Consider the following 57,671-nt stretch of genomic DNA (forward strand, 5'->3'; position numbering starts at 1 on the left):
CCTCGGCAGCCATGACCGCGACCTGCTGGGTCTGGCCCATAGCCTGGCCGGTAAGGACGGTGCGGTATTGGCGATTGTGTTCGGCGAACACAAGGAAAGCAATTTCGCCACCGCCGGTGTCGACCGCCTGTTGGTGATCGAAGGCGAGGCATACGAAGGTTATGCACCGGAGCAGATGGTGCAGGGTTTGCGCGCTGTGGATAACCAGTTCGCGCCGCGCCACTGGCTGCTGCCCGACAGCCGCACCGGTGGCGGCGAACTGGGTCGTCGCCTGGGCGCCGCCCTGGGCGAGCGCCCGGCGACGCGTGTCTGGCAGGTCAAGGATGGCCAGTGCATCGGCCGTGCCGGTGCCGGTCAGCAGGACCTGCAGCGTACTCTGCCGCGCCTGATCCTGGCCGCGGCCGAGTGCTCGGACCCGGTCAGCGAAACCCGTCACGAAGCATTGCCGGTGGAGTTGTCCACAAGCGTGGCACGCAGCCTGTCGCGTATCGAAGACCTGGGCTCGGTGGCCGTGGACCCGGCCGCCATCGCCATGGCCGAGTCGGAGTTCATCGTTTCCGGCGGCAACGGCGTCAAGGACTGGGACCTGTTCCACAAGGCGACCGCGGCCCTCGGTGCGACCGAAGGCGCCTCGCGGGTGGCAGTGGACGATGGCTTCATGCCCCGTAACCGCCAGGTCGGTGCCACCGGTACCTGGGTCACGGCGCGCGTCTACGTGGCCGTGGGCATCTCCGGAGCGATCCAGCACCTGCAGGGCATCGGCGCCTGCGACAAGGTGGTGGCGGTGAACATGGACCCAGGCTGCGACATGATCAAACGGGCCGACCTGTCGGTGATTGGCGACAGTTCGGCGATTCTCCAGGCGTTGATCGAGGCTGTGGACAACTACCGCAGCGCCGGCCAGCGCGACGCGGCATAAGGGCACGAGCATGAGTACGAAAGTCATCAGCCTGGTCTCCATCGGCGCCCACCCAAGCTCTGGCCGCACCCGTCGGGCCGAGCAGGACGCCCGCGCCGTGGAGCTGGGTTTACAGCTGGCTGGGGATAACTTGCAGGTCGTGCACGCGGGCGATCCGCGTGAAGAGGCTTTGCGTGCCTACCTGGGCATGGGCCTGGATCACCTCGATATACTGGAGCAGCCGGCCGGCGCCGATGTCCTGGGTGTGCTGGGCGATTACCTGCGCGATGCTGGGGCGCAACTGGTGCTGACCGGCAGCCAGGCGGAAACCGGCGAGGGCTCTGGCATGTTGCCGTTCCTGCTGGCCGAGCGCCTGGGGTGGCCGCTGGTGGTCGGGTTGGCGGAGGTGGAGTCCATCGACAATGGTACTGCCCAGGTTCTGCAGGCATTGCCTCGGGGCCAGCGTCGTCGGTTGAAGGTTCGCCTGCCGTTGCTGGCCACTGTGGATAACGCTGCACCCAAGCCGCGCCAGAGCGCGTTCGGCCCGGCGCGCCGGGGTGTGCTGGCGGCGCGCAACGTGGCGATCGTCGAGGATGAACTGCTGGCTGAGTCCGAGCTGCAACCGGCTCGCCCACGGCCCAAGCGGTTGAAGGTGATCAAGGCCAAGAGCGGTGCCGACCGTATGAAGGCTGCCACGGCCAAAGCCAGTGGCGGTGGTGGCAAGGTGCTCAAGGACGTTTCGCCGCAAGAGGGCGCCGAGGCGATCCTCAAGCTGCTGGTGGAAGAAGGAGTGCTGCGCTAGGCATTCCTACGCCGGGGCCGCTGCGCGCCCCTTCGCGGCACAAGGCCGCTCCTACAGAGGTTATGCGATCCCTGTAGGAGCGGCCTCGATTTTTTACACACCGAATCTGTTCGCCACCCTGTTGATAAAATGTTCACGCTTCGCTGCAGGTCGCGCTGCTCCTAGCCTCCAGCGCTTTGATCAATAATTGAGCAGGCTCTACGCTTCACTTATCCCCTCACCCCTGAACGTTTCCCACAATCGCTGTTGGCGGATCTGTGGATAATCTGTTTGGCCAATGGTACAGCCCACGGATTCATTGGCTTCCAGCTGTTTGTTCATTTATTGATCAATTCGTCTGAAGCCAGCGTGTAACAGGCTGTCCAGGGTACTATCCACAGGCGCTGGCGTCAGATTGTCCATCTTGCCCACAAAGTCTGTTGGCGGCTCTGTGGACAAGATGTTCGGTAGTCGCTGCAGGCCGCGAAATCAAAGGGATACAGTGGATTGATCAAATAACGATCAGATCGTTAGGCTCGCCTACCCCGATAGCTTTCCACAAATAGTGTGTGCCAGGCTGTGGATAAAATGTTGGTGGGTGGCTGCAAGCCCTGTAGGGATAGGGCTGGGTAGGGTTGATCAAGAAATGATCAGCGCGCCAGAGCAGCAATGCCTGTGGGTTTGCCCGCAAATAGGCAGTGAGCTCGCATCCGTTTTCGCGAGTAACCCGCACAGCACAGAGACATCGCAAAAAAAAGAGCAGCCGTTGGGTTGGGCTGCTCTTTCCTGGGTAGGGAAAGCCTTACTGCGCTTTCACTTCCTTCAGGTACGGTGCCGGCTCTGCGCCCAGGTTGTTGAGCAGGCGCTGGCTGTACCAGTCGATGAAGTTGACCACGCCGAACTCGTAGGTCTTGGAGTATGGGCCGGGCTGGTAGGCGGTGGAGTTGATGCCGCGCTGGTTTTCTTCGGCCAGGCGACGGTCCTGGTCGTTGGTGGCATCCCAGACCTTGCGCATGTTCTCAGGGTCGTAGTCGACACCTTCGACTGCATCCTTGTGCACCAGCCACTTGGTGGTGACCATCGACTCCTGGGCGCTGATCGGCCACACGGTGAAGACGATCATGTGGTCGCCCATGCAGTGGTTCCAGGCGTGCGGCAGGTGCAGGATGCGCATCGAGCCCAGGTCCGGGTTCTTGATACGGCCCATCAGCTTCTTGCACGCCTGCTTGCCGTCCATAGTCATGGACACGGTGCCCTTGAGCAGCGGCATGCGCACGATACGGTTACGCAGGCCATGGCTCTTGTGCTCGTGCGGGATGCCTTCGGCTTCCCAGGCAGCGGCGGAGGCGGCTACGTGGTCCTTGAACGCCTGGTCGGCACGTGGGTCGTTGGTGTCGTCCCACTCCAGCAGGGTTTTCAGCAGTTCAGGGTGCGAACCGTTGCAGTGGTAGCACTCACGGTTGTTTTCCAGCACCAGCTTCCAGTTGGCCTTTTCCATCAAGGTGGTCTGCACCGCCACCTTGGCGTTTTCCATGTCGTACGGTTCCATGTAGTGGTCCAGGGTGGCCAGGAACTCGTCGATGGCAGGCGGGTTCTCCGCCAGGCTGATGAAGATGTAGCCGCCCGCGGTCTTCACGTTGACCGGCTTGAGGCCGTACTTCTTCATGTCGAAGTCATCGCCCATCTCGGTGCCGGCGAACAGCAGGCGGCCATCGATCTCGTAGGTCCACTGGTGGTACGGGCAGACCAGTTTGGCGACCTTGCCTTTTTCACTGGTGCACAGGCGCGAGCCGCGGTGACGGCAGACGTTGTGGAAGGCATGGACCTGGCCTTCGGCGCCGCGGATCACGATGATCGGGTTCTTGCCGATCTGCAGGGTCAGGAAGTTGCCCTTGGTCGGGATCTCGCAGGTCATGCCGGCGATCAGCCATTCCTTGTGGAAGATCTCCTGCATGTCGATCTGGAACAGACGCTCGTCGGTATAGAACGGCTGGGGCAGCGAGTAGGTGCGCTCGCGGGTCTGCAGCATCTCGGCGGTTGCCTTGCGTGCAGCTTCCAGTGGATCGCCCAGGCTCAGGGTTGCGGTGACGTCCATCGTTTGGTCCTCAGGGCCGAATGCGGCCGGCGAAAGTGGCTAATCGTTGTTGTGGTTTGCCGCAAGGCTGCTTGCAAAAAACAGCGGGTTCTTTTGCCGTGGAGTGTGCGTTCGAAGGCGTCGCGAACCATATCCATGGGCGACATGGCCGATTCGAATTCCGACGCGCCAGCCCTTGTAGTGCGGGGCTGGTCGCGATAAGCACGCCGATGTCGCTGATGGGAATGTACTTCGTCGCCGGCTTGCGCATTATCGGAGCCATCAAGGCCGGTAGTCGGCCGCTGGAGATGAACATGTCCGATACCTTCCTTAATCCGGTCACCACCCAGACCTGGGCCAATGGCCGCCACATCGTGCGCTGTGTCAAGGTCATCCAGGAGACCTGGGACGTGCGCACCTTCTGCTTCATGGCCGACCAGCCGATCATGTTCTTCTTCAAGCCTGGGCAATTCGTCACCCTGGAGCTTGAGATCGATGGCAAGCAGGTGATGCGCTCCTACACCATCTCCAGCTCGCCCTCGGTACCCTACAGCTTCTCCATCACCGTCAAGCGCGTGCCGGGCGGGCAGGTTTCCAACTGGCTGCACGACAACATGCACGAAGGCTTCGAGCTGGCCGTGCACGGGCCGGTGGGCCTGTTCAACGCCATCGACTTCCCGGCGCCGAAGGTGCTGTACCTCTCCGGTGGTGTCGGGATCACCCCGGTGATGTCCATGGCACGCTGGTTCTACGATACCAACGGCAACGTCGACATGGTCTTCGTCCACAGCGCCCGCTCGCCGAAGGACATCATCTACCACCGCGAACTGGACCAGATGGCCTCGCGGATTCCCAACTTCAGCCTGCACATCATTTGTGAGAAGCATGGCCTGGGCGAGCCTTGGTCGGGCTACCGTGGTTACCTGAACCAGCGCCTGATGGAACTGATCGCCCCTGACTATATGGAGCGGGTGGTGTTCTGCTGCGGCCCGACCCCTTACATGAACGCGGTCAAGCGCATGCTCGAGGCGGTCGGCTTCGACATGCGCAACTATCACGAGGAGTCGTTCGGCGCGACCCCGCCGGAAGCCAAGGCCGATGCCGTGGAGCATGCCGAGCAGGCTGCCGAGGCCGCCGAGGAAATGGACGCCGCCGACCTCAACCTGGTGGAGTTCGTCGGCAGCGAGAAGAGCATCCGCATCGCCCCGGGCGAGACCGTGCATGCCGCTGCTGCCAAGGTCGGCCTGATGATTCCGAAGGCGTGCGGCATGGGCATCTGCGGTACCTGCAAGGTGCTCAAGCTCGGCGGCGAAGTGGAAATGGACCACAACGGTGGCATCACCGAGGACGACGAGGCCGAAGGGTACATCCTGTCGTGCTGCAGTGTGCCGAAAGGGGATGTGCGGATCGATTACTGATCCCGGACACCTCAAGGGGCCGCTTAGCGGCCCCTTTGTTTTTGGGCGCGCTTTCAGACAGAAGGTTGACCCAGGTCGGAACAACCCTCCAGCACGCCTGTCAATCTAGGCCAAGTCATTGTTTTCCCATATTTAATGGCGAGGCCGCGCGCTTTTCTTTATCGTGTGCGCCCTTTGCAACAACCCGAGATAGACGCATGTTGGAAGCTTCCCTGAATCAACTCGAGCAGCTGGTCAACGACCTGATGCAGAAGAACGCTCAACTCACCGAGCAGAACACCGCCCTCGGCCAGGAACTGGCCCAGGCCAAGGAAGAGAACGAGACCCTGCAGTTGTCGCTGATGGAACAGGAAGAGAAGCACGGCGCCACCGCCGCGCGTATCCAGGCCCTGGTTGAGCGCGCAAGCGCCGGTGTCGTCAACGCATGAGACTGCAAGCGCAGCCGATCAATGTCGTGTCGATCCTTGGCAACGACTATTCGATCAAGGCGCCCCAAGGCCAGGAAGAGACCCTGGCGCAGGCCGTGCGGATGCTCAACGCCTCCCTGGCCGACACCAAGCGTCAATACCCGACCCTGATCGGTGACAAGCTGCTGGTGCTGGCAGCCCTGAACCTGTGTTCCAGGCAGATCGAACTGCAACGCGAGCACCAACAGACCCTCGAGCGCACCCAGGCGCAGATCGACGCCACGGTCGATGCGATCGTGCGGACCATCGCTGAACAGTAAAAGACGCGCCGCTTCCCCGCCCCCATAGAGGGGCGGGGCATTGTCCTGGATCACTGGAATAACTGGATACGTAAGTGTATACACTCTTCCCAAAACAATAATTAACGGGGAGCAGGGCATGCGTATCTGGCGGCGAAGTATCCAATGGCAATTGATTGCGAGCATGGGCGCAGCCCTGCTGGCGAGTATTCTCGTGGTGGTCGCGGTCTATACCGCGGCGGTCAACCGCCTGACCGAACGCTACCTGGTCGACACTGCATTGCCGGCCAGTATCGAGGCCATCCGCAACGACATCGAGCGCATGCTTGGCCAACCCCTGGTGGCGGCGGCGGATATCGCCGGCAACACGCTGCTGCGGGATTGGCTGGCAGGCGGCGAAGACCCCGCCCAGGCGCCGCGCTTCCTCGAGTACCTCGAGGCTGCCCGGCAGCGCAACCAGGCGTTCACCGCGTTGTTCGCGGCTACCGCGACCAACCACTACTACAACGAAAAAGGCCTGGACCGGACCCTCAGTCGCGATAACCCCAAGGACCAGTGGTTCTACGGCTATATCGACAGCGGTGCCGAGCGGCTGATCAACATCGATATCGACGGCTCCACCGGCGAGCTTGCCCTGTTCATCGACTATCGCGTGGAAAAGGACGGCCAACTGGTGGGCATCGCCGGCATGGGCCTGCGCATGACCGAACTCTCCGAGCTCATCCACAATTTCAGCTTCGGCGAACGCGGCCGGGTGTTGCTGGTGCGCAATGACGGCTTGATCCAGGTCCATCCACAAGCTGAATTCAGCGGCAAGCGACAGCTGGCCGAGCAATTCGGCGATGCAGCGAGCCAGGCCGTACTGGGTGGCGGTGAAGGGCTGCGCAGCGTGCGCTTCAACCGCGATGGCGAGGACTACCTGGCGTTGGGGCTGCCCCTGCGTGACCTGAACTGGACCTTGGTGGCCGAGGTGCCGGAAGCAGAAATCTACGCACAGATGCACGAGGCCGTGTGGTTGACCAGCCTGATCGGTGGTGCGGTGGCGCTGGTTTCGTTGTTGCTCGTGGTGCTGTTGGCGCGTGGGCTGGTGCGGCCGATCCGCCAGGTGACCTCGGCGCTGGTGCAGATCGGAAGCGGGGCGGGTGACTTGAGTCACCGCCTGGACGACACACGTGAAGACGAGCTCGGTGACCTGGCGCGTGGTTTCAACCGCTTCCTCGACAGCCAGCGTGCGTTGATAGGTGAGGTGCTGCGCACCACCGAACGTCTGCACCGTTCGGTGGAGCAGGTGACGCAGGTGGTGGACAACACCGCCGACCGCTCCGGCCGGCAGCAGGAAATGACCGAAATGGTCGCCACTGCCGTGCATGAAATGGGGCTGACCGTACAGGACATCGCCCACAATGCCGGCAACGCCGCCCAGGCATCGCAGTCGGCACGCGACGAGGCGCTGCAGGCGCGCGAGGTGGTGCATCGCTCCATCCACAACATCGAGGGCATGTCTGGCGAGATCGGGCGTGCGGCCCAGGCGGTGGGCCAGTTGGCCGACGAGGTCGCCTCCATCGATGAGGTATTGGCGGTGATCCGCAGTATTTCCGAGCAGACTAACCTGCTGGCGCTCAACGCGGCCATCGAGGCAGCCCGGGCCGGTGAGATGGGGCGTGGTTTCGCCGTGGTGGCCGATGAGGTGCGTACCCTGGCGCGGCGTACCCAGGTGTCCACCGACGAGGTGCAGCAGATGATCCAGCGCCTCAAGCAGGGGGCCGGCAGTGCGGTGGCATCGATGCAGGCCGGGCAGCAGGCGACGGGCAGCGGCGTGGAATCCAGCCAGCGTACTGGTGCGTCGTTGGGCGCGATCACCGACCAGGTGGAGCACATCAGCGACATGAACCATCAGGTGGCGACGGCGACCGAGGAGCAGTCGGCGGTGACCGAGGAAATCAACCGGACGGTACAGGGGATTTCCGACCTGGCCCGGGAGACGGCGGCCGAGGTGCAGGTGTGTCGTGAGCAGTGCCAGGCGTTGCGGGGGTTGGCCGATGACCTGGCGCGGCAGATGGGCGGGTTCAAGCTTTAGATGGGCGCTGGCTTCATCGCAGGACACGCCCGCTCCCACAGGTTCCGAGCAGACCTCGATGTCGAGATTTGCAGGGCCTTGTGGGAGCGGGCGTGTCCCGCGATGCGCTCGGTCAGGCGCCGACGATGGCGCGGATGTCCGCCGCCAGTTCGCGTACCCGCGCTTCCTGGGTATCCCACGAGCACATGAACCGCGCGCCACCGCTGCCGATGAAGGTATAGAAGCGCCAGCCCTTGGCCCGCAGTGCCTCCAGCGCGTGTTCCGGCATTTGCAGGAACACGCCGTTGGCCTGCACCGGGAACATCAGTTCCACTCCCGGCAGGTCGCTGACCAGCGAGGCCAGCAGCTGAGCGCACTGGTTGGCGTGGCGGCCATAGCGCAGCCAGGCGCCATCTTCCAGCAGCCCGACCCAGGGCGCGGACAGGAAACGCATCTTCGACGCCAGCTGGCCCGCCTGCTTGCAGCGGTAGTCGAAGTCATCGGCCAGGGCGCGATTGAAGAACAGGATCGCCTCGCCCACCGCCATGCCGTTCTTGGTGCCGCCGAAACACAGCACATCCACACCCGCCTTCCAGGTCAGCTCCGCAGGCGTGCAGCCCAGGGAGGCGCAGGCATTGGAGAAGCGTGCGCCGTCCATGTGCAGGTTCAGGCCCAGCTCCTTGCAGGTGGCGCTGATCGCCTTGAGCTCGTCGGGGGTATACACCGTGCCCACTTCGGTGGCCTGGGTGATGGTCACCACGCGCGGCTTGGGATAGTGGATGTCCTGGCGCTTGAGCGCCACTTCGCGGATCGATTCGGGCGTCAGTTTGCCGTCCACGCTTCGTGCGGTGAGCAATTTGGAGCCGTTGGAGAAGAACTCCGGCGCGCCGCATTCGTCGGTCTCGACGTGGGCGGTCTCGGAACAGATGACGCTGTGGTAGCTCTGGCACAGGGAGGCCAGGGCCAGGGAGTTGGCGGCGGTGCCGTTGAAGGCGAAGAACACTTCGCAATCGGTCTCGAACAGCTCTCGGAAGTATTCGGCGGCGCGCTCGGTCCACTGGTCATCGCCGTAGGCGCGCTCATGGCCCTGGTTGGCCTTTTCCATTGCAGCCCAGGCTTCGGGGCAGATGCCGGAATAGTTGTCGCTGGCGAATTGTTGGCTGTTATCGGTCATCACAGCTGTCCTTTATACGACATGGAAGCGCACTCTAAACCATCGATTCAGCGGTTGCCTATACAGGGGGCGCAGCCGCTACGCCCTGTGCTGTTTTTGCGGATCACTTCGCGGGTAAACCCGCTCCCACGGGGCGGGCGACTCCTTGTGGGAGCGGGTTTACCCGCGAAGAGGGCTGCGCAGAGGCTTCGCTGAAGCGAATGTCGTAAACGCGCCATTGCAAGGCGTGCGCAGGCATCTGAGTCGACCGTGCCGGCCATACCATCGCCACAAAGGGCCACAGTGCCTCGAAGACAAGAAATGGCCGCTGCCAGGAGACAAACGATGTTCAGCAAGCAAGACCAGATCCAGGGTTACGACGACGCACTGCTGGCGGCGATGAATGCCGAAGAGAAGCGCCAGGAAGATCACATCGAGCTGATCGCCTCGGAGAACTACACCAGCAAGCGCGTCATGCAGGCCCAGGGCAGCGGCCTGACCAACAAGTACGCCGAAGGCTACCCGGGCAAGCGCTACTACGGCGGCTGCGAGCACGTCGACAAGGTCGAGGCCCTGGCCATCGAGCGCGCCAAGCAGCTGTTCGGCGCCGACTATGCCAACGTCCAGCCGCACTCCGGCTCCTCCGCCAACAGCGCCGTCTACCTGGCCCTGTTGCAGCCGGGCGACACCATCCTGGGCATGAGCCTGGCCCATGGCGGCCACCTGACCCACGGTGCCAAGGTGTCGTCCTCGGGCAAGCTGTACAACGCTGTCCAGTACGGCATCGACACCAACACCGGCCTGATCGACTACGACGAAGTCGAGCGCCTGGCCGTCGAGCACAAGCCGAAGATGATCGTCGCCGGCTTCTCGGCCTACTCCAAGACCCTGGACTTCCCACGCTTCCGCGCCATCGCCGACAAAGTGGGCGCGCTGCTGTTCGTCGACATGGCCCACGTGGCTGGCCTGGTTGCCGCTGGCCTGTATCCGAACCCGATCCCGTTCGCCGACGTGGTCACCACCACCACCCACAAGACCCTGCGCGGTCCGCGTGGCGGCCTGATCCTGGCCAAGTCCAACGAAGAGATCGAGAAGAAGCTCAACGCTGCCGTGTTCCCGGGCGCCCAGGGCGGTCCGCTGATGCACGTCATCGCTGCCAAGGCCGTGTGCTTCAAGGAAGCGCTGGAGCCTGAATTCAAGGCTTACCAGAAGCAGGTCATCGACAACGCCCAGGCCATGGCCAAGGTGTTCATCGATCGCGGCTACGATGTCGTGTCGGGCGGTACCGACAACCACCTGTTCTTGGTCAGCCTGATTCGCCAGGGCCTGACCGGCAAAGACGCCGACGCCGCCCTGGGCCGCGCCCATATCACCGTCAACAAGAACGCCGTGCCCAACGACCCGCAGTCGCCGTTCGTCACCTCGGGCCTGCGCATCGGCACCCCAGCCGTCACCACCCGTGGCTTCAAGGAAGCCCAGTGCGTGGCCCTGGCTGGCTGGATCTGCGATGTGCTGGACAACCTGGGTGATGCCGACGTCGAAGCTGACGTTGCCAAGAACGTCGCCGCCCTGTGCGCCGATTTCCCGGTCTACCGCTGAGTGGAGTAACCAACCATGCAACGCTATTCAGGCTTCGGCCTTTTCAAACACTCCCTCAGCCACCACGAGAACTGGCAGCGCATGTGGCGCACGCCGACGCCGAAGAAGGTGTACGACGTGGTCATCGTCGGCGGTGGCGGCCACGGCCTGGCCACGGCCTACTACCTGGCCAAGGAACACGGCATCACCAATGTCGCAGTGATCGAGAAGGGTTACCTGGGCGGCGGCAACACCGCCCGTAACACCACCATCGTGCGTTCCAACTACCTGTGGGACGAGTCGGCCAAACTGTACGAACACGCCATGAAGCTGTGGGAAGGCCTGTCCCAGGACATCAACTACAACGTGATGTTCTCCCAGCGCGGCGTCTACAACCTGTGCCACACCCTGCAGGACATCCGTGATTCCGAGCGTCGCGTCAACGCCAACCGCCTCAACGGCGTGGACGGCGAGCTGCTGAACACCGAGCAGGTGGCTGCAGAGATCCCGTACCTGGATTGCTCGAAGAACACCCGCTACCCGATCCTCGGCGCGACCGTCCAGCGCCGTGGCGGCGTGGCCCGTCACGATGCCGTGGCCTGGGGCTACGCTCGCGCTGCCGACGCCCTGGGCGTGGACCTGATCCAGCAGACCGAAGTGATCGGCTTCCGCAAGGAAAACGGCGCAGTGATCGGCGTGGAAACCAACAAGGGTTTCATCGGCGCCAAGCGCGTCGGCGTGGTCACCGCTGGTAACTCCGGCCACATGGCCAAGCTGGCCGGCTTCCGCCTGCCGCTGGAATCGCACCCGCTGCAGGCCCTGGTATCGGAGCCGATCAAGCCGATCATCGACAGCGTGATCATGTCCAACGCCGTGCATGGCTATATCAGCCAGTCCGACAAAGGCGACCTGGTCATCGGCGCCGGTATCGACGGTTGGGTCGGCTATGGCCAGCGCGGTTCGTACCCGATCATCGAGCACACCATGCAGGCGATCGTCGAGATGTTCCCGATCCTCTCGCGCGTTCGCATGAACCGTCAGTGGGGTGGCATCGTCGATACCTGCCCGGACGCGTGCCCGATCATCTCCAAGACCCCTGTCAAGAACCTGTTCTTCAACTGCGGCTGGGGTACCGGCGGCTTCAAGGCGACCCCGGGTTCGGGCAACGTCTTTGCCGCGAGCCTCGCCAAAGGCGAAATGCACCCGCTGGCCAAGCCTTTCTCGATCGATCGCTTCTACACCGGCGCGCTGATCGACGAACACGGCGCTGCGGCCGTCGCCCACTAATCGGAGACAATTCGTCATGTTGCATATTTTCTGTCCCCACTGCGGCGAGCTGCGCTCCGAAGAAGAGTTCCACTCCTCCGGCCAGGCTCATATCGCCCGCCCGCTGGACCCTAGCGCCTGCACCGACGAGGAATGGGGTACCTACATGTTCTTCCGCGACAACCTGCGCGGAATCCACCACGAACTGTGGGACCACGTCGCCGGCTGCCGCCAGTATTTCAACGTCACGCGTAACACCGAGACCTACGAAATTCTGGAAACCTACAAGATCGGCGAGAAGCCTCAGGTCACCGCGAACAAGCTGAACCCCGCGCAGTCGGCCGTCAAAGGCCAGGGAGAAAAAGTATGAGCCAGGTCTATCGCCTCGCCAGCGGCGGTCGCATCGATCGCAGCAAGGTCCTGAACTTCACCTTCAACGGCAAGACCTACCAGGGTTATGCCGGTGACAGCCTGGCTGCTGCCCTGCTGGCCAACGGCGTCGATATCGTCGGCCGCAGCTTCAAGTACTCGCGTCCACGCGGCATCGTCGCGGCCGGCCCGGAAGAGCCGAACGCCATCTTGCAGCTGGGTTCGAGCGAAGCCACCCAGGTGCCGAACGTGCGTGCCACCCAGCAGGCCCTGTACTCGGGCCTGGTCGCCACCAGCACCAACGGCTGGCCGAACGTCAACAATGACGTCATGGGCATCCTGGGCAAGGTCGGCGGCAGCATGATGCCGCCTGGGTTCTACTACAAGACCTTCATGTACCCCAAGTCGTTCTGGATGACCTACGAGAAGTACATCCGTAAGGCGGCAGGCCTCGGCCGTGCACCGCTGCAGAACGACCCGGACAGCTACGACTACATGAACCAGCACTGCGACGTGCTGATCGTCGGTGCAGGCCCTGCCGGCCTGGCCGCAGCCCTGGCTGCCGGCCGTAGCGGCGCCCGTGTGATCGTTGCCGACGAACAGGAAGAGTTCGGCGGCAGCCTGCTCGACACCCGCGAAACCCTCGACGGCAAACCCGCCGCGGACTGGGTTGCTGCCGTCGTCGCCGAGCTGCAATCGCTGCCGGAAGTGACCCTGCTGCCTCGCGCCACGGTCAACGGCTACCACGACCACAACTTCCTGACCATCCATGAGCGCATGACCGACCACCTCGGTGACCGCGCCCCGATCGGCCAGGTCCGTCATCGCGTCCACCGCGTGCGTGCCAAGCGTGTCGTGCTGGCCACCGGTACCCACGAGCGTCCGCTGGTGTACGGCAACAACGACGTGCCGGGCAACATGCTCGCCGGCGCCATCTCGGTATACGTGCGTCGCTACGGCGTGGCACCGGGCCGCAAGCTGGTGCTGTCGACCAACAACGACCACGCCTACCGCACCGCGCTGGACTGGCACGATGCCGGCCTGCAAGTGGTCGCCATCGCCGATGCGCGCCACAACCCACGCGGCTCGCTGGTCGAGGAAGCGCGTGCCAAGGGCATCCGCATCCTGACCTCCAGCGCCGTGATCGAGGCCAAGGGCACCAAGCATGTGACCGGCGCCCGCGTCGCCGCCATCGACGCCGTTGCCCACAAGGTCACCAGCCCTGGCGAGTGGCTCGAATGCGACCTGATCGGCTCCTCCGGCGGCTACAGCCCGGTGGTCCACCTGGCATCCCACCTGGGCGGTCGTCCGATCTGGCGTGACGACATCCTCGGCTTCGTGCCGGGCGATGCCCCGCAAAAACGTGTCTGCGTCGGCGGCGTGAACGGTGTATACCCGCTGGGTGATGCAATTGCCGACGGTTTCGAAGGCGGCGTCCAGGCAGCGACCGAGGCGGGCTTCAAGGCCACCACCGGCACCCTGCCGAAGGTCGTGGCACGCAAGGAAGAAGCCACCCTGGCGCTGTTCCAGGTACCGCACGACAAGGGCACTGCCCGTGCGCCCAAGCAGTTCGTCGACCAGCAGAACGACGTCACTGCTGCCGCCATCGAGCTGGCTACCCGCGAAGGCTTCGAGTCGGTCGAGCACGTCAAGCGCTATACCGCGCTGGGCTTCGGTACCGACCAGGGCAAACTGGGCAACATCAACGGCCTGGCCATCGCCGCCCGTTCGATGGGTATCACCATCCCGCAGATGGGTACCACCATGTTCCGCCCCAACTACACGCCGGTCACCTTCGGTGCCGTAGCAGGTCGCCACTGTGGTCACCTGTTCGAACCCGTGCGCTTCACCGCGCTGCACGCCTGGCACGTGAAGAACGGCGCCGAGTTCGAAGATGTCGGCCAATGGAAGCGCCCTTGGTACTTCCCGAAAGCCGGCGAAGACATTCATGCCGCCGTGGAGCGTGAGTGCAAGGCCGTACGTGACAGCGTGGGCCTGCTCGACGCCTCGACCCTGGGCAAGATCGACATCCAGGGCCCGGATGCGCGTGAGTTCCTCAACCGCGTGTACACCAACGCCTGGACCAAGCTCGACGTGGGCAAGGCCCGTTACGGCCTGATGTGCAAGGAAGACGGCATGGTCTTCGACGACGGCGTGACCGCCTGCGTCGGCGACAACCACTTCATCATGACCACCACCACCGGCGGCGCGGCCCGCGTGCTGCAGTGGCTGGAGCTGTACCACCAGACCGAATGGCCGGACCTGAAGGTGTACTTCACCTCCGTGACCGATCACTGGGCCACCATGACCCTGTCGGGCCCCAACAGCCGCAAGCTGCTGGCCGAGCTGACCGACATCGACCTGGACAAGGAAGCCTTCCCGTTCATGAGCTGGAAGGAAGGCCTGGTCGGCGGTGTGCCGGCACGGGTGTTCCGTATTTCCTTCACCGGTGAGCTGTCGTACGAGATCAACGTCCAGGCCAACTACGCCATGGGCGTGCTGGAGCAGATCGTCGAGGCGGGCAAGAAGTACAACCTGACCCCGTACGGCACCGAGACCATGCACGTGCTGCGTGCCGAGAAGGGCTTCATCATCGTCGGCCAGGATACCGACGGCTCGATGAACCCGGACGACCTCAACATGGGCTGGTGTGTCGGTCGCAACAAGCCGTTCTCCTGGATCGGCGCACGCGGCATGACCCGTTCGGACTGCCTGCGTGAAGATCGCAAGCAACTGGTGGGCCTCAAGCCTGTCGACCCGACCAAGTGGCTGCCTGAAGGCGCCCAGCTGGTGTTCGACCCGAACCAGCCGATCCCGATGGACATGGTCGGCCACGTCACCTCGAGCTATGCCTCCAACTCCCTGGGCTATTCGTTCGCCATGGGTGTGGTCAAGGGCGGCCTCAAGCGCATGGGCGAGCGTGTCTACTCGCCACAGGCTGATGGCAGCGTGATCGAGGCAGAGATCGTGTCTTCGGTGTTCTTCGATCCGAAGGGTGAACGGCAGAACGTCTAAGGCCTCCGGAAGGCAGTGCTGGATCTTGTGGGAGCGGGTTTACCCGCGAATGCGATGTTGGCCTCACCGGCCCATTCGCGGGCAAGCCCGCTCCCACAGGTTCGGCGCCGTTCGGCACAACAGAATTCAAGGCAGGTAAGAAATGAGCGTAATCAACGTCTTCCAGCAAAATCCGGGCTCCAACGCCCGGGCCGAGTCGCCGCTGCACCATGCCGACCTGGCCAGCCTGGTCGGCAAGGGCCGCAAGAACGCAGGCGTCACCCTGCGTGAGCACAAGTTCCTGGGTCACCTGACTCTCCGTGGCGATGGCCACGACGCAGCGTTCGCCGCTGGCGTGAAGAAGGCCCTGGGTCTGGAGCTGCCGGTCGCCCTGACCGTCGTCGCCAACGCCGAGATGTCGCTGCAGTGGGTCGGCCCCGATGAGTGGCTGCTGATCGTCCCGGGCGGCCAGGAGTTTGCCATCGAGCAGAAACTGCGCGCCGCCCTCGAAGGCCAGCACATCCAAGTGGTCAACATCAGCGGCGGGCAGACCCTGCTCGAACTGCGCGGCCCGAACGTGCGCGACGTGCTGATGAAATCCACCAGCTATGATGTACACCCGAACAACTTCCCGGTCGGCAAGGCTGTCGGCACCGTGTTCGCCAAGTCGCAACTGGTGATCCGTCGCACCGCCGAGGACACCTGGGAGCTGGTCATCCGCCGCAGCTTCTCCGACTACTGGTGGCTGTGGCTGCAGGACGCGTCGGCTGAATACGGTCTGTCCATCGAAGCATAAGGAGAACACGCATGAGTCGGGCACCGGACACTTGGATTCTCACCGCCGACTGCCCGAGCATGCTCGGCACCGTCGACGTGGTCACGCGTTACCTCTACGAGCAGCGCTGCTACGTGACGGAGCATCACTCCTTCGATGACCGGCTGTCGGGGCGGTTCTTCATCCGCGTCGAGTTCCGCCAGCCGGACGATTTCGACGAAGCCGGCTTTCGTGCCGGCCTCGCCGAGCGCAGCGATGCGTTCGGCATGGCCTTCGAGCTGACCGCGCCGAATCATCGCCCCAAGGTGGTGATCATGGTGTCCAAGGCCGACCACTGCCTGAACGACCTGCTGTATCGCCAGCGCATCGGTCAGCTGGCCATGGACGTGGTGGCGGTGGTGTCCAACCACCCGGACCTCGAACCGCTGGCCCAATGGCACAAGATTCCGTACTACCACTTCCCCCTGGACCCGAAGGACAAGCCGGCCCAGGAGCGCAAGGTGCTGCAGGTGATCGAGGAGACCGGCGCCGAGCTGGTGATCCTCGCTCGCTACATGCAGGTGCTGTCGCCCGAGCTGTGCCGTCGGTTGGATGGCTGGGCGATCAACATCCACCACTCCCTGCTGCCGGGCTTCAAGGGCGCCAAGCCCTACCACCAGGCCTACAACAAGGGCGTGAAGATGGTCGGCGCCACGGCACACTACATCAACAACGACCTCGACGAAGGGCCGATCATCGCCCAGGGCGTCGAGGTGGTGGACCACAGCCACTACCCGGAAGACTTGATTGCCAAGGGCCGCGACATCGAATGCCTGACCCTGGCGCGGGCGGTGGGATACCACATCGAGCGCCGAGTGTTCCTCAACGCCAATCGCACTGTCGTGCTTTGACTGACGCAATCGCGGGACAAGCCCGCTCCCACAGGGATCACTGCGACCCTGTGGGAGCGGGCTTGTCCCGCGATTGGGGCCATGATTTTTTCCTGCCGTTAACAGGCAATCCCCTGTCGCTTCCAGTCACTGCGACAAGTTGTATCAGGCCCACAATTCCCTGCATTCCAGTAACACATGCCGCCCACGGATGGCGGCAGGTTCCACCACCGCTGCATAAATAAAAATCAAGCGAGGTAAGAGCATGTCTGGCAATCGTGGAGTGGTGTATCTCGGCGCGGGCAAGGTCGAGGTGCAGAAGATCGACTACCCGAAAATGCAAGACCCACGCGGCAACAAGATCGAGCACGGCGTGATCCTCAAGGTGGTCTCCACCAACATCTGCGGTTCCGACCAGCACATGGTCCGTGGCCGTACTACCGCCCAGGTCGGCCTGGTCCTGGGCCACGAAATCACCGGTGAAATCGTCGAGAAGGGCCGCGACGTCGAGCGCATGCAGATCGGCGACCTGGTGTCGGTACCGTTCAACGTCGCCTGCGGTCGCTGCCGCTCCTGCAAAGAGATGCACACCGGTGTCTGCCTCACCGTCAACCCGGCTCGCGCCGGCGGCGCCTACGGCTACGTCGACATGGGTGACTGGACCGGCGGCCAGGCCGAATACGTGCTGGTGCCATACGCCGATTTCAACCTGCTGAAACTGCCGGAGCGCGACAAGGCCATGGAGAAGATCCGTGACCTGACCTGCCTGTCCGACATCCTGCCGACTGGCTACCACGGTGCCGTGACTGCCGGTGTAGGCCCAGGCAGCACCGTCTATGTTGCCGGTGCTGGCCCGGTCGGCCTGGCAGCCGCTGCCTCGGCCCGCCTGCTGGGCGCAGCCTGCGTCATCGTCGGCGACCTCAACCCGGCCCGCCTGGCCCATGCCAAGTCCCAGGGCTTCGAAGTGGTCGACCTGTCCAAGGACACCCCGCTGCACGAGCAGATCGTCGATATCCTCGGTGAACCGGAAGTGGACTGCGCCATCGACGCCGTCGGCTTCGAAGCCCGCGGCCATGGCCACGAAGGTGCCAAGCACGAGGCACCGGCTACCGTGCTGAACTCGCTGATGCAAGTCACCCGCGTTGCCGGCAACATCGGTATCCCGGGCCTGTACGTGACCGAAGACCCGGGTGCGGTGGATGCCGCTGCCAAGATCGGCGCGCTGAGCATCCGCTTCGGCCTGGGCTGGGCGAAATCGCACAGCTTCCACACCGGCCAGACCCCGACCATGAAGTACAACCGCCAGCTGATGCAGGCGATCATGTGGGACCGTATCAACATCGCCGAGGTGGTTGGCGTGCAGGTGATCAACCTGGACCAGGCGCCGCAAGGCTACGGCGAGTTCGATGCAGGTGTGCCGAAGAAGTTCGTGATCGACCCGCACAAGATGTGGGGTGCGGCGTAACACGCTGATGAAAGAGCCCCTCGAATCGAGGGGCTTTTTTATGATGGACAGGTTTATGGCGGCCTCGATGGTCGGCCGGAACATTCCCCGTTTTGCCCAGTCAAATGCCTCGTTTCCCAGGCCATCCCGGCCGACGAGGTCCTCCCCCGATGAAAGCGCTTACCTTGGCAACCCTGATGACCCTGGCTGCAAGCCCGGTGTTCGCCTATAACCTGAGCGACGCGGCCAATGCCGTGTCGGCGATGCAGAACCAGCATTCGAGCCAGCAGGGCCAGGTGCAGGCCCCGGCCGCCCAGGCCAACCTGCTCAATACTTTGGGCAGCGAGCTGAAGATCACCCCTGAACAGGCCATCGGTGGTGCAGGTGCGATGCTGGGGCTGGCGCGCAACAACCTGAGTGAAACCGACTATGGCCAGCTGACCCAGGCGGTGCCCGGTCTGGACCTGCTCACCGGTGCCAATGCCCTGGGTGGTTTGAGTGGCCTGGGCGCGTTGCTCGGGCAGAACAGCCAAGACGCCTCGCCCCTGGGCAATGCCCTGGGTAACGTCGAGAACCGCAGCGACCTGGACAACGCCTTCAAGCTGCTGGGGATGGACACAGGCATGATCGGGCAGTTCGCCCCGCTGATCCTCCAGTACCTGGGGCAGCAGGGCATCGCCGGCTCGCTGTTGCAGAACCTGGGCAGCCTGTGGGCGACCCCGGCTCCGGCGGCCGTGCCTTCGGTCTGACACGCTTGCATGTAGGAGCGGCCTTGCGCCGCGAAAGGGCCGCAAAGCGGCCCCAACAACGATACCTGCGATAACGCTGAAACCCTGGGGCCGCTATGCGGCCCTTTCGCGGCGCAAGGCCGCTCACAGGGGGCTTTCGGAGAAGTCCACCAGGCGCACGGGGCGGCGGAAGCCGGCGGTGAGCACGGCCAGGTAGGCCAGGCCCATAGCGAACCAGCACAGGCCGATCACCAGGGTCAGCGCCGACAGGCTGGTCCACAGCCACAGGGTCAGGCCCAGGCCCACCAGCGGCACCAGCCCGTAGCACAGCAGGCCCTTGAGGTTGCGGTGAGCGCTCTGGCCCACCAAGTGGGTACGCACCACCGCCAGGTTCACCGCCGAGAAGGCCACCAGCGCGCCGAAGCTGATCAGCGAGGCGAGGGTGGCGAGGTCGATCACCAAGGCCAGCAACGAGAAGGCCGAGACCAATACGATGGCGAACACCGGGGTCCCGAAGCGTGGCGACAGCTTGCCGAAGGTACGCTGCGGCAGCACCTTGTCGCGGCCCATGGTGTAGAGGATACGCGACACGGCGGCTTGGGAAGCCAGGGCCGAGCCCAGGCTGCCGGCGACGAAGGCGGCGGTGAAGAAGTTGGCCAGGAACTGGCCGCCGGCTTTGAACATCACTTCGTTGGCCGCGGCGTCGGCGTTGGCGAACGTGCTGCCCGGCAGAACCAATTGGCTGATATAGGCCAGCAGGGTGAACAGCAGGCCTGCACCCAGGGTGGTGAGGATGATCGCCCGTGGCACGTCGCGGCGCGCATCACGGGTTTCTTCCGCCAGGGTGGAGACCGCGTCGAAGCCCAGGAAAGACAGGCACAGCACCGCCGCACCGGCCATCAGGTGGCCGAAGCCCGGCTGGCTGCCATCGCCCAGCAGCGGCGAGAGCAGGTCGACCGGCTGGCCAGCCAGGGACTGGTAGGACAGCGCCACGAACACCCCGATGAAGACAATTTGCGCGCCGACGATCAAGTTGCTGGCCTTGGCCACCGAATGGATGCCGACCACGTTGAGCACGGTCACCAGGGCGATCGAAGCCAGGATGATGGCCCAGGCCGGTATGGCAGGGAAGGCGATGTTGAGGAACAGGCCGATGAGCAGGTAGTTGATCATCGGGATGAACAGATAGTCGAGCAGCAGCGACCAGCCGGCGAGGAAGCCGATGTTCGGGCCGAAGGCCATGTTGGTGTAGGAGTACGCCGAGCCCGCGACCGGGAAGCGCTTGACCATGAAGCTATAGGACGTGGCGGTGAACAGCATCGCCAGCAGGGTCACGAGATAGGCGCCGGCGGTACGGCCACCGGTGATCTCGGTGACGATGCCGTAGGTGGTGAAGATGGTCAGCGGGACCATGTACACCAGGCCGAAGAACACCAGGGCGGGAAGCCCCAGGACACGGCGAAGTTGAGGAGCTGCCTCGGCAGCGTTGCAAGGTTGTTTGGCCATCGATCGATCCAGGCATTTTTGTAGTTGTGCGTTGATCGATTTTTATCCACCTGGGTGGGTGATGACAAACAAAGAGTTACTTATGTCGATTATAAATCTGGATTTTAATCGGTTTGCTCCACAGTGTTTCTGGCCCAATCGCCGGCTTGCCGGCGATTGGGCCGATTAATTAATGCATCTCGGTGCGCAATTGCGCGATCCGCTGGTCCTTGTCCAGCCACAGCTGGTTCACCCAGGCCTGCACCCTCTGGCGAAACTCAGGGTCGTTCTCGTAGTCGCCCGCACACAGCGCCGGGTCGAGCTCACGCACACGGATATCGATGATCACCCGGCTGATGCTGCCATTGAGCAGGTCCCAGAACCCTGGTGCCTTGTCGCCGGGGTAGACGATGGTGACGTCCAGCAGGGCATCGAGCTGCTCGCCAAGCGCTGCGAGCACGAAGGCGACGCCGCCGGCCTTGGGCTTGAGCAGATGCTGGTAGGGCGATTGCTGGGCCTGGCGCTTGGCCTCGCTGAAACGGGTGCCTTCCAGGTAGTTGACCACCGTGACCGGCTGGCGTTTGAACAGTTCGCAGGCTGCCTTGGTGATTTCCAGGTCCTTGCCCTTGAGCTCGGGGTGCTTGTCCAGGAAGGCTTTGCTGTAGCGCTTCATGAAGGGGTAGTCCAGCGCCCACCAGGCCAGGCCCAGCAGTGGTACCCAGATCAGCTCCTTCTTCAGGAAGAACTTGAAGAACGGCACGCGGCGGTTGAGGCTTTCGATCAAGGCTGGAATATCGACCCAGCTCTGGTGGTTGCTCACGCAGAGGTAGGAGGTGTCCTGGCGCAGCTTCTCGATGCCGCGGATGTCCCACTGGGTCGGGATGCACAGGGCGAAGATCGCCTTGTCGATCTCCGACCAGGTCTCGGCGATCCACATCACCGCCCAGGAGGCGTAGTCGCGTCCACGGCCCGGCAGCACCAGTTTGAGCAGGGCGAACACCATCAGCGGGCCGATCAGCACGAGGGTGTTGAGCAGCAGCAGGGCGGTGGTGAGGATGCCGGTCAGCAGGCGACGCATAAAAAGACTCTTGTTGTCAGATAAAAGCGGTTGGCAATGATAAGTGGGGCTTGGCCCTACGCCAAATGTCCAATGCTCGAACCTGGGGACAAATGTTTCACATTGTGTTGGATAAGCTGTGACAACGAACCTATCGTGCTTGCGCAGTCTAAGTACTGCCCCACCTCAAGGAAGCGTATCCCGTGAAATCGATGCTTGCCCTGTTGTCATTGCTCAGCCTTCCCGTGATGGCTGCCGAACCGACCTTATATGGCCGTTACGAATACATTGGCGTGCCGGAAATCGGCGAGACGTTCAAAGCCAAGATGGACACCGGCGCCCTGACCGCGTCGCTGTCGGCCAAGGACATCGAACGTTTCACCCGCGATGGCGAGGACTGGGTGCGCTTCCGTCTGGCCACCAAGGATGCCGGCGACAAGGTCTATGAACATAAGGTGGCGCGCATCAGCAAGATCAAGAACCGCGCCGACGAAGAAGATGAAGGCGAGGAGCCGGAGATCACCAAGCGCCCGGTGGTCGACCTGGAGCTGTGCCTGGGTGATGTGAAGCGCACCGTGGAGGTCAACCTGACCGACCGCAGCAGCTTCAACTACCCGCTGTTGATCGGCTCCAAAGCCCTGCGCGAGTTCAAGGCCGCGGTGAACCCAGCGCGCAAGTTCACCGCGGGCAAGCCAGACTGCTGATCCGAACGCGTCGCAACCCCCTGTAGGAGCGGCCTCGTGCCGCGAAAGGGCTGCAAAGCAGCTCCAGGCTTTCGGTGTCGCCATTGATCTTGCTGGGGCTGCGTTGCAGCCCTTTCGCGGCACGAGGTGCTCCTACAGGCAGAGGTCAGACCACCGGGTGCGTAGCGGCCATCGACGGGCGCTTGGCCACGTCGGCGTACCAGGCCGCCAGCCCGGGCTGTTGCTCGCGCCAGCCGAACTGCGGTTGGCGCAGGTCCAGGTAACCCAGGGCACAGGCCACGCCAATGGCGGCGATGTCGAAGGTCGATGCCAGTTCCGCCAGGTGCTCTTGCTCCAGGTTGGCCAGGCTGCGGCGGATCTTCTCGCCTTGGGCCTGGACCCAGCCGTCCCAGCGTTTGTCTTCGGGGCGCAGGAAGGTCTCGTAACGGGTCGAGACTGCCGCATCCATGATCGCATCGGCCTGGGAGGCCAGGGTCAGGCGACGCCAGCGTGCCGAGCCTTCGCGAGGGATCAGCGGGTTGCCGACGTGCTGCAAGTCGAGGTACTCGCAGATCACCCGGCTATCGTGCAGCACGGTACCATCTTCCAGGCGCAGGGCCGGGATCTTGCCGATCGGGTTGCCCTGGTTGAGCTGCTCGTCGCCGCTCACCGGGCTGACGTTGACCGCTTGCAGGGCAACACGGTCTAGCTGGCCGGTCTCGTGCAGCACGACCATCACCTTGCGCACGAACGGCGAGAGGGGCGAGTGGAACAGGGTCATTGTCGCCATGGCCGGTCCTCAGTTGCCTTGCAGGCTGGGTGGCAGGCAGACGCCGGTACCGGCGATGCCGCAGTAGCCGTCGGGGTTCTTGGCCAGGTACTGCTGGTGGTAGGCCTCGGCGAAATACACGGTCGGGGCCTGGTCGATCTCGGTGGTGATCTCACCGAAGCCGGCCTTGCTCAGCTCTGCCTGGAAGGCGTCACGGCTGGCCTTGGCCTGTTCCAGTTGCTCGGGGCTGGTGCAGTAGATCGCCGAGCGGTACTGGGTGCCGATGTCGTTGCCCTGGCGCATGCCCTGGGTCGGGTTGTGCAGCTCCCAGAACATCGCCAGCAGTTCGCGGTAGCTGACCTTGTCCTTGTCGAACACCACGAGCACCACTTCGGTGTGCCCGGTCAGGCCCGAACAGACTTCTTCATAGGTAGGGTTGGGGGTGAAGCCGCCTGCATAGCCGACCACCGTGCTGACCACACCTTCACGCTGCCAGAAGCGGCGCTCTGCGCCCCAGAAGCAGCCCAGGCCGAAGATCGCGAAGTCCACGTTCTGGAAGAACGGCCCCAGCAGAGGGGTGTCCTTGAATACGTAGTGGAATTCGGGCAGGGCCATTGGCGTTTCGCGGCCAGGCAAGGCCTGCTCCGCAGTGGGCATGACGTTTTTGTTCACCAGGATTTCCGAACGCAGGACCATGGCCGTTCCTCTGTGGATTTGGAGAGAGAGTGATGGCTCTATCGCGGGGCAAGCCCGCTCCCACAGGAATTGTGCATGACCCTGTGGGAGCGGGCTTGTCCCGCGATAGGGCCCGAATGAGTTCTATAGTGCCCGAGACTTGCGCGTCTGTCAGGCCACCGGCCCACGTGGATAGCGCTTGAGGCGCTCGGCCAGTTCGCGTCCCGGGATCGGCCGGTCGAACAAGTAGCCCTGGCCGACATCGCAGCGGTGCCGGCGCAGGAAGGCCAGCTGTTCGGCGGTCTCGATGCCCTCGGCGACCACCTTGAGCTTGAGGTTGTGGGCCATGGCCACCACCGCCGAGGTGATCTCCATGTCGTCCTGGTTGTCGGGGATCTCGTTGATGAAGCTGCGGTCGATCTTGATGATGTCGATCGGAAACTTCTTCAGGTAGCTCAGCGACGAATAGCCGGTGCCGAAATCATCCATCGCCAGCATAAGGCCCAGGGCCTTGAGCTCGTCGAGCTGGCGGTGGGTGTCTTCGGTGGCTTCCAGCAACAGGCCCTCGGTCAGTTCCAGTTCCAGCAGATGTGGCGGCAGCGCTTCTTCACGCAGGATGGTGCCGATCGAGCTCACCAGGTCGGGGTCGGAGAACTGCTTGGGCGAGAGGTTGATCGCCACGTGCAGACTGCCCACGCCGGCGCTGCGCAGCTGCTGGCTCATGCGGCAGGCCTGGCGTACCACCCATTTGCCGATGGGGATGATCAGGCCGGTTTCCTCGGCCACGCTGATGAACTGGTCCGGGCGGATCATGCCGCGTTCGGGGTGGTTCCAGCGCAACAGCGCCTCCAGGCCCAGCAGGCGCCCGCTGCGCAGGCACAGCTTGGGCTGGTAGAAGACCTCCAGCTCGTTCTGGGCTAGCGCCCGGCGCAGGTTGTTCTCGACGAACAGCTTGTAGCTGGCCTCGGCGTTCAGCACCTCAGTGAACACCTGCACCTGATGCTTGCCGTTGGCCTTGGCCTTGTGCAGGGCCAGGCCCGCGTTCTTCATCAGGCTCTGCGGGTCGCTGCCGTGCAACGGTGCACAGGCCAGGCCGACGGAGGCGGTGACGTTGATCAGCTGGTTGTCGACGAACATGGGTTTGTCGAGGGTACGCAGCAGTTGCAGGGCGACCTGCTGGCCGGCTTCCAGGGTAGTGTCGTCGAGCAGCACGGCGAACTCGTTGCTGGCGAAGCGCGCCAGGACGTCGTCGCCGCCCAGGCTGTTGCGCAGGCGTCGGGCCAGGCTGACCAGCAGCTTGTCACCGGTCTGGTGGCCGAGGCTGTCGTTGATCCGCTTGAAGTTGTCGATGTCCACCAGCAGCAGGCAGATGGGAATCGCGCCTTCACGGGCGAAACGCTCGTCGAGGCTGCGGATGAACGATGGGCGATTGCCCAGGTTGGTCAGGTTGTCGGTGTAGGCCAGGCGCTCGATACGCTGCTGGGCCAGCTTGCTCTCGGTGATGTCTTCGTAGATGCCGATGTAGTGGGTCAGCTCACGGTTGTCGCCGAACACCTTGGAAATCGACAGTTGCCCCCAATAGGGCTCCAGGCTCTTGCGTCGGCTCCTGAATTCGCCCTGCCAGCTGTTGCCCATGGCCAGGCTGGAGGGCGAGTCGAACAGCAGCTCGCTGAGGTTTTCCAGTGCCGGCAGTTCGCCGAGGTGGCGGCCCTGCACTTCATCGGTGCTGTACTGGGTGATGGCGGTGAAGCTTGGGTTGACGTATTCCACCACGCCGTCGCGGTTGACCAGCAGGAAGGCGCTGGCGCTCTGTTCCACGGCCCGTTGGAACAGATTCAGGGCGCTGGTGGCGGTGCGTCGGTTGTGGTTGGTGATGACCTGGGCGACCTGGTCGGCTAGCTCGCCGGCAAAGGCGATCTCGTCGGACTGCCAGGCGCGAGCCGTGCCGGTCTGCTCCAGGCAGAGCACGCCGACCACCTGCCCGTCGACACGGATGCTGGCATCGAGCATGGCGTTGTTGGCGGAGGGGTACAGGCTTTCGGCCATTTCCCGGGTGCGCGGATCCTGGCTGGCGTTGTGGGCGTCGATCGCGCGGCTGGCGTGCAGGGCGTCGAGGTAATCGGGGAAGCGGCTGGCGTCGATGGCGTCCGGCAGGTGGTGGCGCTGGTCATGGCTGCGCCAGGCACTGATCGGTTCGAGCCGCTGATCGTCGAGGTACCAGAGGCTGGCGCAGTCGACCTTGTAGATCTCGCAGGCGCTGCGGGTGATCAGTTCGGCGGCCTCCTGCAGTGAATTGTCGGCGCTGTAGCGCTGGCGGGCCAGGCGCAGGATCAGGTCCTGCTGGGCGCGCACGCGCTCCAGGTGCTCGAGCTGCTCCTGCTGGGCACGCTGGTTCAATTGCAGGGCCAGCTGCAGGCGGCTGTTGCGTGACTCGAGGTCGTCGGCGACCGGCGCGGGATGGTCGTCCTGCTGATCGTCCAGCACTGTGAGGTAGCCGCGCAGCAACTGGCGATTATGCTGGCGGTAGCCTTCACCGACCTCCAGTACACGCAGGGCCGACCCGCTGGTGTGCAGGGTGTAGCGGACCCGGTAGTGGTTGCGCCGGGCCAATTGCAGTTGGATCTCGTCGTGCAGCGTGTAACGCGCTTCCGGCTCCATGAGGCTGGCGTAGGGCGCGCCGATCAAGGCGCAGAGCTCGGCGGCGGGCAGGCCGAACTGGCGTTCGCAGGCAGGGTCCAGGTACAGCATCGCCCAGCTGGCTTCGTTGAGCCTTTCGAAACGCAGCATGCCAAGCCGCGAAGGCACGGGAAGCTGCGTGACGACCTCGGCCGCCGAACGGCTGGCGGCATCGGGTTGGCTTTTCATCGAAGACTCGCTTGAACTGGAGGCGCGGCTGGCGCGGCGTATCGGGCAAGGTTGCATGATGTCCCGAGGGCTGGCAAGCGGCCTGGAGGGAGCACTCTATGGGAGGTTGTCGGCGGGCCTGGAGGAATCTGTAGATGGGGGCCGCTTTGCGGCCCTTTCGCGGCACAAGGCCGCTCCTACAGGGAGCTGTATTCCCCTGTGGAGCGGCCTTGTACCGCGAAAGAAGGGCGCAGCCCTCCCGGCTTTCTCCAGGCAAAAAAAGCCCCGCCAAACGACGGGGTTGAGGTACGAGCGTGGCAGCTCGAAACAGGCCTGCCCCACCCCTTGCGAGGTGAGGCAGGGAGGCTGCATTACAGCAGCAGGGTGCGGATATCCGCCAGCACGTCGCCCAGGCGCTTGGTGAAGCGCGCGGCAGCGGCGCCGTTGATCACACGGTGATCGTAGGACAGCGACAGCGGCAACATCAGCTTGGGCTGGAAGGCTTTGCCATCCCAGACCGGCTGCATGGTTGCCTTGGATACGCCGAGGATCGCCACTTCAGGTGCATTGACGATTGGCGTGAAGCCGGTGCCGCCAATGTGGCCGAGGCTGGAGATGGTGAAGCAGGCACCCTGCATCTCGTCGGATGACAGTTTCTTGGTGCGGGCCTTCTCGGCCAGCGCCGCGGCTTCGGCCGCCAGTTGCAGCAGGCTCTTCTGGTCGACGTTCTTGATCACGGGGACCAGCAGGCCGTCCGGGGTGTCCACGGCGAAGCCGATGTGCACGTACTTCTTGCGGATGATCGCCTTGCCACTGGGTGCCAGCGAGCTGTTGAAGTCCGGCAGTTCCTTGAGCAGGAAGGCACAGGCCTTGAGCAGCAGCGGCAGCACGGTCAGCTTGACGCCAGCCTTCTCGGCCACGGCCTTCTGCGCAACGCGGAAGGCTTCCAGTTCGGTGATGTCGGCGGAGTCGAACTGGGTGACGTGCGGCACGTTCAGCCAGCTGCGGTGCAGGTTGGCGGCACCGACCTGCATCAGGCGGGTCAGGGCGACTTCTTCCACTTCACCGAACTTGCTGAAGTCCACGGCCGGGATCGGCGGGATGCCGGCACCACCGGTCGCGCCGGCGGCAGGAGCGTCCTTGGCCTTCTGCATCATGGCCTTGACGTAGACCTGCACGTCTTCCTTCAGGATGCGGCCGTGCGGGCCGGTCGCGGCGACCGCGCCCAGGTCGACACCGAATTCACGGGCCAGCAGGCGCACGGCGGGGCCGGCGTGGACCTTGGCGTTGCTGCCGGCAGCCGGTGCGGTGGCGACCGGAGCGGGTGCTGCAGCCGGAGCCGGCGCTGCGGCAGGCGCGGCGGCTGGTGCCGCCTCGGCCTTGGCAGGTGCCGGTGCGGCAGCGGCTGGAGCGGCGGCCGGGGCAGCGCCCGTAACTTCCAGCTTGAGGATCAGGTCACCGGTGCCGACTTCGTCGTCCAGCTTGGCGATCACTTCCTTCACCACGCCAGCGGCGGGCGACGGGATCTCCATGGAGGCCTTGTCGGACTCCAGGGTGATCAGCGACTGGTCGGCTTCGACGGTATCGCCGGCCTTGACCAGGACTTCGATGATCTTGGCCTTGCCCGACGAGCCGATGTCCGGCACGTGGATGTCCTGCACGCTGGCAGCAGCTGGAGCTGCGGCAGGGGCAGGGGCTGCAGCGGCAGCCGGTTTTTCTTCGGCGGCAGGTGCCGCTGCCGGGGCAGCCGCGGCCGGAGCCTCGGGCGCCGCAGCGGCGCCCTCGACTTCCAGGACCATCAGCTCGTCGCCTTCTTTCAGACGATCGCCCAGCTTGACCTTCAGCTCCTTGATCACGCCGGCCTTCGGGGCTGGGATCTCCATGGAGGCCTTGTCGGACTCCAAGGTCAGCAGGCTCTGGTCGGCCTCGATACGATCACCGACCTTGACGAACAGCTCGATGATTTCACCTTCACCGCTGCCGATGTCAGGTACGCGAATGAGTTCGCTCACTTAAAAATACTCCTCAGCAGTCCAGTGGGTTGCGCTTGTCCGGATCGATGCCGAACTTGACGATGGCGTCCGCCACCACCTTCGGTTCGATCTCGCCACGGTCAGCCAAGGCTTCCAGGGCAGCCAGCACGACGAAGTGACGGTCGACTTCGAAGAAGTGACGCAGCTTCTTGCGGCTGTCGCTGCGACCGAAGCCATCGGTACCCAGGACCTTGTACTCCTTGCTCGGGACCCACTGGCGGATCTGTTCGGCGAAGAGCTTCATGTAGTCGGTAGACGCCACGACCGGGCCCTTGCGACCGGCCAGGCACTGCTCGACGTAGGTCTGCTGCGGCTTCTGGCCAGGCTTGAGGCGGTTGGCGCGTTCCACGGCCAGGCCGTCGCGACGCAGTTCGTTGAAGCTGGTGACGCTCCACACGTCGGCACCGACGTTGTATTCCTCGCGCAGGATCTTCGCCGCTTCGCGGACTTCGCGCAGGATGGTGCCCGAACCGAGCAGCTGCACGTGGTGCGCGGCTTCGCGGGTGTCTTCTTCGAGCAGGTACATGCCCTTGATGATGCCTTCCTCGGCGCCGGCCGGGATGGCTGGCTGGGTGTAGGCTTCGTTCATCACGGTGATGTAGTAGAAGACGTCCTGTTGCTCTTCGGTCATCTTCTTCATGCCGTCCTGGATGATCACCGCCAGCTCGTAGCCGTAGGTCGGATCATAGGTGCGGCAGTTCGGGATGGTGGCAGCCATCAGGTGGCTGTGACCGTCTTCGTGCTGCAGGCCTTCACCGTTGAGGGTGGTACGGCCGGCGGTACCGCCGATCAGGAAGCCACGGGTGCGGCTGTCGCCAGCGGCCCACGCCAGGTCACCGATACGCTGGAAGCCGAACATCGAGTAGAAGATGTAGAACGGCAGCATCGGCTGGTTGTGGTTGCTGTACGAGGTACCGGCGGCGATGAACGACGACATGGCGCCGGCTTCGTTGATGCCTTCTTCGAGGATCTGGCCCTTCTTGTCCTCGCGGTAGAACATCACCTGGTCCTTGTCGACCGGCTCGTAGAGCTGGCCCACGGACGAGTAGATGCCCAGCTGGCGGAACATGCCTTCCATACCGAAGGTACGGGCTTCGTCCGGGATGATCGGGACGATGCGCTGGCCGATTTCCTTGTCCTTGACCAGCTGCGCCAGGATGCGCACGAAGGCCATGGTGGTGGAGATTTCGCGGTCGCCCGAGCCGTCCAGGATCGCCTTCAGGGTTTCCAGCGGCGGCGTCGGGACGCTGAAGCTCTTCGCGCGGCGCTGCGGTACGAAGCCACCCAGGGCTGCGCGACGCTCGGCCAGGTACTTGGCTTCGGCGCTGCCTTCTTCCGGACGGAAGAACGGCAGGTTTTCCAGGTCGGCGTCCTTGACCGGGATGTCGAAGCGGTCACGGAAGTGACGCAGGCTGTCGACGTCGACCTTCTTGGTGTTGTGCGCGGTGTTCTTGGCTTCGCCGGCACCGGTACCGTAACCCTTGATGGTCTTGGCCAGGATGACGGTCGGCTGACCCTTGTGGTTGACCGCCTGGTGGTAGGCCGCATAGACCTTGTACGGGTCGTGGCCGCCACGGTTGAGCTTCCAGATCTCGTCGTCGGACAGGTCTTCGACCATGGCCTTGAGTTCCGGGGTGTTGAAGAAGTGCTCACGGACGTATGCGCCGTCCTTGGCCTTGTAGTTCTGGTATTCGCCGTCGATGACTTCGTCCATGCGACGCTGCAGGGCACCGTTGGTGTCCTTGGCGAACAGTGGGTCCCAGAAGCGGCCCCAGACGACCTTGTTGACGTTCCAACCGCCGCCACGGAACACGCCTTCGAGTTCCTGGATGATCTTGCCGTTGCCGCGAACCGGGCCGTCGAGGCGCTGCAGGTTGCAGTTGATGACGAAGATCAGGTTGTCCAGCTTCTCGCGGCCGGCCAGGGCGATCGCGCCCAGGGATTCCGGCTCATCGCACTCGCCGTCGCCCATGAAGCACCAGACCTTCTGCTTGCCGGCCGGGATGAAGCCACGGGCTTCCAGGTACTTCATGAAGCGTGCCTGGTAGATCGCCTGGATCGGGCCCAGACCCATGGAAACGGTCGGGAACTGCCAGAAGTCAGGCATCAGCCAGGGGTGCGGGTACGAGGACAGGCCTTTGCCGTCCACTTCCTGGCGGAAGTTGTTCATCTGGTCTTCGCTGATGCGGCCTTCGAGGAAGGCGCGGGCGTAGATGCCTGGCGAGGCGTGGCCCTGGAAGAAGATCAGGTCGCCGCCATGCTCCTCGGTGGGAGCCTGGAAGAAGTAGTTGAAGCCGATGTCGTACAAGGTGGCGCTGGAGGCGAAGCTCGAAATGTGGCCACCCAGGTCCGAGTCCCGCAGGTTGGTACGCATGACCATGGCCAGGGCGTTCCAACGTACCATCGAGCGGATGCGGCGTTCCATGAACAGATCGCCAGGCATGCGTGCTTCGTGGGTAACGGGGATGGTGTTGCGGTATGGCGTGGTGATTGCGTACGGCAGCTGGGAGCCACTACGGGTGGCCAGCTCGCCCATACGGGTCATCAGGTAGTGAGCGCGGTCTTCGCCTTCTTTGTCGAGGACCGACTCCAAGGCATCCAGCCATTCCTGGGTTTCGACGGGATCGAGGTCTTGCATGGCTTGCTCCAGGGCGGAAAGGCCACCAGAATCGGGGGCCTGAGTTTGCGACTGGCCTTTTGGGCAGACGTCGTGAATTCTTGGATTAGCCGGACAGTCATCCGGCGCCGTGTAGTTTTACTACAAATGATTCGGCATTTCATGCTTTTGAAGCGCTGGGGTAGTAGTAAAACTACAGAAAAGCGGCATTTTGTCGCACTCTGGCTTGTGGGGAAAAACGTTCCCGTAGGTTGGGACTGGGCTCTGATCGGGTGAATCTTGATGTTTTTTACCAATGATTCGTTTATTTCAGCTATTTCCAACTTTTGTATGACAGTCCAACCGTGGTCCGGCAGCCCCTTGGCCGCACCTACCCCTCTCTTTCACGCCGATCAAGGATAGACCATGCGCCTGCCTTTGCCGCTCGATCTGCCCGCTGCCCTGCAACCGCTGGTCGCACGTAATCAACAGTCCCTGCGCGAGGCGATCGTCGGTCTCGACGGGTTGGACCTGGACCGTTGGAGCCCGGCCCAGCGGCAAGCGTTCGATCAGGTTGCCGCCGCCAGCGATTTCGTCCTGGAAGTGGCCCTGCGTGAGCCGGCCATGCTTTTCGACCTGCAAGCCAGTGGTGAACTGGAGCGGCCCTTCGCCCCCGGCGAGCTGTGCGCGCGCATCGCTGCCGCCGCCCAGGCCGCCCAGAGCGAGGACGAGCTGGCGCGCAACCTGCGCCGCGAGCGCAACCGCCAGCAAGTGCGCATCATTTGGCGCGACATCACCCGCCAGGCAGTGCTGGGCGAGACCTGCCGCGACCTTTCCGACCTGGCCGACGCCGCCATCGACCAGGCCTATCGATGGCTGTACCCGCGCCATTGCCAGCAGTTCGGCACCCCCATCGGCAACCGCAGCGGCCAGCCGCAGCACATGGTGGTGCTGGGCATGGGCAAGCTGGGGGCGGTGGAGTTGAACCTGTCCTCGGACATCGACCTGATTTTTGCTTTCCCCGAAGGCGGCGAGACTGAAGGCGTCAAGCGCTCGCTGGACAACCAGGAGTTCTTCACCCGCCTGGGCCAGCGTCTGATCAAGGCACTGGACCCGGTGACCGTCGACGGCTTCGTGTTCCGCGTCGACATGCGCCTGCGTCCCTACGGTTCGGCCGGTGCCCTGGTGCTGTCGTTCAATGCGCTGGAGCAGTACTACCAGGACCAGGGCCGCGACTGGGAACGTTACGCCATGATCAAGGCCCGCGTCGTGGCGGGTGACCAGGTGGCCGGCGCCCAGTTGCAGGACATGCTGCGCCCGTTCGTCTATCGCCGTTACCTGGACTTCTCGGCGATCGAGGCGCTGCGCACCATGAAGCAGCTGATCCAGCAGGAAGTGCGCCGCAAGGGCATGGCCGAGAACATCAAGCTTGGCGCCGGCGGCATCCGCGAGGTGGAGTTCATCGCCCAGGCGTTCCAGCTGATCCACGGCGGGCGCGACCTGAGCCTGCAGCAACGGCCGCTACTCAAGGTGCTGGCCACCCTGGAAGGCCAGGGCTACCTGCCGCCTGCAGTGGTCGCCGAGCTGCGCGAGGGATATGAGTTCCTGCGCTACACCGAGCATGCCATCCAGGCCATCGCCGACCGCCAGACGCAGATGCTGCCCGAAGACGACAAGGACCGCGCGCGCGTGGCCTATATCCTCGGCTTTGCCGACTGGCCGGCCTTCCATGCGCAGCTCATGCACTGGCGTGAGCGCATCGACTGGCATTTCCGTCAGGTGATCGCCGACCCGGATGATGAAGAAGGCGAGGGCGAGCTGGTGGTCGGTGGCGAGTGGTCGCCGTTGTGGGAACAGGCCCAGGACGAGGAGGCGGCTTGCCGCCAGCTGGAGGAAGCCGGGTTCCGCCAGAGCGCCGAGGCCCTGCGCCGGTTGGCCGCCCTGCGGGCAAGCCCGCAGCTGCGTTCGATGCAGCGCATCGGTCGCGAGCGCCTGGATGCCTTCATTCCGCGCCTGCTGGCCCAGGCCGTGGAGCACGACGACCCGGACTTGGTACTGGAGCGGGTGCTGCCGTTGGTCGAGGCCGTGGCGCGGCGCTCGGCCTACCTGGTGTTGCTCACCGAGAACCCGGGCGCCTTGCGCCGCCTGCTCACCCTGTGTGCGGCCAGCCCATGGATCGCCGAGCAGATCGCCCGCTTCCCGCTGCTGCTCGACGAACTGCTCAACGAAGGCCGCCTGTTCAGCCCACCATTGGCGCCGGAACTGGCGTCCGAACTGCGCGAGCGCCTTACACGCATCCCCGAGGATGACCTGGAACAGCAGATGGAGGCCCTGCGCCACTTCAAGCTGGCCCATAGCCTGCGGGTGGCCGCGTCGGAAATCACCGGCAACCTGCCGCTGATGAAAGTCAGCGACTACCTGACCTGGCTGGCCGAGGCGATTCTCGACCAGGTGCTGGCCCTGGCCTGGCGCCAGACCGTGGCGCGCCATGGCCAGCCCCGGCGCAGCGACGGCAGCCTGTGCGATCCGGGCTTCATCATCGTCGGCTATGGCAAGGTCGGGGGCATCGAGCTGGGCCATGGTTCGGACCTTGACCTGGTATTCATCCACGATGGCGACCCCCAGGCCGAAACCGACGGCGCCAAGCCCATCGACGGCGCGCAGTTCTTCACCCGCCTGGGCCAGCGCATCATCCACATGTTGACCACCCAGACCAACTCCGGCCAGCTCTACGACGTCGACATGCGCCTGCGCCCTTCGGGGGCTGCGGGGCTGCTGGTGAGCTCACTGGGCGCCTTCGAGCGCTACCAGCAGAACGAAGCCTGGACCTGGGAGCACCAGGCCCTGGTGCGGGCACGGGTGCTGGTGGGCTGCAAGCAGGTGGGGGCGGCCTTCGAGCAGGTGCGGGCGCAGGTGCTCGGCCAGCCGCGTGACCTGGTCAAGCTGCGGGTGGAAGTGAGCGAGATGCGCGCCAAGATGCGCGACAACCTCGGTACCAAGAGCACCGCCGCAGGCACTGCCGCCAATGCCTTCGAGGCCGGCGTGCCGTTCGATATCAAGCAGGATGCCGGCGGTATCGTGGATATCGAATTTATGGTGCAATACGCCGCTTTGGCCTGGTCCCACGACCATCCGGCCATGCTGCGCTGGACCGACAATATCCGCATCCTGGAAGAGCTCGAGCAGGCCGGCCTGATGCCTGCCCGCGATGCTGTGCTGCTGCGTGAGGTGTACAAGGCGTTCCGCTCGGCCTCCCACCGCCAGGCCCTGCAGAAGCAGGCGGGGGTGATCGATGCGGCGCAGTTTGCCGACGAACGCCGCGAAGTGCGGCGGATCTGGGGGGAGCTGGGGTTGACCTGAGATTGCCGAGGCCGTCCTGCGGCCCTTTCGCGGCACAAGGCCGCTCAGGGCTGTGCGGTTCCTGTAGGAGCGGCCTTGTGCCGCGAAAGGGCGGCAAGGCGGCCCCAAAAATCCATGCCTCACTACCGGTGGTACACTGTCCGCCACATAGCCTGAATATAAAGAGGGGAGGCCAGGCCAGCGCCGGGCCTCCCCGAACGTTTCTGGACCAAGCATGAGAATACTGATCATTGGCCCCAGCTGGGTCGGCGACATGGTGATGGCGCAGACCTTGTTCCAGTGCCTGAAGCAACAGCACCCCGAATGCGTGATCGATGTGCTGGCTCCCGAGTGGAGCCGGCCAATCCTCGAACGCATGCCCGAGGTGCGCCAAGCCTTGAGCTTCCCGCTCGGCCATGGCGCGCTGGAGCTGGCCACGCGCCGGCGTATCGGCAAATCGCTGGTGGGCCAGTATGACCAGGCGATCCTCCTGCCCAACTCGTTGAAATCCGCGTTGGTGCCGTTCTTCGCCGGCATACCCAAGCGCACCGGTTGGCGCGGCGAGATGCGTTTCGGCCTGCTCAACGACGTACGCAAGCTGGACAAGGCCCGCTACCCGCTGATGATCGAGCGCTTCATGGCGCTGGCCTACGCGCCGGGCGCCGAGTTGCCGCAGCCCTACCCGCGACCGAGCCTGCAGATCGAAGCGCAGAGCCGCGACGCTGCCCTGGCCAAGTTCGGCCTGGCACTGGACCGGCCGGTGCTGGCGCTGTGCCCGGGTGCCGAATTCGGTGAGGCCAAGCGCTGGCCGGCCGAGCACTACGCCGAAGTGGCCGATGCGATGATCCGTCAGGGCTGGCAGGTATGGCTGTTCGGCTCGAAGAACGACCACCCGGTGGGTGAGTCGATCCGTGACCGGCTGATCCCAGGGTTCCGTGAAGAATCCTATAACCTGGCGGGGGAAACTTCGCTGGCCGAGGCCATCGACCTGCTGTCCTGCGCCGATGCGGTGGTGTCCAACGACTCGGGCCTGATGCACGTGGCAGCCGCGTTGAACCGCCCGCTGGTGGCGGTCTACGGTTCTACATCGCCGGGCTTCACCCCGCCGCTGGCCGAGCATGTGGAAATCGTGCGCCTGGGCATCGAGTGCAGCCCCTGTTTCGACCGGACCTGCCGCTTTGGCCACTACAATTGCCTGCGCCTGCTCGAGCCTGGGCAGGTGATCGCCGCGCTCACGCGCCTGGGCGGGCCGAACCTGATCGATGTCATGGCCGAGGTCGACTAAGTGCGGGTCCTGATCATCAAGACGTCCTCCCTGGGAGACGTGATCCACACCTTGCCGGCTATCACCGATGCTGCCCACGCCATTCCCGGCATCCGTTTCGACTGGGTGGTGGAAGAAGGCTTCGCGGAGATCCCCAGCTGGCACCCGGCCGTCGACCAGGTCATCCCGGTGGCCATTCGCCGCTGGCGCAAGAACCTCTGGCAGACGCTCAAGAGCGGCGAGTGGAAGGCGTTCAAGCAGCGCTTGCGCGAGCGCAAGTACGACCTGGTGATCGACGCTCAGGGCCTGGTCAAGTCGGCCTGGCTGACCCGCTACGTCAAGGCGCCGGTGGCCGGGCTGGACCGTTATTCGGCGCGCGAAGGCTGGGCCAGCCGCTTCTATGACCGGCGCCTGTCGGTCGCGGTCGGCCAGCACGCGGTGGAGCGGGTGCGCCAGCTGTTCGCCCTGGCCCTGGCCTATGATCTGCCCGAAGGCCTTGGCCGCTACGGTCTGGACCTCGACCGCCTGCAACTGCCGCCTGCCGCGCCCTACGTGGTATTCCTGCATGGCACAACCTGGGCCACCAAGCACTGGCCCGAGGCCTACTGGCGCGAGCTGGCCGAGCGTTTGGGCCGGCGTAACCTGCAGGTGCGCCTGCCTTGGGGCAACCCTGCGGAGAAGGCACGCGCCGAGCGCATCGCCCAGGGCTTGAAGAACTGCGAGGTACTGCCCAAGTTGAACCTGGCGGGCGTCGCACGCGTGCTGGCGGCAGCCAAGGCCTGCGTGGCGGTGGATACCGGCCTTGGCCACCTGGCGGCAGCGCTGGACGTGCCGACCATTTCGCTGTTCGGCCCGACCAACCCGGGCCTTACCGGCGCCTATGGGCGCAGCCAGGTCCACCAGGCCAGCGATTGGCCGTGCGCGCCTTGCCTGCAGAAAAAGTGCACCTATAAACCGAGCGCCGAAGACTTGCGCCGGTTCGATCTCAAACGCGAGTGGCCGCTGTGCTTCACTCGCCTGAATCCCGAGCATGTGGCGAGCCGCTTGAGCGCGTTGCTGCTGGCTGAGGATGTTCGTTGATGCAACTGGCTTTTGTGCTCTACAAGTATTTCCCCTTCGGCGGGCTGCAGCGTGACTTCATGCGCATCGCCCTGGAGTGCCAGAAGCGGGGGCACCAGATCCGTGTCTACACATTGATCTGGGAAGGTGACATTCCACCGGGTTTCGAGGTGCTGGTGGCGCCGGTCAAGGCGCTGTTCAACCATCGGCGCAACGAGAAGCTCAGCGCCTGGATGGCCGCCGACCTTGCCAAGCGACCGGTCGATCGCCTGATTGGCTTCAACAAGATGCCCGGCCTGGATGTGTACTACGCCGCCGATGGCTGCTTCGAAGACAAGGCCCAGACTCTGCGTGGCGGCCTATACCGTCGCTGGGGCCGCTACCGCCACTTCGCCGAATACGAGCGGGCGGTGTTCGCCAAGGATGCCCACACCGAGGTGCTGATGATCTCCGAAGTGCAGCAGCCGCTGTTCATCAAGCACTACGGCACGCCGGTGGAGCGTTTCCACCTTTTGCCACCGGGTATTTCCCAGGACCGCCGCCGCCCTGCCGACGCCGATGCGATCCGCGCCGATTTTCGTAAGGAATTCGGCCTGGGCGATGATGACCTGCTGCTGGTACAGATCGGCTCGGGCTTCAAGACCAAGGGCGTCGACCGCAGCCTCAAGGCCCTGGCCGCGCTGCCTTCGGCCCTGCGCAAGCGTACCCGGCTGATGGTGATCGGCCAGGACGACCCCAAGGTATTCCAGTTGCAGAGCGCCACGCTCGGCCTGGGCGAGCAGGTGCAGTTCCTCAAGGGGCGCAGCGACATCCCGCGCTTCCTGCTTGGGGCTGACCTGCTGATCCACCCGGCCTACAACGAGAACACCGGCACCGTGCTGCTCGAGGCGCTGGTTGCCGGCCTGCCGGTGCTGGTGTCCCAGGTGTGCGGCTACGCCCACTACATCGCTGAAGCCGACAGTGGCCTGGTGCTGGACGAGCCGTTCGAGCAGGACCAGCTCAACCGCTACCTGCAGCGCATGCTCGAAGATGCCCAGGCTCGCGCCGACTGGTCGCGCAACGGGCTGGCCTTCGCCGACACCGCCGACTTGTACAGCATGCCGCAGCATGCTGCCGACGTGATCCTCGGGCAGGAGGCCGCATGAAGCTGATACTGGCCGAACCCTTCAAGCGCCTGTGGGCCGGGCGCGATCCCTTCGAGGCCGTGGAAGGCCTGCAGGGCGAGGTGTTCCGTGAGCTCGAAGGCCGGCGCACCTTGCGCACCGAGGTGGACGGCGAGGGCTACTTCGTCAAGATCCACCGTGGCATCGGCTGGGGCGAGATCTTCAAGAACCTGTTCAGCGCCAAGCTGCCGGTGCTCGGTGCCGGCCAGGAGTGGCGGGCGATCCAGCGCCTGCATGAAGTCGGCGTGCCGACCATGACCGCGGTGGCCTATGGCGAGCGCGGCAGCAACCCGGCCACGCAGCATTCGTTCATCGTCACCGAAGAGCTGGCGCCGACCATTAGCCTGGAAGACTTCAGCCTCGACTGGGTCAGGCAGCCGCCGCAACCACGCCTGAAGTGGGCGCTGATCGCCGAGGTGGCGAAGATGACCGGTGGCATGCACCGTGCCGGGGTCAACCACCGCGACTGCTATATCTGCCACTTCCTGCTGCACACCGACCGGCCGGTGACGCCCGACGATCTGAAGCTGTCGGTGATCGACCTGCACCGCGCCCAGACCCGTGCCAGCATCACCCGCCGCTGGCGTGACAAAGACTTGGCCGCCCTGTATTTCTCGGCCCTGGACATCGGCCTGACCCGCCGCGACAAGCTGCGCTTTTTGCGTGGCTACTTCCAGCGCCCGTTGCGCCAGGTGCTGGCCGACGAGGCCGCGCTGCTCGCCTGGCTCGAACGCAAGGCGCAGAAACTCTACGATCGCAAGCAACGCTATGGGGATGCGCTCTGATGGCGGGTTGGACACTGGCACCAGGCTACGAAGGCCTGGCGGCGGATTTCGGCAGTCTGGATGCGGTGTTCGCCCTTCAGGGCGAACGCCTGACCCGCGACCCACTCAGCGAAGTGGTGCGCATCGAGCGCGACGGGGTCAATTACTACGTCAAGCGTTACACCGGCGCCGGCAAGGCCTTGCGCCGCTATGTGGGCCGCCCGCGGATCAAGGCCGAGTGGCAGAACCTCAAGCAGTTCGCCAAATGGGATATCCCCACCGCCGAAGTGGTGGCCTACGGCCTCGAGCGCAACGGCCTGGCCTTCGGCCGCGGTGCCATGATCACCCGCGAGCTGCCGCGCACCGAGGACCTCTCGGCCCTGGCCGAGCGTAACGACCCACGCCTGGCCGACCGCGCCTGGGTCGACCACGTCAGCCGCCAGGTGGCGCGCCACACCCGGGTGATGCACGCGCACCGTTTCGCCCACAACGACCTGAAGTGGCGCAACCTGCTGGTGGACGACAACGCCACGGTGTTCTTCATCGACTGCCCCACCGGTGATTTCTGGCGCGGCTGCCGCGCCTGCATGCTGCGCCACCGCCTGATCAAGGACCTGGCATGCCTGGACAAGGTCGCCAAATACCACCTGTCATCGACCCAACGCCTGCGTTTCTACCTGCAATACCGTGAGCAGAAACGGCTCACGGCCAAGGACAAGCAGTGCATTCGCCAGGTGGTGAGCTTTTTCGAGGGAAGGGAATGACCGACTACCTGGCCAGCGCCGACCAGGCGCTGCTGCAACGTCATGGCTTGAACGACTTCGAGGCGCTGTGGGCGCTGCAACTGGACGCCGTGGACGAACCCAACACCGGCCGTGGCGGCTGGAGCAGCGTCTTTCGTCTTGAGCTCGAGGGCAAGGGGTTCTACCTCAAGCGCCAGAGCGACTACCTCACCCGCACCCTGCACCGCCCGTTCGGCGAGCCGACCTTCGCCCGAGAGTTTCGTAACATCAGCCGTTACCAGAAGCTGAAGATCCCCGCCTTGCAGGCGGTGTTCTATGGTGAGCGCAAAGGTAACGGCCGACACCGGGCCATCCTCATGACCCGGGCCCTGGACGACTGGCGTGACCTGGACAGCCTGCTGGCCCAGTGGCCGCAGCTCGAAGCCGCCAACCGCCTGGGTATCCTGCAGGCCTGTGGCCAGCTGGCCCGTACCCTGCACGCCGCAGGCCAGGTGCATGGCTGTTTCTATCCCAAGCACATCTTCCTGCGCGAACGTCGCGAAGGCTGGCAGGCTCAACTGATCGACCTGGAAAAGACCCGCCCGCTGCTGTTCGGCATGCGCGACCGGCTCAAGGACCTCGAACCCTTGCTACGCCGAGCGGGTGCCTGGAGCGAGGCGGACGTGCGCAACCTGCTGGCGGCCTATCTTGAACAGCCGGCAGACAGTACGCTGGTCGATACCTGGCTGCAGCGCCTGGTGCGCCGCCGCCGTGAAAAGGAGGCGCGCTGATGCAATTGTCCGAATTGAAGAACGCCGGGCGCAGCCCATCGCTACCCCTGACCGTGACGTTGGCCGATGCCGCCGGCAGTGCCGATCTGCAGCTGCTCAGCCTGCTGCGTGTGCTACCGGGCCAGCGCTATGTCGGCGCCGGCATCTGGCGTGGTACCCCGGTACTGGCCAAGCTGCTGGTGGGCAGCAATGCCGCCCGCCATTTCCAGCGTGAGCTGGAGGGTGTGAAGCTGCTGGCCGGGCAGGGTCTCACGACCCCGCAACTGCTGGCAGACGGCCTTCAGGAAGGCGAGGGCGGCTGGTTGCTGTTCGAGTTCCTCGAGGGTGCGCAGAGCCTTGCCGACGCCTGGGCCGACGTCGAAAACTTGCCGGTGCTGGCCGACGAGCAGCAGCTGGTATTGGGCGAAGCGCTCGCGGCCGTGGCGCAGATGCATGCCAAGGGCCTATGGCAGGAAGACCTGCACCTGGACAACCTGCTGCGCCATGGCGGCAAGCTGTACCTGATCGACGGCGCAGGCATCAAAGCCGAAGCCCCAGGCCAGCAACTGTCGCGCCAGAAAGTGCTGGAGAACCTGGGCGTATTGTTCGCCCAGTTGCCCAAGCGCCTGGAACCGTTCATCGAAGAGCTGCTGGTGCACTACCTGCTGGCCAACGCCGAACATGCCTTGCCGCTGGAGGCGCTGCAGAAGCAGATCGACAAGGTGCGTCACTGGCGCCTGAAGGACTACCTGGAAAAGGCCGGGCGCGAGTGCACGCTGTTCAGCGTCGAGCGCAGCCTGTCCGGGTTGCGGGCGGTTCGCCGGTCTGAGCGTGAGGCGCTGTTGCCGGTACTGGAGCAGGCCGATGCGTTGATCGACGAAGGCCACCTGTACAAAACCGGTGGTGCGGCCAGCGTGGCGCGTATCGAGGTGGATGGCCGCACCCTGGTGCTCAAGCGCTACAACATCAAGAACACCGCCCACTGGTTCAAGCGCTTCTGGCGCCCGAGCCGTGCTTGGCATTCATGGATCGAAGGCCATCGCCTGGCGTTTCTCGACATCGCCACGCCACGGCCCTTGGCGGTGCTGGAGCAGCGGGTGATGGGCCTGCGCAGCCGCGCCTACCTGGTGACCGAGTATGTCGACGGGCCGGACCTGATCGAGTGCTTCGGGCCCTACGTGGAAAGCGGCGATGCGCCACAGGAGCAGGTGCAGGCCTTGGTGCACCTGATGCAGCAGCTGATTCACGAGCGCATCAGCCATGGCGACTTCAAGGGCCACAACCTGTTCTGGAAGGATGGCCAGTGGTCGCTGATCGACCTGGATGCCATGTGCCAGCACGCCACCCAACTGAGCTTCGCCCCGGCGTACGCCCGAGACCGGGCGCGGATGCTGCGCAACTGGCCCAGTGACAGTGCGCTGCATCGGCGGCTGGATGAGCTGTTGCCGCGGTTGGGCGAATAATCAGGGGCTGCTCCTTGTTCATTTAAAGCGCTTCGGTGCCTGTCAGATCGAGCGCGCGGGCGGCGCTCGACCTTACGGGCAGCACCTGTCTCAAGGCCCACTAAGCGGCCCCCTAGGGCCTTACCTCCAACACAGCCCCCGAAGCCCCAGCACCGCCGGTATCCCCAGCCCCACCCACGCCAGCACATCCCACCCGCCGTCCCCCAACAGCGCGGCGAACAACCCTCCGGCACCGAGCACGGCAATCACCATGGGCCAGGCAAAGATCCGCCGTGTCGGCTGCGACCTGTGGCTCATGCCGTCACCTCCCGTGCCTTGCGCTGCTTACCCCACCACAGGTAAACCCCACTGCCGAGCACGATGATGGTCAGCACATCGAGCACCGCCCAGAGGATCTGCATCGGCCGGCCTCCGTAGTCGCCAAAGTGCAGCGGTTGCGACAGGAGCAGGGTGTCCATGTACCAGGGCCTTTCACCGACGGCCGTGACCGCCAGCGTGCGGGCATCGATCAGCACTGGTGTCAGCAGGTGCGACGTCAGGTGCGTGGCACCTTTCATGAACACTGCATAGTGGTGCTCGCTGGAAAAGCGTGTGCCCGGGAAGGCGATGAAGTCCGGCTGCATGCCCGGTGCGGCCTGGGTGGCGATGTCCAACAGGCGGCTGGCCGGCGCGCGTTCGGTGAGCGGCGGGGCATCGTGGTAGGGGGCTACCATCGCCGCCAGGCTGTCGTTGCGCCAGGCGGCGATGACCAGGTCGGAGAGGGCGCTGATCACACCGGTGACCCCGACCACCAACGCCCAGGTGAGGGTGACGACGCCGATCAAGTTGTGCAGGTCGAGCCAGCGCAGCCGGCGCGAGCGGTCGTTGCGCACCGTGGCGAACTTCAGGCGGCGCATGAACGGCGCGTAGAGCACGGTACCGGAGACGATCGCCAGCACGAACAGTACCCCCATGAACGCCAGCACCAGCTTGCCCGGCAGGCCGGCGAACATGTCCACGTGCAGGCGCAGCATGGTCATCATGAAGCCGCCGTTGGCGGCGGGCATGGCAACGGCCTCGCCCGTGCGGGCGTCGAGCATGAAGGTGTGCGACGAATTCGGCTCGGTGCCGGCCGTGGCTGCCGTGATGGCGATCACGCCGTTGCGGTCGTCCTCGTCGTAGCCGAAGTACTGCACCACTTCGCCAGGACGATGGGCCTGGGCCTTGAACACCAGGTGCTGCAGGTCCAGGTGCGGGGTGTCGGCGGGCATTTCACGCAACTCGGGGGCGTCGCCCAGCAGGTGCTCCAGTTCGTGGTGGAAGATCAGCGGCAGGCCGGTCAGGGCCAGCAACAGCAGGAACAGGGTGCAGACCAGGCTGCTCCAGGTATGGATCGCCGACCAGCGGCGGATGGTTTGGCTTTTCATCGCGATTTCCGAAAGGTGCTAGCGACGCAATCGCGGGGCAAGCTCGCTCCCACAAACTGCATACACCCCCTGTAGGAGCGGCCTTGCGCCGCGAAAGGGCCGCGCAGCGGCCCCTGTTACTCAGAACTTGTAATTGACGCTGGCCACCACGTTGCGCTCGTCGCCGTAATAGCACCAATAACCGTCACAGTTGGACAGGTAGTCCTTGTTAAACAGGTTCTTCGCCTCCACCGCCACGGTGACGCCTTTCATACTGTTGTCCAGGCGACCGAGGTCGTAATGCACGGAGGCGTCATAGATGGTGTAGGAGCCGACATGGGCCAAGTCGGTATTGGCTGTGTTGCCGTAGGTGTCTGCGACGTAACGCACACCGCCGCCGATGCCGAAGCCGTCCAGCGGGCCGTTATGCCAGGTGTAGTCAGCCCAGAAGGTGGCCTGGTTGCGAGGAATCAACGCCATACGATTGCCCTTTTCGCTGGCCAGACCCTTGAGGATTTCGGTATCGGTGTAGGTATAGGAGGCGACGGTCTTTATATTTTCCGTCAGCTGGCTGGTTGCCTCCAGCTCCAGGCCACGAACCTGCAATTCACCTACCTGGCGGGTAATGCTGCCCTCTGTCACGCGCACATTTTTCTGACGCAAGTCATATACCGCGGCGGTAAGCAGCGTGTCGCTACCGATCGGCTGGTACTTCACGCCCATTTCATACTGGCGACCTTCAGTGGGCTTGAAGGACTGGGTGGAATCGACGTTGGCTCCACTGGCTGGCTGGAACGACTCAGTATAAGAGACGTAGGGCGTTACGCCGTTTTCGTACACATAGCTCAACCCTACGTTGCCACTGAAGGCCTTGTCACGCTGGGTATTGGTGGCATCGTTCTTGTTGTGGAACACAGTGCCGGTGTGGACCCAGTCCTCACGGCCTCCAAGGGTCAGGCGCCAGTTGTCCAGGGCCATCTGGTCTTGGACATAGATGCCGGTCTGGCGGGTCTTCTGCCCGAAGTCCTGCATGGCGAAATAGCTGACATTGGACATATCAGCGCCGTAGCCGGGATTGACCACATTAATTGGCGGTACATTGTTGCCAATGATGTTTCCAGCACTGTCGTAGAGGTACGAACCGCCGTATAACCATTGATAGTTGGTGTTCGAACGCTGGTGGTCGAGGCCAAGCAGCACGGTATGACTTATGACCCCAGTCTGGAAGTCGGCCTGGAAGTTATTGTCCACCGCGAACTGGCTGATGTCTTCATTGACGATGCCGGCTTCGCGGTTGACATTGCCGTCGGCGTCAACCTGGTTGATGGTGCCTACATTGACGGCCTGGAACTCCAGGTCGCTCTTGGTGTAGCGCAGATTCTGGCGGAACTGCCAGGTATTGTTGAAACGATGCTCGAAAGCGTAGCCCAGAGCGTAATAGGTACGATCATAGAAATCCCAGCCAGGCTCACCCAGATTCTTGTGATGGGAAATCTTGCCTACGGGGGATGACAACTTAGTGCCTTGCAGGGGAAGAAACTGCCCCGTAATACCCGTATCGTCGCGGGTGTATTGGGAAAGGAAGGTCAGCTTGGTGTCGTCATCGATATTCCAAGTGAGGCTTGGGGCGATGTTGTAACGCTTGTCTGGAATATGATCGATTGGCGAGTTGCTATCTCGTACCACGCCGCTGACACGATAGAGGAAACGGCCTTCATCATCGATCTTGCCGGTACTGTCGAAGTTGAATTGCTTGTGCTCATTGCTGCCGACCTGGGCTTCTATCTGGTGGGCGCTTTGCGCCTGCGGACGACGGCTCACCATATCGAGCATGCCACCTGGCGGGGTCTGGCCATACACCGAGGAGGCGGGGCCTCGAAGGACCGTGATGCGCTCGAGGTTCCAGGGTTCGACCTTGGGGTTGGCGAAGGAGCCCTTGGGCAGCGGCAGACCATCCAGGAACTGGGTCGGGTCGAAGCCCCGCACGCGTAGCCAGTCGGCGCGTGAGTCCGATCCGTAGCCGCTGCTTTGTACGCCTGCGGTGTAGCGCAGTGCATCGTTGAGGTTTAGCACCTGGCGGTCGTCCAATTGTTGGCGGGTGATCACACTCATCGAGCGAGGGGTTTCGACTACCGACGTGTCGGTTTTGGTACCTGCGGCTGTTCGGGTAGCCACATAGCCGCTGGAGGCGCCCCACGCTGTCTCGAAATCACTACTGGCATTGATCGCCGTCTCCGGCAGCGCCAGGGTGCCGTCGGGCGCGGCCACCAGGCTGTAGCTCCCTACGCTGCTCTGCTGCAACTGCAGGCCGGTGCCGCGCAGGGCGGCTTGCAGGGCGCCGAGGGCGTCGTACTGGCCGCTGACCGGGGCGGAGCTGCGACCGTCTACCAAGGCCGGGTCCAGCGCCAGGGCGATACCGGCTTGGCTGGCGATCCGGGTCAAGGTGCTGGCCAATGGGGCGCTGGGCAGGTCATAGGCGCGCAGGGCCGACTGCTCGGCGGCCTGCAGGACGGGGCTGGCCAGCGGGGCAGCGAGGGCGATGGCCAGGGCCATCAGGCTAGGGCGCAGGAAAGAATCAACGGCACGGGGCATGCAGCGGCTCCTCGACGGATAAGTGCTAGTTGCTTCCTTGCCGAGCGAGAATGGAAAAGTGACAGGGGCTGATAAAAAAAGTGTGGGAGGGTTTGGGGCCGCTTTGCGGCCCATCGCGGCACAAGGCCGCTCCAGGTGCAGCGCAGCCTTCGAGACCTGGGTTACTTGGCGCTGATAGTTACCCACCAGGGCGTATGCCGCTCGATCTTTACCGGCAGCACCGGCGTGAGCGATGCCAGGGCGAGGTCGGTGTCAGTCAGCGGGAAGCTGCCGCTCACGCGTAGGTCGGCCACTTCGTCGGCAACGCCCAGGTGGCCGTTGCGGTAACGGCCCAGGGCTGCGACCAGGTCGACCAGGCGCACGTTGTCCACTACCAGCATGCCGCGCGTCCAGGCATCGGCGCCCACGGCCACCGGGTCGACCTGGCCGAGGCCATCGGAGGTCATTAGCACCTGCTGGCCTGCGCGCAGGACGTGCTCGTCACTGTTGTTGGACGGCTTGGCGGCCACTGACGATTGCAGTACCTCCAGGCGCGTGCCTTGGGCTTCGCGCTTGACCAGGAAGCGCGTACCCAAGGGGCGTAGCCGGCCATCGTCGGTGCGTACCAGCAGCGGGCGGGGGTCTTCATGGCCGGTTTCCACGGAAATTTCGCCCTGGTGCAGGACGATCAAGCGTTGTCCGCCTGCATAGTCGATATCCACTGCGGTATTGGTATTCAGGCTCAGCAGGGTGCCGTCTTCCAGGCGCAGTGTACGCAGCTCCCCGGTGCCGGTGCGCTGGTCCGCCAGCCAATAGCCCGGCGACAGCGATGGCGCAGCGATGCCGAGCAGCAGCGCACCCAGCAACAGCAGCCCAGTCAGGCCGCCGCCGAACCCGCCCAGGCGCCTGCGCAGGCCTGCCCGCGATTGCAGCAGGGCCTGGCGGGCGGGGCCGGCGGCAGCGCTCACGCGTTGGTCGAGCATGCCCAGCTGGTGCCAGGCACGGGCGTGTTCCTCACTGGCGGCATGCCAGCGCAGGAAATCACTGCGTTCGTCTGGGGTGCAGCGGTCTTCGTCCAGGCTCAGTTTCCAGGCGATGGCGGCATCCAGGACCTTGGCCGACACCGGCGCGTTATTCACAGCGGCGCCCCATAAAGAGCCACATAGCACTGGCGCATGCCTTGGGCGATGTACTGGCGCACGCGTGACACCGACACCCCCAGGCGTTCGGCGATCTCGGCATGGCCCATACCGTCCAGGCGGTTATGCAGGAAGGCCGCGCGGGCCTTGCTCGACAGTTTGCCGAGCACGCGGTCGATGGCCTTGAGGTCTTCGAGAATCAGGTACTGCAGCTCAGGGGAGGGGTGTTCTGCCTCCGGCAGGCGTGCCAGTTCCGCCAGGTAGGCCTGCTCCAGGGCGGCGCGGCGGAAGTGGTCGAACAGCAGGCCCTTGGCCACGGCGACGAGAAAGGCGCGGGGTTCGCGGGGGGTGACCAGCTGCTCGCGGCCGAGCAGGCGCACGAAGGTGTCCTGGCTCAGGTCTTCGGCGCGCTGACGGCAGGCCGTGCTGCGTTGCAGCCAGGCCAGCAGCCAGGCGCGGTGGTCGCGGTACAGGGTACCGACCAGCTCGGCATGTGGGCTCTGCGCAGACGACAAGAAGCGTCCCCCGGAATGAATGCGTTAACTAACGATAATTATTCGCGATTGTGACAGAGCCGGGGCGCAGGGTGCAATTGACGCTTATCGGATAGATGCCTGGTGATTAGCCCTACAGGCTGTACTGGTGCGCCTTGCGCCGACGCCACTGCTGCAGGCGCAGGTTCAACTGCAGGGGGCTGTCCAGCTGCTGGCGCCGCGCCTGGCTGAACAGGATCAGCGCCAGTTCGGCGGTGACCTGGGCATCGGCACTGGCGTGGTGACGCTCTTCTACCTGCAGGCCGAAGCGGGCGATCCAGTCGTCCAGGCTGGCCTCGCGCAGCACGGTATCGGGGTTGAGCATGGGGGCCAGTTCAGCCATGTCGAAGAATGGGTGCTGCAGGCGGTAACCGAGGCTGTCCTTGAGCGCCCGGGCCAGCATGCGCTGGTCGAACGGCGCATGGAAGGCCAGCACCGGGCTGTCCCCGATGAACTCCAGCAGATCGACCAGCGCGTGGGCTGGGTCGCAGCCGGCGGCCAGGGCGCTCGGGCCCAGGCCGTGGATCAGCACACTGGCGTTGGTCTTCTGGGCCGGCCGGTGCAAGGTGCGTTCGAACTGCTGGCCCAGGTCGATGGCACCGTCCTCGATGGCCACGGCACCGATCGACAATACCTGGTCGCGGTTGACGTTCAGGCCGCTGGTCTCCAGGTCCAGCACCACCCAGCGTTGCTCGCGCAGGGACGAAACGCCCAAGGTCGGCGCCTTGGGCAAGCGCGCGAGGCGCTGGCGCAGGGTGTTGTCGAGCTCCGGCAGGGCCGGGCGCAGCCAGGCGAGCAGGTTCATAGCTGGTACCGCAGGGCCAGGCTGCTTTGCAGGCGCTGGGCCTGGCGCAGGGACTCGCGCAGGATGCGCCGGTCCAGGTGGTTGAGGCTGTCCGGGTCCAGCCGGTTGGAGTAGGGCAGGTTGTCGCGGCTCTGGCGCTGGTGCTGCTGCATGCGGGTCTGCTGGATGAAATGGTAGGCCTCTTCGTACGCGGCGCCGTCCAGCGGGTCGATGATGCCGCGGGCCACCAGGTGGCGCAGGCGTTCGAGGGTGTTGCAAGCCTTGATGCCATGGGCCAGTGCCAACAGCCGGGCGCCATCGACGAAAGGCGTCAGGCCCTGGACCTTGAGGTCGAGGGTGGCGGCCTTGTCATTGCCCTGGCGGGTCAGCACGAATTCGCGCAGGCGGCCTACCGGCGGGCGCTGGCGCAAGGCATTGTCGGCCATCATGCGCTGGAAGATGCGGTTGTCGGCCACTTGTTCGAGCAGGGTGCGGCGCACCTGTTCGCAACCACTTTCATCGCCCCAGACCACGCGCAGGTCGAAGTAGATGCTCGAGCCAAGCAGGTTCTCCGGGCTCGCTTCGCGAATGAAGCCGCTGAAGCGTCGCGCCCATTCGCTGCGAGACAGGCACAGGTCGGGGTTGCCGGCCATCACGTTGCCCTTGCAGAGGGTGAAGCCGCATTGGGCCAGGCACTGGTTGATGTACTGCGCCAGTGGCAGCAGGCGGGCGCGGATCGCTTCGGCCTCGGCAGCATCGGCGGCCTCGAAGAGAATCCCGTTGTCCTGGTCGGTGTGCAGGGTCTGCTCGCGCCGGCCTTCGCTGCCGAAGCACAACCAACTGAACGGCACGCCCGGGTCGCCGCGTTCGGCCAGGGCCAGCTCGATCACCCGGCACACGGTGTGGTCGTTGAGCAAGGTGATGATCTGGGTGATCTGGGTGGAGGAGGCGCCATGGGCGAGCATGCGCTCGACCAATTGGCCGATCTCGCCGCGCAGCGACACCAGGTTCTCCAGGCGCGGGGCGTGGCGGATGGTGCGGGCTAGGTGCACCAGGTCGACCCGCTGCAGGGAGAACAGGTCACGTTCGGAGACCACGCCGCACAGGCGCTGGTTGTCCACCAGGCAGACGTGGGCGATATGCCGCTCGGTCATGGCCATGGCCGCGTCGAAGGCGCTGGCCTGGGGGCTGAGGTAGAACGGTTGCGGCGTCATGTAGCGCTCGATGGGGGCGGTCAGCTCGGCGCTGGCATCGGCCACCACCTGGCGCAGGTCGCGCAGGGTGAAGATGCCAATGGGGTGGCGCTGCGGGTCGACGATGACGATGCTGCCGACTTGCTGTTCGTGCATCGAGCGCACGGCTTCACGCAGGGGCGTCTGTGGTGCGCAGACCACCGGGTGGCGCATGGCCAGTTCGCCCAGCGGGGTATTGAGTGAATACTGCGTGCCCAGGGTTTCCACCGCGCGCTGGCGCACCTGCTGGTTGACCTGGTCGAGCAGGCTGCTGACGCCGCGCAGGGCAAAGTCACGGAAAGGTTCCGACAGGGAGAACACGCGGATGAACGCGCTCTTGTTCAGTTGCAGGCAGAAGGTGTCCTCGCCTGCCAGGTGCTCGGTGCGCGTGGCTCGCTCCCCGAGCAGCGCGGCCAGGGGGAAGCATTCGCCGCTGGTGATTTCGAACGTGGTCTCCACGCCCGGCTTGGTCACGTGCTGGCGCTCGCCGACCACCCGGCCCTGTTTGACGATGTAGAAATGCTCCACCGGGCCGTCGGCCGGCTTGATGATGCTCTCGCCGCTGGCGTAGAAACGCAGTTGGCACTGCTCCACCAGGTAGGCCAGGTGGCTGTGCTCCATCTGGTTGAACGGCGGAAAGCGCTGCAGGAACTGCAGAGTGCCTTGGATGTTCTGCAGAACCGCCGTTCTGCCGGCCTGGCTGTAGGCGTCCTTCTTGCTCATGGAACTGACCGCTTGAGGGGCCGTTGCAGGCCCTGTTGTTCTAAGGCTCCATGGTCGGCCGGCGGCCTTGCGGTGCCCATTGGACGTAAGTCTATAACCTGCGGCGCGCGCTGCCCGGAGGCGCTTGGGTGTCAAATAGACGACGAAAGGCAGCTTGCATAGCGGTGCTTTGCGGTCTCAACTTTCAGCAACGGGATTTTTTTGACGAGATGACCATGGCCGAGCATGACGAGATCCTGAGTGACGCCGAGCGCGAAGCCTTGGCCCGGGTGAGCGCGCCCTCTGCTCCGCCGCAGGTGGTGCTGGTGGTGGATGACGATGCCGCGACCCGCGAGGCCCTTTGCCTCTATCTGAAGGCGAAGGGCTTCGAGTGCCTGTCTGCCGACGGCGCACAGGCAGCGTTGGAGCAGCTCAGGCGTAACCGGCGCATTGGCCTGATGATCACCGATTTGCGTATGGCGCCAGAGGATGGCCTGGGGTTGATCCGGCTGGTGCGCGAATCGGAGCGGGCGGAATTGTCGATCATCGTGGTGTCGGGCGACACCGATGTGAAGGAGGCGGTGGATGTGATGCACCTGGGGGTGGTGGACTTCCTGCTCAAGCCGGTGGACCTGGGGAAGCTGGTGGCGCTGGTGAGGAAGGAGTTGCGGAGCGAGTGAGAATGGGGCTGCTGTGCAGCCCTGTCGCGGCACCAGGCCGCTCCTACAGAGGTTGAGTGAACCCTGTGGGAGCGGCCCGTTGCCGATTACAGCCCGTTACGCGCCTTGAACTCGCGACGACGGCGGTGCAGCACTGGCTCGGTGTAGCCGTTTGGCTGCTTGGCGCCTTCGATCACCAGTTCGATGGCGGCCTGGAACGCGATGTTGTCATCGAAGTTCGGGGCCATCGGGCGGTACTGGGCGTCGCCGGCGTTCTGCTTGTCCACCACTGCGGCCATGCGCTTGAGGCTTTCGAGCACCTGCTCCTGGGTGACGATGCCGTGGCGCAGCCAGTTGGCCAGCAACTGGGCCGAGATGCGCAGGGTGGCGCGGTCTTCCATCAGGCCGACGTCGTTGATGTCTGGGACCTTGGAACAACCCACGCCCTGGTCGATCCAGCGGACCACGTAGCCGAGGATGCCCTGGGCGTTGTTGTCCAGCTCGTTGCGGATCTCGTCAGCCGACCAGTTGGTGTCGGCTGCCAGCGGGATGGTCAGGATGTCGTCCACCGAGGCCGGTGCGCGCTTGGCCAGCTCGCGCTGGCGCTCCTGCACGTTGACCTTGTGGTAGTGCAGGGCGTGCAGGGTGGCGGCGGTCGGCGACGGTACCCAGGCGGTGTTGGCGCCGGCCAGCGGGTGGGCGATCTTCTGCTCGAGCATCGCGGCCATCAGGTCAGGCATGGCCCACATGCCCTTGCCGATCTGGGCGCGGCCTTGCAGGCCGGTGGCCAGGCCGATGTCGACGTTGTTGTTCTCGTAGGCGCCGATCCATTTTTCGTTCTTCATGGCGCCCTTGCGCACCACGGCGCCGGCTTCCATGGAGGTGTGGATTTCGTCACCGGTACGGTCGAGGAAGCCGGTGTTGATGAACACCACGCGCTCGGCGGCCGCCTTGATGCAGGACTTGAGGTTGACCGTGGTACGGCGCTCCTCGTCCATGATGCCGACCTTGACGGTATTGCGCGCCATGCCCAGCAGGTCTTCGACGCGGCTGAAGATCTCGGCGGCGAATGCCACTTCCTCAGGGCCGTGCATCTTCGGCTTGACGATGTAGACGCTGCCGGTGCGGGTGTTCTTGCGGGTGGTGTTGCCCTTGAGGTTGTGCAGGGCGATCAGGTTGGTGAACAGGCCGTCCTGGATACCTTCCGGGATCTCGTTGCCCTGGCCGTCGAGGATCGCCGGGTTGGTCATCAGGTGGCCGACGTTGCGCACGAACAGCAGCGAACGGCCGTGCAGGGTGACGGTGCCGCCAGCAGGCGCGGTGTATTCGCGGTCAGGGTTCATGGTACGGGTGAAGGTCTTGCCGCCCTTGGTCACGTTCTCGGACAGGTCGCCTTTCATCAGGCCCAGCCAGTTGCGGTAGACCACGACCTTGTCGTCGGCATCGACGGCGGCGACGGAGTCTTCGCAGTCCATGATGGTGGTCAGCGCCGATTCCATCAGGATGTCCTTCACGCCGGCGGCGTCAGTGCTTCCAACCGGGGTGCTGGCGTCGACCTGGATCTCGAAGTGCAGGCCGTTGTGCTTGAGCAGGACTGCGGTCGGCGCGGCGGCGTCGCCACGGTAGCCGATCAGCTGGGCATCGTCGCGCAGGCCGCTGTTGCTGCCACCTTTGAGGGCGACGACCAGCTTGCCGCCTTCGATGCGGTAGCCGGTGGAGTCGACATGGGAGCCGGCGGCCAGGGGCGCGGCTTCGTCGAGGAAGGCGCGGCCGAAGGCGATGACCTTGTCGCCACGGACCTTGTTGTAGCCCTGGCCTTTCTCGGCGCCGCCTTCGTCGCTGATGGCATCGGTGCCGTACAGCGCGTCATACAGCGAGCCCCAGCGGGCGTTGGCGGCGTTCAGGGCGAAGCGGGCGTTCATCACCGGCACCACCAGCTGCGGGCCGGCCATGTGGGCGATTTCTTCGTCCACATTCTGGGTGGTGGCCTGGAAATCGTCGGCTTGTGGCAGCAGGTAGCCGATTTCCTGGAGGAAGCTCTTGTAGGCTACGGCGTCATGGGCCTGGCCTTTACGCGCCTGGTGCCAGGCGTCGATCTTGGCTTGCAGTTCGTCGCGCTTGGCGAGCAGGGCTTTGTTCTTTGGAGCGAGGTCGTTGATGATCTTTTCCGCACCCGCCCAGAACTGCTCGGCGACGATGCCGGTCCCTGGAATGGCTTCGTCGTTGACGAAGTCGTACAGGACCTTGGCGACCTGAAGGCCACCGACTTGAACGTATCCAGTCATTGCTTGCCTCACTCTGCTCAGCTATTTCGCTCTTCTGTATTAAGCCTGTAGCGCTTCTCTAAACACGGCACCAGTACTTGCCCTCGTGTATGAGCGCGGCTGGGTGCGGCTCGCCAGACGGGCCGGCGGGCGGGTTGCGTATTTTCACAGGCGCCTTGGCAGACATCCAAACGACGTTTTGTAGTCCGCGCCGCGGCATACTACATGAAGCAGTAGGCGGGGTGGAATCAGACTAAAAGCGTCGTTGTGCGACCAACAGATCGCATAGGGTCACGCTGGGAGACGTTATGTTCGCAAAAAACAGGTGGATTGTTCCAGATAAATCTTGAAACAGTACACGATTCTTTGTGCGGACCGCCCTGCGGCAGGTTGCCGCGCCTTGCCTATACTGTTGCGATGCCCCCGTATTTCGCCGTGCGCAGCGGCGCCGGCCACCTGACTAGCAGAGCTGAGGAGCGGCCCGTGGACCATCTCGTACTGACAGTGATCGCCCCCGACAAGGCCGGGCAGGTCGAACGCATCGCCCAATGCATTGCCGAGCATAACGGTAACTGGCTGGAGAGTCGCATGTCGCGGATGGCCGGGCAATTCGCCGGGATTCTGCGGGTCGCGGTGCCGGCTGAATCCTACGATGACCTGGTCGAGGCCCTGCATAAGCTGTCCAGCCATGACATTCGCGTGCTGATCGCCGAGAGCGGCATCGAGCCGTCGTGCACCTGGAAGCCGATCGCCATGGAGCTGGTGGGCAACGACCGGCCGGGTATCGTGCGGGACATCACCCGCTTGCTGGCCGAGCAAGGCGTGAACCTGGAGCGCTTCACCACCGAGGTAAGGCCGGCGCCCATGAGCAGCGAGCCGCTGTTCCATGCCGATGCGTTGCTGGCGCTGCCCCTGACCCTGTCACTGGATGATCTGCAGCACAGGCTGGAGAGCCTGGCCGACGACCTGATGGTAGAGCTCAAGCTGCGCCCGGAAGACTGAGCGCCGAACCTGTTCGCGAGTGAACCCGCTTCCACAGGATCTTAAAGGTCATTGTGGGAGCGGGTTTACCCGCGAAAGAGGTTATCCCAAGATCATGGGGGCGGCGCTGTGGATAACCTGGGGGCGCTCCTCCCCAGCCCAAGAAATTCGCAGGCTCCAGAGCTTTGAGCAAAAAACGTTCAGATATCAGGGGCTTGTGCACAAAGCACGGGGACGAGGATGTGGATAACCTTTGGAGATGTCTCTGCAGGCCTCGTAATGCGAGGCCTGCAGAGATTCGATCATTTTTTGATCAGCTTCGCTTGCGCAAACTCAACCAGGCATCGACGCTATAGATAGCCAGGCCCGCCCAGATGAACATGAACGCCATCAGGGTGCTGGAGGACAGCTGCTCACCGAACAGCAACACCGCCTGCAGCAGCACCAGGGTCGGCGCCAGGTACTGCAGGAAGCCCAGCGTGGTGTAGGGCAGGTGGCGGGCGGCGGCATTGAAGCACACCAACGGCACCAGGGTGACCGGCCCTGCGGCCATCAGCCAGAGCGCTTCGCTGCTGGTGTAGAACTCGGCCTGGGCGCTGGTCGCCGTTGGGTGCAACAATAGCCAGCCGAGGGCCAGGGGTACCAGCATCCAGGTTTCCACCACCAGCCCCGGCAGCGCTGCCACCGGCGCCTGCTTGCGGATCAGGCCATAGAAGCCGAACGACAGCGCCAGCACCAGCGAAACCCAGGGCAGGCTACCGACCTGCCAGACTTGCTGGGCCACACCCACCGCCGCCAGCCCCACCGCCAGCCACTGCAGGCGGCGCAGGCGCTCGCCGAGCAGCAGCATGCCCAGCAGCACGTTGACCAGCGGGTTGATGTAGTAGCCCAGGCTCGCCTCGAGCATACGCCCGTTGTTCACCGACCACACATAGGTCAGCCAGTTGCCAGCGATCAGTGCCCCGCTCAGGGCCAGGATGGCCAGGCGGCGCGGGTTGTCGCGCAGTTCGCGCCACCAGCCCGGGTGCTTCCAGACCAGCAACAGGAGCGAGCCGAACAGCGCCGACCAGAGCACGCGGTGGACGATGATCTCGACCGCCGGAACACTCTGGATGGCTTTGAAGTACAAGGGGAACAGGCCCCAGATGATATAGGCGCTCAGGCCCAGGATATACCCGCGACGCGGGTTTGCGGCGTGCATGCAGATTCCTTGCTTAGGTAACTAAATACAGCACGCCTATTGTAGACAGAGCGCCCAGCGCTTCTAAAACAATTTCAGCGGTTCTTCATCCAATGCGGCGATCTGTTCGCGCAGGGCGAGGATCTGGTCGCCCCAGTAACGTGGCTGGCCGAACCAGGGGAAGCTGGGCGGGAACGCCGGGTCGTCCCAGCGTCGGGCCAGCCAGGCACTGTAGTGCAACTGGCGCAGGGCGCGCAGGGGTTCGATCAGCGCCAGCTGGCGTGGGTCGAAGTCATGGAACTCGTTGTAGCCGTCGATCAGTTCGGCCAATTGGCCCATACGTTCTTCGCGGCTGCCGGCGAGCATCATCCACAGGTCCTGGACCGCCGGGCCCATGCGACAGTCGTCCAGGTCGACGATATGGAACGTCTCGTCACGGTACATCAGGTTGCCGGGGTGACAATCGCCGTGCAGGCGGATCACCTGGTGCGGGGTGCGTGCATAGATGGCCTCGACCCGCTGGAGCACATCGCGGGCGACCGATTCGAAGGCCGGCAGCAGCTCGCGGGGAACGAAATCGCCGGCGAGCAGGGTTGCCAGCGAGGCGTGGCCGAAGTTATCCACCGCCAGTGTCTCACGGTGCTCGAAGGGCCGCGCCGCGCCGACCGCGTGCAGGCGGCCGAGCAGTTGGCCAAGGCGGTAGAGCTGGTCCAGGTTGCCGGGCTCCGGCGCGTGGCCGCCGCGCCGTGGGAACAGGGTGAAGCGAAAGCCTTGGTGTTCGAACAGGCTGCGGCCGCCGTGCTGCAGCGGGGCGACGACCGGTACCTCGCACTCGGCAAGTTCGGCGCTGAAGCGGTGTTCCTCGAGGATGGCATCGTCGCTCCAGCGGCCGGGGCGGTAGAACTTGGCGATCAGCGGTTGCGCCCCTTCGATGCCCACCTGGTAGACGCGGTTCTCGTAGCTATTGAGCGCCAGCACCCGGGCGTCGCTGAGAAAGCCCAGGCTTTCCACGGCATCCAGGACCAGGTCGGGGGTGAGGGTATCGAAGGGGTGGGACATGGTGGCTCCGGGCACAGGGGTGCGGAAGTGAATGGTAACGCAGCTGTGTGCGGATGGGGTTGGCGTGTGGGAGCACGCTTGCCCTGTGATAGGCTGCAGGGTAGCTGTAAGCTTTTCAGGCCTTGGTCTGCCGGGCGCGTCGAAGTGGCTGATTTTGCGGCTGCTGCGCAGCCGATCGCGGGGCAAGCCCGCTCCTACAGGGGGGCTAGTCGCTTGGCTTACACCGGCACGCCCAGCAGCACGTAAGAAGGGTGGAACTGCGCCCGCACCCGGCTGCCTGGGGCTACCTTGGTTTGTTCCAGCCAACGCACCTCGGCGAACGCGCAGAGTGTCTGCCCATTGCCCAGCACCAATCGCACCTCGCTGGGCCCGTTGTCGTCGGCCAGTATGTCCTCGACCGTGGCCTGCAGGCAGTTGCTGCCTTCGGTGCTCGAATCGGTCTCGCCGAGCACCTGCACCCAGCCTGCCTTCAGCAAGGCCACCACCGGTGTGCCCAGCGCCAATTCCAGTCGCTCGGTGCTGTCGCGGGTGATCAACGCTTCGATTTCCAGGCCGCCGCCCAGGTCCAGGCTGACACGGTCATGCCGCCCTTCACGGCGCAGCCCGCTGACCTGTCCATGCAGTTGGTTACGCGCACTGGTACGCAGCATCAAGCGGCCGAGCAGGTCGAGGTCGCTGCTTTCTTCCGCCGCCTCGAAGACCTGCGCTTGCAGTGCCTGCAACCGCTGGTACAGACGCAGGACCCGTTCGCCCTCGGCGGACAACCGCGCCCCGCCGCCGCCCCGCCCTCCGGTGCTGCGCTCCACCAGGGGGCGGCTGGCCAGGTTGTTGAGCTCATCGATGGCATCCCAGGCGGCCTTGTAGCTCATGCCGGCAGCCTTCGCGGCGCGTGTGATCGAGCCCTGTTCGGCGACGTGCTGCAGCAAGGCGATGCGCTGCGGGCGACGGGCGATGTGCTGGGTGAGCAGGGCGGGTAGGGACATGGTGGCGTGTCGGTGGTAATGAAGATGCAGTGACGGTGCCGCTCGCCTGCAGGCAAGTCAAGGTCAGCCATGGTAGCTTCGATCTCACAGGCCACATATCCCTTAGAATTGAGCCCCAAAGGCTCAACCCTGCCCCGGCTTGGGCGTACGCGCCAGGCAATACACATCGACCCGCCGCGCCCCGGCCTTGCGCAGCAACATCGCGATGGCCTGGGCGGTTGCACCGGTGGTCAGCACGTCATCGACAATGGCCAGGTGCAGCCCATCGAGCCGCGTCCCGGGCGCCAGGCCGAAGGCCATTCGCAGGTTACGCTTTCGTGCCCGGGCACCGAGGGTTTGCTGGGCCGGTGTATCGCGGGTGCGCTGCAGCAGCGTTTCGTTGCACGGGACCGCCAACTGCCTGG

Annotated in this window: 46 protein-coding genes and 1 pseudogene (2 of these 47 only partly in view); 26 read left to right on the forward strand and 21 right to left on the reverse strand. The window is 64.3% G+C overall.

Going from position 1 to position 57,671, the window contains the following annotated elements; all coding sequences use genetic code 11:
* Both K8374_RS01285 and K8374_RS01290 read left to right on the forward strand, forming a co-directional pair.
* On the forward strand, positions 1–919 hold the 3' portion of the coding sequence (locus tag K8374_RS01285; protein ID WP_224457655.1) for an electron transfer flavoprotein subunit alpha/FixB family protein. It extends 314 nt beyond the left edge of the window; the window shows 919 of its 1,233 coding nt (coding positions 315–1,233); its start codon lies beyond the left edge, outside the window; it ends in the stop codon at positions 917–919.
* A 10-nt stretch (positions 920–929) separates the two neighbouring features.
* On the forward strand, positions 930–1,700 hold the full coding sequence (locus K8374_RS01290) for an electron transfer flavoprotein subunit beta (RefSeq protein ID WP_224457656.1): 771 nt from the start codon (positions 930–932) through the stop codon (positions 1,698–1,700).
* A gap of 781 nt (positions 1,701–2,481) precedes the next feature.
* Here K8374_RS01290 and gbcA read toward each other — a convergent pair.
* Positions 2,482–3,774 carry a glycine-betaine demethylase subunit GbcA gene (gene gbcA, locus K8374_RS01295; protein ID WP_224457657.1) on the reverse strand — a complete coding sequence of 431 codons (1,293 nt, stop codon included), beginning with the start codon at positions 3,772–3,774 and terminating at the stop codon, positions 2,482–2,484.
* 293 nt (positions 3,775–4,067) lie between these two features.
* Between gbcA and gbcB the strand changes: the two genes are divergently transcribed.
* The 5 genes and pseudogenes from gbcB to K8374_RS26375 all read left to right on the forward strand — a co-directional run bounded on the left by gbcB (position 4,068) and on the right by K8374_RS26375 (position 7,954).
* On the forward strand, positions 4,068–5,171 hold the full coding sequence (gbcB, locus tag K8374_RS01300) for a glycine-betaine demethylase subunit GbcB (RefSeq protein WP_224457658.1): 1,104 nt from the start codon (positions 4,068–4,070) through the stop codon (positions 5,169–5,171).
* 197 nt (positions 5,172–5,368) lie between these two features.
* The gene (locus K8374_RS01305) at positions 5,369–5,599 is read left to right on the forward strand and encodes a hypothetical protein (protein WP_070090739.1); all 231 of its coding nucleotides are present in this window, start codon (positions 5,369–5,371) and stop codon (positions 5,597–5,599) included.
* The gene (locus K8374_RS01310) at positions 5,596–5,898 is read left to right on the forward strand and encodes a cell division protein ZapA (RefSeq protein WP_224457659.1); all 303 of its coding nucleotides are present in this window, start codon (positions 5,596–5,598) and stop codon (positions 5,896–5,898) included. Before K8374_RS01305 ends, K8374_RS01310 begins: the two co-directional genes overlap by 4 nt.
* A 301-nt stretch (positions 5,899–6,199) precedes the next feature.
* Positions 6,200–7,042: pseudogene (locus K8374_RS26370) on the forward strand (cache domain-containing protein); the annotation flags it as partial.
* 207 nt (positions 7,043–7,249) lie between these two features.
* Positions 7,250–7,954, forward strand: a complete 705-nt coding sequence (locus K8374_RS26375; RefSeq protein ID WP_411969626.1) for a methyl-accepting chemotaxis protein — start codon at positions 7,250–7,252, stop codon at positions 7,952–7,954.
* A 112-nt stretch (positions 7,955–8,066) separates the two neighbouring features.
* Here K8374_RS26375 and K8374_RS01320 read toward each other — a convergent pair whose 3' ends face one another.
* Entirely contained in the window at positions 8,067–9,107 is a 1,041-nt protein-coding gene (locus K8374_RS01320) for a threonine aldolase family protein (RefSeq protein ID WP_224457661.1), read from the reverse strand.
* 324 nt (positions 9,108–9,431) lie between these two features.
* On the opposite strand from K8374_RS01320, the gene K8374_RS01325 reads away from it, so the two are divergent.
* The 8 genes from K8374_RS01325 (at position 9,432) to K8374_RS01360 (ending at position 19,130) form a co-directional block, all read left to right on the forward strand.
* Positions 9,432–10,685 (forward strand): serine hydroxymethyltransferase, encoded by a 1,254-nt coding sequence (locus tag K8374_RS01325; RefSeq protein ID WP_224457662.1) that lies wholly within the window; start codon positions 9,432–9,434, stop codon positions 10,683–10,685.
* A 15-nt stretch (positions 10,686–10,700) separates the two neighbouring features.
* Positions 10,701–11,951: a sarcosine oxidase subunit beta family protein gene (locus K8374_RS01330; RefSeq protein WP_043211104.1), complete on the forward strand. Its 1,251-nt coding sequence runs from the start codon at positions 10,701–10,703 to the stop codon at positions 11,949–11,951.
* A gap of 16 nt (positions 11,952–11,967) precedes the next feature.
* Positions 11,968–12,300, forward strand: coding sequence for a sarcosine oxidase subunit delta (locus tag K8374_RS01335; protein ID WP_043211106.1), 333 nt, complete (start codon positions 11,968–11,970; stop codon positions 12,298–12,300).
* Entirely contained in the window at positions 12,297–15,314 is a 3,018-nt protein-coding gene (locus K8374_RS01340) for a sarcosine oxidase subunit alpha (protein WP_224457663.1), read from the forward strand. The genes K8374_RS01335 and K8374_RS01340 overlap by 4 nt, the downstream gene beginning before the upstream one ends.
* A 142-nt stretch (positions 15,315–15,456) precedes the next feature.
* Complete coding sequence (locus K8374_RS01345) at positions 15,457–16,089, forward strand: sarcosine oxidase subunit gamma (protein ID WP_084856332.1); 633 nt, start codon at positions 15,457–15,459, stop codon at positions 16,087–16,089.
* An 11-nt stretch (positions 16,090–16,100) separates the two neighbouring features.
* Positions 16,101–16,958, forward strand: coding sequence for a formyltetrahydrofolate deformylase (purU, locus tag K8374_RS01350; RefSeq protein WP_084856331.1), 858 nt, complete (start codon positions 16,101–16,103; stop codon positions 16,956–16,958).
* 244 nt (positions 16,959–17,202) lie between these two features.
* Complete coding sequence (gene fdhA, locus K8374_RS01355; protein WP_224457664.1) at positions 17,203–18,402, forward strand: formaldehyde dehydrogenase, glutathione-independent; 1,200 nt, start codon at positions 17,203–17,205, stop codon at positions 18,400–18,402.
* Between the two features lie 149 nt (positions 18,403–18,551).
* Positions 18,552–19,130: a DUF2780 domain-containing protein gene (locus K8374_RS01360; protein WP_224457665.1), complete on the forward strand. Its 579-nt coding sequence runs from the start codon at positions 18,552–18,554 to the stop codon at positions 19,128–19,130.
* Positions 19,131–19,253: 123 nt separating this feature from the next.
* Here the strand turns inward: K8374_RS01360 and K8374_RS01365 are convergent, their stop codons facing one another.
* Both K8374_RS01365 and K8374_RS01370 read right to left on the reverse strand, forming a co-directional pair.
* A complete protein-coding gene (locus K8374_RS01365; protein WP_224457666.1) occupies positions 19,254–20,615 on the reverse strand; it encodes an APC family permease in 1,362 nt (453 codons plus the stop codon).
* A gap of 169 nt (positions 20,616–20,784) precedes the next feature.
* Entirely contained in the window at positions 20,785–21,672 is an 888-nt protein-coding gene (locus K8374_RS01370; protein ID WP_224457667.1) for an acyltransferase, read from the reverse strand.
* A gap of 182 nt (positions 21,673–21,854) precedes the next feature.
* Here K8374_RS01370 and K8374_RS01375 point away from each other — a divergent pair, with 182 nt between their 5' ends.
* The gene (locus tag K8374_RS01375) at positions 21,855–22,355 is read left to right on the forward strand and encodes an ATP-dependent zinc protease (protein WP_196154466.1); all 501 of its coding nucleotides are present in this window, start codon (positions 21,855–21,857) and stop codon (positions 22,353–22,355) included.
* 145 nt (positions 22,356–22,500) lie between these two features.
* On the opposite strand, the gene K8374_RS01380 is transcribed toward K8374_RS01375, so the two are convergent.
* The 5 genes from K8374_RS01380 to aceE all read right to left on the reverse strand — a co-directional run bounded on the left by K8374_RS01380 (position 22,501) and on the right by aceE (position 31,293).
* Positions 22,501–23,124: a glutathione S-transferase gene (locus tag K8374_RS01380; RefSeq protein WP_224457668.1), complete on the reverse strand. Its 624-nt coding sequence runs from the start codon at positions 23,122–23,124 to the stop codon at positions 22,501–22,503.
* Between the two features lie 9 nt (positions 23,125–23,133).
* On the reverse strand, positions 23,134–23,799 hold the full coding sequence (gene msrA / locus K8374_RS01385; RefSeq protein WP_084856306.1) for a peptide-methionine (S)-S-oxide reductase MsrA: 666 nt from the start codon (positions 23,797–23,799) through the stop codon (positions 23,134–23,136).
* Between the two features lie 150 nt (positions 23,800–23,949).
* Complete coding sequence (locus K8374_RS01390) at positions 23,950–26,643, reverse strand: putative bifunctional diguanylate cyclase/phosphodiesterase (RefSeq protein WP_224457669.1); 2,694 nt, start codon at positions 26,641–26,643, stop codon at positions 23,950–23,952.
* Between the two features lie 350 nt (positions 26,644–26,993).
* Positions 26,994–28,634, reverse strand: a complete 1,641-nt coding sequence (gene aceF / locus K8374_RS01395) for a dihydrolipoyllysine-residue acetyltransferase (protein WP_224457670.1) — start codon at positions 28,632–28,634, stop codon at positions 26,994–26,996.
* Positions 28,635–28,647: 13 nt separating this feature from the next.
* Positions 28,648–31,293 (reverse strand): pyruvate dehydrogenase (acetyl-transferring), homodimeric type, encoded by a 2,646-nt coding sequence (aceE, locus tag K8374_RS01400; RefSeq protein WP_224457671.1) that lies wholly within the window; start codon positions 31,291–31,293, stop codon positions 28,648–28,650.
* Between the two features lie 384 nt (positions 31,294–31,677).
* Here aceE and glnE point away from each other — a divergent pair, with 384 nt between their 5' ends.
* The 8 genes from glnE to K8374_RS01440 all read left to right on the forward strand — a co-directional run bounded on the left by glnE (position 31,678) and on the right by K8374_RS01440 (position 41,795).
* Positions 31,678–34,611, forward strand: a complete 2,934-nt coding sequence (gene glnE, locus K8374_RS01405) for a bifunctional [glutamate--ammonia ligase]-adenylyl-L-tyrosine phosphorylase/[glutamate--ammonia-ligase] adenylyltransferase (RefSeq protein WP_224457672.1) — start codon at positions 31,678–31,680, stop codon at positions 34,609–34,611.
* Positions 34,612–34,825: 214 nt separating this feature from the next.
* Entirely contained in the window at positions 34,826–35,875 is a 1,050-nt protein-coding gene (gene waaF, locus K8374_RS01410) for a lipopolysaccharide heptosyltransferase II (RefSeq protein WP_224457673.1), read from the forward strand.
* Entirely contained in the window at positions 35,876–36,934 is a 1,059-nt protein-coding gene (waaC, locus tag K8374_RS01415; RefSeq protein WP_196154458.1) for a lipopolysaccharide heptosyltransferase I, read from the forward strand.
* The gene (locus K8374_RS01420; RefSeq protein ID WP_084856292.1) at positions 36,934–38,058 is read left to right on the forward strand and encodes a glycosyltransferase family 4 protein; all 1,125 of its coding nucleotides are present in this window, start codon (positions 36,934–36,936) and stop codon (positions 38,056–38,058) included. Before waaC ends, K8374_RS01420 begins: the two co-directional genes overlap by 1 nt.
* On the forward strand, positions 38,055–38,861 hold the full coding sequence (gene rfaP, locus K8374_RS01425) for a lipopolysaccharide core heptose(I) kinase RfaP (RefSeq protein WP_224457674.1): 807 nt from the start codon (positions 38,055–38,057) through the stop codon (positions 38,859–38,861). Before K8374_RS01420 ends, rfaP begins: the two co-directional genes overlap by 4 nt.
* Complete coding sequence (locus K8374_RS01430) at positions 38,861–39,604, forward strand: lipopolysaccharide kinase InaA family protein (protein WP_224457675.1); 744 nt, start codon at positions 38,861–38,863, stop codon at positions 39,602–39,604. Before rfaP ends, K8374_RS01430 begins: the two co-directional genes overlap by 1 nt.
* On the forward strand, positions 39,601–40,353 hold the full coding sequence (locus K8374_RS01435; RefSeq protein ID WP_224457676.1) for a lipopolysaccharide kinase InaA family protein: 753 nt from the start codon (positions 39,601–39,603) through the stop codon (positions 40,351–40,353). The genes K8374_RS01430 and K8374_RS01435 overlap by 4 nt, the downstream gene beginning before the upstream one ends.
* Complete coding sequence (locus K8374_RS01440; protein WP_224457677.1) at positions 40,353–41,795, forward strand: lipopolysaccharide kinase InaA family protein; 1,443 nt, start codon at positions 40,353–40,355, stop codon at positions 41,793–41,795. Before K8374_RS01435 ends, K8374_RS01440 begins: the two co-directional genes overlap by 1 nt.
* A 120-nt stretch (positions 41,796–41,915) precedes the next feature.
* Here K8374_RS01440 and K8374_RS01445 read toward each other — a convergent pair whose 3' ends face one another.
* The 7 genes from K8374_RS01445 to K8374_RS01475 all read right to left on the reverse strand — a co-directional run bounded on the left by K8374_RS01445 (position 41,916) and on the right by K8374_RS01475 (position 50,162).
* Positions 41,916–42,092 (reverse strand): hypothetical protein, encoded by a 177-nt coding sequence (locus K8374_RS01445; RefSeq protein ID WP_224457678.1) that lies wholly within the window; start codon positions 42,090–42,092, stop codon positions 41,916–41,918.
* Positions 42,089–43,201 (reverse strand): PepSY-associated TM helix domain-containing protein, encoded by a 1,113-nt coding sequence (locus K8374_RS01450; RefSeq protein WP_224457679.1) that lies wholly within the window; start codon positions 43,199–43,201, stop codon positions 42,089–42,091. The genes K8374_RS01445 and K8374_RS01450 overlap by 4 nt, the downstream gene beginning before the upstream one ends.
* 120 nt (positions 43,202–43,321) lie before the next feature.
* Complete coding sequence (locus K8374_RS01455) at positions 43,322–45,772, reverse strand: TonB-dependent siderophore receptor (RefSeq protein ID WP_224457680.1); 2,451 nt, start codon at positions 45,770–45,772, stop codon at positions 43,322–43,324.
* A gap of 161 nt (positions 45,773–45,933) precedes the next feature.
* Positions 45,934–46,890 carry a FecR domain-containing protein gene (locus K8374_RS01460; RefSeq protein ID WP_224457681.1) on the reverse strand — a complete coding sequence of 319 codons (957 nt, stop codon included), beginning with the start codon at positions 46,888–46,890 and terminating at the stop codon, positions 45,934–45,936.
* Positions 46,887–47,405 (reverse strand): RNA polymerase sigma factor, encoded by a 519-nt coding sequence (locus tag K8374_RS01465; protein ID WP_224457682.1) that lies wholly within the window; start codon positions 47,403–47,405, stop codon positions 46,887–46,889. Before K8374_RS01465 ends, K8374_RS01460 begins: the two co-directional genes overlap by 4 nt.
* Before the next feature lie 112 nt (positions 47,406–47,517).
* Positions 47,518–48,228, reverse strand: a complete 711-nt coding sequence (locus K8374_RS01470) for a PolC-type DNA polymerase III (protein WP_224457683.1) — start codon at positions 48,226–48,228, stop codon at positions 47,518–47,520.
* Positions 48,225–50,162, reverse strand: a complete 1,938-nt coding sequence (locus K8374_RS01475) for a putative nucleotidyltransferase substrate binding domain-containing protein (RefSeq protein ID WP_224457684.1) — start codon at positions 50,160–50,162, stop codon at positions 48,225–48,227. Before K8374_RS01475 ends, K8374_RS01470 begins: the two co-directional genes overlap by 4 nt.
* Before the next feature lie 209 nt (positions 50,163–50,371).
* Here K8374_RS01475 and K8374_RS01480 point away from each other — a divergent pair, with 209 nt between their 5' ends.
* Positions 50,372–50,821: a response regulator gene (locus K8374_RS01480; protein ID WP_224457685.1), complete on the forward strand. Its 450-nt coding sequence runs from the start codon at positions 50,372–50,374 to the stop codon at positions 50,819–50,821.
* A gap of 86 nt (positions 50,822–50,907) precedes the next feature.
* Here K8374_RS01480 and K8374_RS01485 read toward each other — a convergent pair whose 3' ends face one another.
* Complete coding sequence (locus tag K8374_RS01485) at positions 50,908–53,085, reverse strand: malate synthase G (RefSeq protein WP_224457686.1); 2,178 nt, start codon at positions 53,083–53,085, stop codon at positions 50,908–50,910.
* Between the two features lie 462 nt (positions 53,086–53,547).
* On the opposite strand from K8374_RS01485, the gene K8374_RS01490 reads away from it, so the two are divergent.
* Entirely contained in the window at positions 53,548–54,066 is a 519-nt protein-coding gene (locus tag K8374_RS01490; protein WP_084856265.1) for a glycine cleavage system protein R, read from the forward strand.
* Between the two features lie 292 nt (positions 54,067–54,358).
* Here the strand turns inward: K8374_RS01490 and rarD are convergent, their stop codons facing one another.
* The 4 genes from rarD to K8374_RS01510 all read right to left on the reverse strand — a co-directional run.
* Complete coding sequence (rarD, locus tag K8374_RS01495; protein ID WP_084856263.1) at positions 54,359–55,246, reverse strand: EamA family transporter RarD; 888 nt, start codon at positions 55,244–55,246, stop codon at positions 54,359–54,361.
* Positions 55,247–55,309: 63 nt separating this feature from the next.
* Positions 55,310–56,284 (reverse strand): serine/threonine protein kinase, encoded by a 975-nt coding sequence (locus K8374_RS01500; protein ID WP_224457687.1) that lies wholly within the window; start codon positions 56,282–56,284, stop codon positions 55,310–55,312.
* Between the two features lie 218 nt (positions 56,285–56,502).
* Positions 56,503–57,267, reverse strand: a complete 765-nt coding sequence (locus K8374_RS01505) for a TOBE domain-containing protein (RefSeq protein ID WP_224457688.1) — start codon at positions 57,265–57,267, stop codon at positions 56,503–56,505.
* 123 nt (positions 57,268–57,390) lie between these two features.
* On the reverse strand, positions 57,391–57,671 hold the 3' portion of the coding sequence (locus K8374_RS01510) for a ComF family protein (protein ID WP_224457689.1). The gene runs 457 nt beyond the window's last position; 281 of the gene's 738 nt are visible here — the last part of the coding sequence; its start codon lies off the right edge, out of view — the gene reads right to left on this strand; its stop codon occupies positions 57,391–57,393.

Origin of the sequence: Pseudomonas sp. p1(2021b), assembly GCF_020151015.1 — a bacterium.
Lineage (GTDB): Bacteria > Pseudomonadota > Gammaproteobacteria > Pseudomonadales > Pseudomonadaceae > Aquipseudomonas > Aquipseudomonas putida_K.

Coding starts and splice junctions, on each gene's coding strand:
- K8374_RS01290 (WP_224457656.1), top strand. CDS start 930: ATGAGTACGAAAGTCATCAGCCTGGTCTCCATCGGCGCCCACCCAAGC.
- gbcA (WP_224457657.1), bottom strand. CDS start 3,774: ATGGACGTCACCGCAACCCTGAGCCTGGGCGATCCACTGGAAGCTGCA.
- gbcB (WP_224457658.1), top strand. CDS start 4,068: ATGTCCGATACCTTCCTTAATCCGGTCACCACCCAGACCTGGGCCAAT.
- K8374_RS01305 (WP_070090739.1), top strand. CDS start 5,369: ATGTTGGAAGCTTCCCTGAATCAACTCGAGCAGCTGGTCAACGACCTG.
- K8374_RS01310 (WP_224457659.1), top strand. CDS start 5,596: ATGAGACTGCAAGCGCAGCCGATCAATGTCGTGTCGATCCTTGGCAAC.
- K8374_RS26375 (WP_411969626.1), top strand. CDS start 7,250: ATGGGGCTGACCGTACAGGACATCGCCCACAATGCCGGCAACGCCGCC.
- K8374_RS01320 (WP_224457661.1), bottom strand. CDS start 9,107: ATGACCGATAACAGCCAACAATTCGCCAGCGACAACTATTCCGGCATC.
- K8374_RS01325 (WP_224457662.1), top strand. CDS start 9,432: ATGTTCAGCAAGCAAGACCAGATCCAGGGTTACGACGACGCACTGCTG.
- K8374_RS01330 (WP_043211104.1), top strand. CDS start 10,701: ATGCAACGCTATTCAGGCTTCGGCCTTTTCAAACACTCCCTCAGCCAC.
- K8374_RS01335 (WP_043211106.1), top strand. CDS start 11,968: ATGTTGCATATTTTCTGTCCCCACTGCGGCGAGCTGCGCTCCGAAGAA.
- K8374_RS01340 (WP_224457663.1), top strand. CDS start 12,297: ATGAGCCAGGTCTATCGCCTCGCCAGCGGCGGTCGCATCGATCGCAGC.
- K8374_RS01345 (WP_084856332.1), top strand. CDS start 15,457: ATGAGCGTAATCAACGTCTTCCAGCAAAATCCGGGCTCCAACGCCCGG.
- purU (WP_084856331.1), top strand. CDS start 16,101: ATGAGTCGGGCACCGGACACTTGGATTCTCACCGCCGACTGCCCGAGC.
- fdhA (WP_224457664.1), top strand. CDS start 17,203: ATGTCTGGCAATCGTGGAGTGGTGTATCTCGGCGCGGGCAAGGTCGAG.
- K8374_RS01360 (WP_224457665.1), top strand. CDS start 18,552: ATGAAAGCGCTTACCTTGGCAACCCTGATGACCCTGGCTGCAAGCCCG.
- K8374_RS01365 (WP_224457666.1), bottom strand. CDS start 20,615: ATGGCCAAACAACCTTGCAACGCTGCCGAGGCAGCTCCTCAACTTCGC.
- K8374_RS01370 (WP_224457667.1), bottom strand. CDS start 21,672: ATGCGTCGCCTGCTGACCGGCATCCTCACCACCGCCCTGCTGCTGCTC.
- K8374_RS01380 (WP_224457668.1), bottom strand. CDS start 23,124: ATGGCGACAATGACCCTGTTCCACTCGCCCCTCTCGCCGTTCGTGCGC.
- msrA (WP_084856306.1), bottom strand. CDS start 23,799: ATGGTCCTGCGTTCGGAAATCCTGGTGAACAAAAACGTCATGCCCACT.
- K8374_RS01390 (WP_224457669.1), bottom strand. CDS start 26,643: ATGAAAAGCCAACCCGATGCCGCCAGCCGTTCGGCGGCCGAGGTCGTC.
- aceE (WP_224457671.1), bottom strand. CDS start 31,293: ATGCAAGACCTCGATCCCGTCGAAACCCAGGAATGGCTGGATGCCTTG.
- glnE (WP_224457672.1), top strand. CDS start 31,678: ATGCGCCTGCCTTTGCCGCTCGATCTGCCCGCTGCCCTGCAACCGCTG.
- waaF (WP_224457673.1), top strand. CDS start 34,826: ATGAGAATACTGATCATTGGCCCCAGCTGGGTCGGCGACATGGTGATG.
- K8374_RS01420 (WP_084856292.1), top strand. CDS start 36,934: ATGCAACTGGCTTTTGTGCTCTACAAGTATTTCCCCTTCGGCGGGCTG.
- rfaP (WP_224457674.1), top strand. CDS start 38,055: ATGAAGCTGATACTGGCCGAACCCTTCAAGCGCCTGTGGGCCGGGCGC.
- K8374_RS01430 (WP_224457675.1), top strand. CDS start 38,861: ATGGCGGGTTGGACACTGGCACCAGGCTACGAAGGCCTGGCGGCGGAT.
- K8374_RS01435 (WP_224457676.1), top strand. CDS start 39,601: ATGACCGACTACCTGGCCAGCGCCGACCAGGCGCTGCTGCAACGTCAT.
- K8374_RS01440 (WP_224457677.1), top strand. CDS start 40,353: ATGCAATTGTCCGAATTGAAGAACGCCGGGCGCAGCCCATCGCTACCC.
- K8374_RS01445 (WP_224457678.1), bottom strand. CDS start 42,092: ATGAGCCACAGGTCGCAGCCGACACGGCGGATCTTTGCCTGGCCCATG.
- K8374_RS01450 (WP_224457679.1), bottom strand. CDS start 43,201: ATGAAAAGCCAAACCATCCGCCGCTGGTCGGCGATCCATACCTGGAGC.
- K8374_RS01455 (WP_224457680.1), bottom strand. CDS start 45,772: ATGCCCCGTGCCGTTGATTCTTTCCTGCGCCCTAGCCTGATGGCCCTG.
- K8374_RS01470 (WP_224457683.1), bottom strand. CDS start 48,228: ATGAACCTGCTCGCCTGGCTGCGCCCGGCCCTGCCGGAGCTCGACAAC.
- K8374_RS01475 (WP_224457684.1), bottom strand. CDS start 50,162: ATGAGCAAGAAGGACGCCTACAGCCAGGCCGGCAGAACGGCGGTTCTG.
- K8374_RS01480 (WP_224457685.1), top strand. CDS start 50,372: ATGACCATGGCCGAGCATGACGAGATCCTGAGTGACGCCGAGCGCGAA.
- K8374_RS01485 (WP_224457686.1), bottom strand. CDS start 53,085: ATGACTGGATACGTTCAAGTCGGTGGCCTTCAGGTCGCCAAGGTCCTG.
- rarD (WP_084856263.1), bottom strand. CDS start 55,246: ATGCACGCCGCAAACCCGCGTCGCGGGTATATCCTGGGCCTGAGCGCC.
- K8374_RS01500 (WP_224457687.1), bottom strand. CDS start 56,284: ATGTCCCACCCCTTCGATACCCTCACCCCCGACCTGGTCCTGGATGCC.
- K8374_RS01505 (WP_224457688.1), bottom strand. CDS start 57,267: ATGTCCCTACCCGCCCTGCTCACCCAGCACATCGCCCGTCGCCCGCAG.